General features: G+C 61.9%; 53 protein-coding genes and 1 other RNA gene (1 of these 54 only partly in view). 34 read left to right on the top strand and 20 right to left on the bottom strand.

The genetic code is table 11. From position 1 onward, the window contains the following. The 5 genes in view from xerC to ACF8R3_RS16445 are tightly spaced (at most 13 nt apart) and all read right to left on the bottom strand, a layout consistent with a single transcriptional unit that may run on beyond the window. Nucleotides 1-441 carry the beginning of a tyrosine recombinase XerC gene (gene xerC / locus ACF8R3_RS16465; protein ID WP_058602808.1) on the bottom strand. The gene continues 456 nt to the left of window position 1, outside the view, so only the first 441 of its 897 coding nucleotides appear in the window; it begins with the start codon at nt 439-441; its stop codon lies off the left edge, out of view. Continuing rightward, on the bottom strand, nt 441-1,151 hold the full coding sequence (locus tag ACF8R3_RS16460) for a DUF484 family protein (RefSeq protein WP_058638862.1): 711 nt from the start codon (nt 1,149-1,151) through the stop codon (nt 441-443). Before ACF8R3_RS16460 ends, xerC begins: the two co-directional genes overlap by 1 nt. Nucleotides 1,152-1,164: 13 nt before the next feature. Further along, nucleotides 1,165-1,995, bottom strand: coding sequence for a diaminopimelate epimerase (gene dapF, locus ACF8R3_RS16455; protein ID WP_058602810.1), 831 nt, complete (start codon nt 1,993-1,995; stop codon nt 1,165-1,167). A 4-nt stretch (nt 1,996-1,999) separates the two neighbouring features. Next, the gene (lysA, locus tag ACF8R3_RS16450) at nt 2,000-3,247 is read right to left on the bottom strand and encodes a diaminopimelate decarboxylase (protein WP_392515899.1); all 1,248 of its coding nucleotides are present in this window, start codon (nt 3,245-3,247) and stop codon (nt 2,000-2,002) included. A 9-nt stretch (nt 3,248-3,256) separates the two neighbouring features. Then, the gene (locus ACF8R3_RS16445; protein ID WP_058638864.1) at nt 3,257-3,472 is read right to left on the bottom strand and encodes a lipoprotein; all 216 of its coding nucleotides are present in this window, start codon (nt 3,470-3,472) and stop codon (nt 3,257-3,259) included. A 244-nt stretch (nt 3,473-3,716) separates the two neighbouring features. On the opposite strand from ACF8R3_RS16445, the gene cyaY reads away from it, so the two are divergent. The 3 genes from cyaY to rnk all read left to right on the top strand — a co-directional run bounded on the left by cyaY (nt 3,717) and on the right by rnk (nt 4,901). After that, nucleotides 3,717-4,049 (top strand): iron donor protein CyaY, encoded by a 333-nt coding sequence (gene cyaY / locus ACF8R3_RS16440; RefSeq protein WP_023532439.1) that lies wholly within the window; start codon nt 3,717-3,719, stop codon nt 4,047-4,049. Nucleotide 4,050: 1 nt separating this feature from the next. Further along, nucleotides 4,051-4,272: a DUF1289 domain-containing protein gene (locus ACF8R3_RS16435; protein WP_058602813.1), complete on the top strand. Its 222-nt coding sequence runs from the start codon at nt 4,051-4,053 to the stop codon at nt 4,270-4,272. A 218-nt stretch (nt 4,273-4,490) separates the two neighbouring features. Further along, a complete protein-coding gene (gene rnk / locus ACF8R3_RS16430) occupies nt 4,491-4,901 on the top strand; it encodes a nucleoside diphosphate kinase regulator (RefSeq protein ID WP_058638197.1) in 411 nt (136 codons plus the stop codon). A gap of 32 nt (nt 4,902-4,933) precedes the next feature. On the opposite strand, the gene ACF8R3_RS16425 is transcribed toward rnk, so the two are convergent. Next, nucleotides 4,934-7,789, bottom strand: coding sequence for a class I adenylate cyclase (locus tag ACF8R3_RS16425; RefSeq protein WP_392515898.1), 2,856 nt, complete (start codon nt 7,787-7,789; stop codon nt 4,934-4,936). Between the two features lie 152 nt (nt 7,790-7,941). Here ACF8R3_RS16425 and ACF8R3_RS16420 point away from each other — a divergent pair, with 152 nt between their 5' ends. Continuing rightward, nucleotides 7,942-8,394: a YaiI/YqxD family protein gene (locus ACF8R3_RS16420; RefSeq protein ID WP_392515897.1), complete on the top strand. Its 453-nt coding sequence runs from the start codon at nt 7,942-7,944 to the stop codon at nt 8,392-8,394. A 54-nt stretch (nt 8,395-8,448) separates the two neighbouring features. On the opposite strand, the gene elbB is transcribed toward ACF8R3_RS16420, so the two are convergent. Both elbB and ACF8R3_RS16410 read right to left on the bottom strand, forming a co-directional pair. Next, nucleotides 8,449-9,108, bottom strand: coding sequence for an isoprenoid biosynthesis glyoxalase ElbB (gene elbB, locus ACF8R3_RS16415; protein WP_392515896.1), 660 nt, complete (start codon nt 9,106-9,108; stop codon nt 8,449-8,451). Between the two features lie 101 nt (nt 9,109-9,209). Further along, nucleotides 9,210-9,794 (bottom strand): DedA family protein, encoded by a 585-nt coding sequence (locus ACF8R3_RS16410; RefSeq protein ID WP_023532679.1) that lies wholly within the window; start codon nt 9,792-9,794, stop codon nt 9,210-9,212. Nucleotides 9,795-10,007: 213 nt separating this feature from the next. Between ACF8R3_RS16410 and ppk1 the strand changes: the two genes are divergently transcribed. Next, entirely contained in the window at nt 10,008-12,251 is a 2,244-nt protein-coding gene (gene ppk1, locus ACF8R3_RS16405) for a polyphosphate kinase 1 (protein WP_196141255.1), read from the top strand. On the opposite strand, the gene ppx is transcribed toward ppk1, so the two are convergent. After that, the gene (gene ppx, locus ACF8R3_RS16400; protein WP_058638203.1) at nt 12,238-13,740 is read right to left on the bottom strand and encodes an exopolyphosphatase; all 1,503 of its coding nucleotides are present in this window, start codon (nt 13,738-13,740) and stop codon (nt 12,238-12,240) included. The genes ppk1 and ppx overlap by 14 nt on opposite strands. Nucleotides 13,741-13,996: 256 nt before the next feature. On the opposite strand from ppx, the gene trxA reads away from it, so the two are divergent. The 5 genes from trxA (at nt 13,997) to ACF8R3_RS16375 (ending at nt 19,331) form a co-directional block, all read left to right on the top strand. Beyond that, nucleotides 13,997-14,323 carry a thioredoxin TrxA gene (trxA, locus tag ACF8R3_RS16395; RefSeq protein WP_058602819.1) on the top strand — a complete coding sequence of 109 codons (327 nt, stop codon included), beginning with the start codon at nt 13,997-13,999 and terminating at the stop codon, nt 14,321-14,323. Between the two features lie 225 nt (nt 14,324-14,548). Continuing rightward, nucleotides 14,549-15,808, top strand: a complete 1,260-nt coding sequence (gene rho, locus ACF8R3_RS16390) for a transcription termination factor Rho (RefSeq protein ID WP_023532437.1) — start codon at nt 14,549-14,551, stop codon at nt 15,806-15,808. Nucleotides 15,809-15,980: 172 nt separating this feature from the next. After that, the gene (gene ubiD / locus ACF8R3_RS16385; protein WP_023532812.1) at nt 15,981-17,447 is read left to right on the top strand and encodes a 4-hydroxy-3-polyprenylbenzoate decarboxylase; all 1,467 of its coding nucleotides are present in this window, start codon (nt 15,981-15,983) and stop codon (nt 17,445-17,447) included. After that, a complete protein-coding gene (locus ACF8R3_RS16380) occupies nt 17,447-18,415 on the top strand; it encodes a CDP-6-deoxy-delta-3,4-glucoseen reductase (protein ID WP_058638194.1) in 969 nt (322 codons plus the stop codon). Before ubiD ends, ACF8R3_RS16380 begins: the two co-directional genes overlap by 1 nt. A 265-nt stretch (nt 18,416-18,680) precedes the next feature. Continuing rightward, nucleotides 18,681-19,331 carry a gamma-glutamylcyclotransferase gene (locus tag ACF8R3_RS16375; RefSeq protein ID WP_058602821.1) on the top strand — a complete coding sequence of 217 codons (651 nt, stop codon included), beginning with the start codon at nt 18,681-18,683 and terminating at the stop codon, nt 19,329-19,331. Here the strand turns inward: ACF8R3_RS16375 and ACF8R3_RS16370 are convergent, their stop codons facing one another. Continuing rightward, nucleotides 19,332-20,315, bottom strand: coding sequence for an NADPH:quinone oxidoreductase family protein (locus ACF8R3_RS16370; RefSeq protein ID WP_058638193.1), 984 nt, complete (start codon nt 20,313-20,315; stop codon nt 19,332-19,334). It abuts the gene before it with no gap. Between the two features lie 158 nt (nt 20,316-20,473). On the opposite strand from ACF8R3_RS16370, the gene ACF8R3_RS16365 reads away from it, so the two are divergent. Continuing rightward, complete coding sequence (locus ACF8R3_RS16365; protein WP_058638192.1) at nt 20,474-20,878, top strand: flagellar basal body-associated protein FliL; 405 nt, start codon at nt 20,474-20,476, stop codon at nt 20,876-20,878. A 71-nt stretch (nt 20,879-20,949) separates the two neighbouring features. On the opposite strand, the gene ACF8R3_RS16360 is transcribed toward ACF8R3_RS16365, so the two are convergent. After that, nucleotides 20,950-21,399 (bottom strand): EVE domain-containing protein, encoded by a 450-nt coding sequence (locus ACF8R3_RS16360; protein WP_058638191.1) that lies wholly within the window; start codon nt 21,397-21,399, stop codon nt 20,950-20,952. Nucleotides 21,400-21,577: 178 nt separating this feature from the next. On the opposite strand from ACF8R3_RS16360, the gene ACF8R3_RS16355 reads away from it, so the two are divergent. Next, a complete protein-coding gene (locus tag ACF8R3_RS16355; RefSeq protein WP_023532702.1) occupies nt 21,578-21,730 on the top strand; it encodes a hypothetical protein in 153 nt (50 codons plus the stop codon). 16 nt (nt 21,731-21,746) lie between these two features. On the opposite strand, the gene ACF8R3_RS16350 is transcribed toward ACF8R3_RS16355, so the two are convergent. From ACF8R3_RS16350 to ACF8R3_RS16335, 4 genes are all read right to left on the bottom strand, one after another. Continuing rightward, entirely contained in the window at nt 21,747-22,355 is a 609-nt protein-coding gene (locus tag ACF8R3_RS16350; RefSeq protein WP_196186598.1) for a 5-formyltetrahydrofolate cyclo-ligase, read from the bottom strand. A 79-nt stretch (nt 22,356-22,434) separates the two neighbouring features. Further along, a non-coding RNA gene (gene ssrS, locus ACF8R3_RS16345) (6S RNA) lies at nt 22,435-22,614 on the bottom strand. Between the two features lie 17 nt (nt 22,615-22,631). Then, nucleotides 22,632-22,952 (bottom strand): cell division protein ZapA, encoded by a 321-nt coding sequence (locus ACF8R3_RS16340; RefSeq protein WP_023532287.1) that lies wholly within the window; start codon nt 22,950-22,952, stop codon nt 22,632-22,634. Beyond that, nucleotides 22,949-23,131 carry a TIGR02449 family protein gene (locus ACF8R3_RS16335; RefSeq protein ID WP_033693939.1) on the bottom strand — a complete coding sequence of 61 codons (183 nt, stop codon included), beginning with the start codon at nt 23,129-23,131 and terminating at the stop codon, nt 22,949-22,951. Before ACF8R3_RS16335 ends, ACF8R3_RS16340 begins: the two co-directional genes overlap by 4 nt. A 181-nt stretch (nt 23,132-23,312) precedes the next feature. On the opposite strand from ACF8R3_RS16335, the gene ACF8R3_RS16330 reads away from it, so the two are divergent. The 9 genes from ACF8R3_RS16330 (at nt 23,313) to gcvH (ending at nt 32,617) form a co-directional block, all read left to right on the top strand. Then, nucleotides 23,313-23,867 carry a YecA family protein gene (locus ACF8R3_RS16330; protein ID WP_027913422.1) on the top strand — a complete coding sequence of 185 codons (555 nt, stop codon included), beginning with the start codon at nt 23,313-23,315 and terminating at the stop codon, nt 23,865-23,867. Nucleotides 23,868-23,886: 19 nt separating this feature from the next. Beyond that, entirely contained in the window at nt 23,887-25,221 is a 1,335-nt protein-coding gene (gene pepP / locus ACF8R3_RS16325) for a Xaa-Pro aminopeptidase (protein WP_058602826.1), read from the top strand. Then, a complete protein-coding gene (ubiH, locus tag ACF8R3_RS16320; RefSeq protein WP_058638189.1) occupies nt 25,218-26,417 on the top strand; it encodes a 2-octaprenyl-6-methoxyphenyl hydroxylase in 1,200 nt (399 codons plus the stop codon). The genes pepP and ubiH overlap by 4 nt, the downstream gene beginning before the upstream one ends. Continuing rightward, entirely contained in the window at nt 26,414-26,896 is a 483-nt protein-coding gene (locus ACF8R3_RS16315; protein ID WP_058638188.1) for a DUF4442 domain-containing protein, read from the top strand. Before ubiH ends, ACF8R3_RS16315 begins: the two co-directional genes overlap by 4 nt. A 3-nt stretch (nt 26,897-26,899) precedes the next feature. Beyond that, on the top strand, nt 26,900-28,123 hold the full coding sequence (locus ACF8R3_RS16310; protein WP_058638187.1) for a 2-octaprenyl-3-methyl-6-methoxy-1,4-benzoquinol hydroxylase: 1,224 nt from the start codon (nt 26,900-26,902) through the stop codon (nt 28,121-28,123). A 142-nt stretch (nt 28,124-28,265) separates the two neighbouring features. Further along, nucleotides 28,266-29,267: an extracellular solute-binding protein gene (locus ACF8R3_RS16305; protein WP_058602829.1), complete on the top strand. Its 1,002-nt coding sequence runs from the start codon at nt 28,266-28,268 to the stop codon at nt 29,265-29,267. Nucleotides 29,268-29,341: 74 nt separating this feature from the next. Further along, nucleotides 29,342-30,964: an iron ABC transporter permease gene (locus tag ACF8R3_RS16300; protein WP_196141251.1), complete on the top strand. Its 1,623-nt coding sequence runs from the start codon at nt 29,342-29,344 to the stop codon at nt 30,962-30,964. A 135-nt stretch (nt 30,965-31,099) separates the two neighbouring features. After that, on the top strand, nt 31,100-32,182 hold the full coding sequence (gene gcvT / locus ACF8R3_RS16295) for a glycine cleavage system aminomethyltransferase GcvT (RefSeq protein WP_392515895.1): 1,083 nt from the start codon (nt 31,100-31,102) through the stop codon (nt 32,180-32,182). 51 nt (nt 32,183-32,233) lie between these two features. Continuing rightward, nucleotides 32,234-32,617 (top strand): glycine cleavage system protein GcvH, encoded by a 384-nt coding sequence (gene gcvH / locus ACF8R3_RS16290; RefSeq protein WP_058602832.1) that lies wholly within the window; start codon nt 32,234-32,236, stop codon nt 32,615-32,617. Nucleotides 32,618-32,711: 94 nt separating this feature from the next. On the opposite strand, the gene ACF8R3_RS16285 is transcribed toward gcvH, so the two are convergent. The 3 genes from ACF8R3_RS16285 to ACF8R3_RS16275 all read right to left on the bottom strand — a co-directional run bounded on the left by ACF8R3_RS16285 (nt 32,712) and on the right by ACF8R3_RS16275 (nt 35,228). Further along, nucleotides 32,712-33,026, bottom strand: a complete 315-nt coding sequence (locus tag ACF8R3_RS16285; RefSeq protein ID WP_058638182.1) for a DUF2388 domain-containing protein — start codon at nt 33,024-33,026, stop codon at nt 32,712-32,714. Between the two features lie 84 nt (nt 33,027-33,110). Continuing rightward, on the bottom strand, nt 33,111-34,784 hold the full coding sequence (locus tag ACF8R3_RS16280; RefSeq protein ID WP_392515894.1) for a GspE/PulE family protein: 1,674 nt from the start codon (nt 34,782-34,784) through the stop codon (nt 33,111-33,113). A 132-nt stretch (nt 34,785-34,916) separates the two neighbouring features. Next, nucleotides 34,917-35,228, bottom strand: coding sequence for a hypothetical protein (locus ACF8R3_RS16275; RefSeq protein WP_058638180.1), 312 nt, complete (start codon nt 35,226-35,228; stop codon nt 34,917-34,919). 125 nt (nt 35,229-35,353) lie between these two features. Between ACF8R3_RS16275 and ACF8R3_RS16270 the strand changes: the two genes are divergently transcribed. Next, nucleotides 35,354-35,824, top strand: a complete 471-nt coding sequence (locus ACF8R3_RS16270) for an Lrp/AsnC family transcriptional regulator (RefSeq protein ID WP_027913434.1) — start codon at nt 35,354-35,356, stop codon at nt 35,822-35,824. A gap of 5 nt (nt 35,825-35,829) precedes the next feature. On the opposite strand, the gene ACF8R3_RS16265 is transcribed toward ACF8R3_RS16270, so the two are convergent. Beyond that, nucleotides 35,830-37,197, bottom strand: a complete 1,368-nt coding sequence (locus ACF8R3_RS16265) for an inorganic triphosphatase (protein ID WP_392515893.1) — start codon at nt 37,195-37,197, stop codon at nt 35,830-35,832. Nucleotides 37,198-37,311: 114 nt separating this feature from the next. Between ACF8R3_RS16265 and argE the strand changes: the two genes are divergently transcribed. Both argE and argA read left to right on the top strand, forming a co-directional pair. Continuing rightward, the gene (argE, locus tag ACF8R3_RS16260) at nt 37,312-38,454 is read left to right on the top strand and encodes an acetylornithine deacetylase (RefSeq protein WP_392515892.1); all 1,143 of its coding nucleotides are present in this window, start codon (nt 37,312-37,314) and stop codon (nt 38,452-38,454) included. 123 nt (nt 38,455-38,577) lie between these two features. Further along, nucleotides 38,578-39,879, top strand: a complete 1,302-nt coding sequence (gene argA, locus ACF8R3_RS16255; protein WP_058602839.1) for an amino-acid N-acetyltransferase — start codon at nt 38,578-38,580, stop codon at nt 39,877-39,879. A gap of 59 nt (nt 39,880-39,938) precedes the next feature. On the opposite strand, the gene ACF8R3_RS16250 is transcribed toward argA, so the two are convergent. Then, complete coding sequence (locus ACF8R3_RS16250; RefSeq protein WP_023532636.1) at nt 39,939-41,315, bottom strand: glutamine synthetase family protein; 1,377 nt, start codon at nt 41,313-41,315, stop codon at nt 39,939-39,941. A gap of 573 nt (nt 41,316-41,888) precedes the next feature. Here ACF8R3_RS16250 and ACF8R3_RS16245 point away from each other — a divergent pair. The 10 genes from ACF8R3_RS16245 (at nt 41,889) to ACF8R3_RS16200 (ending at nt 55,618) form a co-directional block, all read left to right on the top strand. Continuing rightward, nucleotides 41,889-43,247: a glutamine synthetase family protein gene (locus tag ACF8R3_RS16245; RefSeq protein ID WP_058602841.1), complete on the top strand. Its 1,359-nt coding sequence runs from the start codon at nt 41,889-41,891 to the stop codon at nt 43,245-43,247. Between the two features lie 48 nt (nt 43,248-43,295). Beyond that, a complete protein-coding gene (locus ACF8R3_RS16240) occupies nt 43,296-44,657 on the top strand; it encodes an aspartate aminotransferase family protein (protein ID WP_392515891.1) in 1,362 nt (453 codons plus the stop codon). A 160-nt stretch (nt 44,658-44,817) separates the two neighbouring features. Then, the gene (locus tag ACF8R3_RS16235; protein WP_058638177.1) at nt 44,818-45,915 is read left to right on the top strand and encodes a polyamine ABC transporter substrate-binding protein; all 1,098 of its coding nucleotides are present in this window, start codon (nt 44,818-44,820) and stop codon (nt 45,913-45,915) included. Between the two features lie 158 nt (nt 45,916-46,073). Next, nucleotides 46,074-47,168, top strand: a complete 1,095-nt coding sequence (locus tag ACF8R3_RS16230) for a polyamine ABC transporter substrate-binding protein (protein WP_078479327.1) — start codon at nt 46,074-46,076, stop codon at nt 47,166-47,168. Nucleotides 47,169-47,236: 68 nt separating this feature from the next. Then, a complete protein-coding gene (potA, locus tag ACF8R3_RS16225; protein ID WP_058602845.1) occupies nt 47,237-48,379 on the top strand; it encodes a polyamine ABC transporter ATP-binding protein in 1,143 nt (380 codons plus the stop codon). Beyond that, on the top strand, nt 48,376-49,296 hold the full coding sequence (locus ACF8R3_RS16220; RefSeq protein ID WP_058638175.1) for an ABC transporter permease subunit: 921 nt from the start codon (nt 48,376-48,378) through the stop codon (nt 49,294-49,296). Before potA ends, ACF8R3_RS16220 begins: the two co-directional genes overlap by 4 nt. After that, entirely contained in the window at nt 49,293-50,183 is an 891-nt protein-coding gene (locus ACF8R3_RS16215) for an ABC transporter permease subunit (protein WP_023532426.1), read from the top strand. The genes ACF8R3_RS16220 and ACF8R3_RS16215 overlap by 4 nt, the downstream gene beginning before the upstream one ends. A 232-nt stretch (nt 50,184-50,415) precedes the next feature. Then, nucleotides 50,416-51,504, top strand: a complete 1,089-nt coding sequence (locus tag ACF8R3_RS16210; protein WP_326383335.1) for an efflux RND transporter periplasmic adaptor subunit — start codon at nt 50,416-50,418, stop codon at nt 51,502-51,504. Next, nucleotides 51,501-52,568 carry an efflux RND transporter periplasmic adaptor subunit gene (locus tag ACF8R3_RS16205; protein WP_392515890.1) on the top strand — a complete coding sequence of 356 codons (1,068 nt, stop codon included), beginning with the start codon at nt 51,501-51,503 and terminating at the stop codon, nt 52,566-52,568. Before ACF8R3_RS16210 ends, ACF8R3_RS16205 begins: the two co-directional genes overlap by 4 nt. Next, nucleotides 52,565-55,618 carry an efflux RND transporter permease subunit gene (locus tag ACF8R3_RS16200; protein WP_058638172.1) on the top strand — a complete coding sequence of 1,018 codons (3,054 nt, stop codon included), beginning with the start codon at nt 52,565-52,567 and terminating at the stop codon, nt 55,616-55,618. The genes ACF8R3_RS16205 and ACF8R3_RS16200 overlap by 4 nt, the downstream gene beginning before the upstream one ends. Nucleotides 55,619-55,812 lie beyond the last annotated feature (194 nt).

Raw genomic sequence — 55,812 nt, 5'->3', positions numbered from 1 at the left:
AAGGCGCAGGCCTGAGGAGTAGAACAATTCGAGGATGGCTTGATCGCGCAGGGCAATGAAATCATCGTCCACGCCGCCATCGAGCAGTTGCAAGGCACGGTCGGTGTCGAGCACTTTAGGCAATCGACGCTCCCCCTTGGGAGCGCTCAGGCCATTGGCAGGATCGTGCTGGCAGATCTTTTCGCGGTTGAGGTAACGGTACAGTCCTCGCACCGCCGATAGCAGCCTGGACAGACTGCGCGAAGACTGGCCCTGGTGATGCTGGCGCGCAATCAACTGGCGCAGGTGCTGAATCTGCAAGGCTTGCCAGCCCCCGATAGCCTGCTCGCTGCAGTAGGCCATGACCTTCTCCAGGTCCCGACGGTAGCCCACAAGCGTGTGCTCGGAAACCTGGCGCTCATTGCGCAGGTGTGCGCAGTAAGCCTCCAGCTGGCGCTCCATCAGCGCACCGGGCGCAGGCTTTGGCTGACGCGGGGGACCACACGGCCCAGCACCTCGGCGATATAGCTCAGGAACAGCGTGCCGACACTGCTCTTGTAATGCTGCGGGTCGCGGCTACCAATGGCCAGCACACCATGCAGCCCCTGGTGCTCCAGGGTCGCCACTGCGCTGGAGCCTACGTCGCGGCGTTGCTCCTCACCGAACAGAAACGCCAGCTCGTGGTCACGCAGGCTGCCGCTGACGGTCTTGCCGCTACCGAGCAGCGGGCCGATCGCTTGCTGGGCTTCGGCGTTGCTGACCCAGCGCCCCACGGGCGCCACGTTGTCGCCAAACAGGATCAGGCTGACGAAAGGCACCTGGAACTCCTGACGCAGGCTGTCTTCGACGACCATCACCACGTCTTCCAACGTGGTGGCGTCGAGCAAGTCCAGGATCAGGCGTCTGGTCTTGTCGAACAACCGATCGTTGTCACGGGCCACGTCCATCAACTGCGAAAGGCGGTGGCGCATCTCGATGTTGCGGTCGCGCAGCAACTTGAGCTGGCGCTCGACCAGGGAAACACTGTCACCGCGCTGGTGTGGAATGTGCTGCTCGACCAGCAGCTCATCATGCTCGGTGAAGAAGGTCGGATGAGCACGCAGGTAAGCGACCACCGCTTCGGCATCGAGCTCAGCGGCTTGCTGGGGTATATCCTTGGGGTGATCGGTCATGACGGTTACTCGCTTAAAATCGAACCTGTCCTTCGTAGACGCGTACGGCTGGGCCGGTCATCACCACCGGCTTGCCTGGCCCGGCCCACTCGATATGCAAGCGCCCGCCCGGCAGGTCAAGGGAGACGGGCGAGTCCATCCAGCCCTGGCTGATGGCAGCCACGGCAGCTGCACAGGCCCCGGTACCACACGCCTGGGTTTCCCCAGCACCGCGCTCCCACACGCGCAAGTTGGCGCGGTGGCGGTCAATGACCTGCAGGAAGCCGGCATTGACGCGCTGGGGGAAGCGCGGGTGGTTTTCGATCTTCGGCCCCAGCTGATGCACAGGGGCACTGACCACATCGTCCACGCGCAGTACGGCGTGAGGGTTGCCCATGGACACCGCTGCAATCGAATGCACCTTACCGTCCACCTCCAGCGGGTAGCTCACCGACTGCGCGTCGGCGACGAACGGGATGTCGGCAGGGACGAAGCGTGGCGGGCCCATGTCGACACTGACCTGGCCGTCGTTCTGCACGTCCAGCACGATGATGCCGCCCTTGGTTTCCACACGTATGCGCTTCTTGGCGGTCAGGCGCTTGTCGAGCACGAACCGCGCAAAGCAGCGTGCACCATTGCCACACTGTTCAACTTCGGAGCCGTCGGCATTGAAGATACGGTAGCGGAAATCGACTTCCGGGTTGTTTGGCGCCTCGACGATCAGCAACTGGTCAAAGCCGATGCCCGTGTGGCGATCGCCCCACTGCTTGGCGTGCTTGGGCTGGATGTGGGCATGCTGGCTTACCAGGTCCAGGACCATGAAGTCGTTGCCCAGCCCATGCATCTTGGTAAAACGCAGCAGCATGGGCTTACTCCGGCAGCAGGCTTTCGCCAGCGTACAATTCGGCGATGGTTTCGCGGCGGCGTACTTCGAAAGCCTGGTCGCCGTCGACCAGTATTTCCGCGCAACGGCCACGCGTGTTGTAGTTGGAGCTCATCACGAAACCATAGGCGCCTGCTGACTGAACGGCCAGCAGGTCACCTTCGGCAAGGTTCAGGACTCGGTCCTTGCCCAGGAAATCGCCGGTTTCGCAGATCGGACCGACCAGGTCATACGGACGACCTTCGCCCTCACGCGGCTTGACTGCACAGATGCCCATCCAGGCCTGGTACAGGGCTGGGCGGATCAAGTCGTTCATGGCCGCATCGATGATGGCGAAGTCCTTGTGTTCGGTGTGCTTGAGGTACTCCACACGGGTCAGCAGCACGCCAGCGTTGGCCACGATATAGCGCCCCGGCTCGAACACCAGTGCCAGGTCCCGATCGCCCAGGCGCGTGCGAATAGCCTGGATGTAATCGGCTACCAGCGGTGGTTCTTCGTCGCGGTAGCGCACGCCGATCCCGCCACCCAGGTCCAGGTGGCGCAAGTGGATGCCGCACTCTGCGAGGCGGTCGACCAGTACCAGCAAGCGGTCCAGCGCATCGAGGAAGGGCTCCACGGTGGTCAGCTGCGAACCGATATGGCAATCGACCCCGACTACGTCCAGGTTGGGCAACTGAGCGGCCCGCACGTAGATGGCCTCTGCATCGGCGATGGCGATGCCGAACTTGTTTTCCTTGAGCCCGGTGGAAATGTACGGGTGGGTACCTGCATCCACGTCCGGGTTGACCCGCAGCGAGACGGGCGCGACCTTGCCCATTTCGGCGGCCACCTGCTGCAAGCGCTCCAGCTCGTCGGTGGACTCGACGTTGAAGCAATGCACGCCCACTTCAAGCGCACGACGCATGTCTTCGCGGGTTTTGCCCACGCCGGAAAACACCACGCGGTCGGCGCGCCCGCCAGCAGCCAACACGCGCTCGAGTTCGCCACCTGAAACGATGTCGAAGCCTGCACCCATGCGCGCCAGTACATTGAGCACGCCCAGGTTCGAGTTGGCTTTGACGGCGAAGCAGACCAGGTGTTCACACCCTTGCAAGGCATCGGTGTAGCTGCGGTACTGGGCCTCGATGTGGGCGCGCGAATACACGTAGGTGGGGGTACCGTGCCGCTCGGCGATCGCCGACAGGGACACCCCTTCCGCGAACAGTTCACCGTCGCGGTAATTGAAGACGTTCATCCGATTCCCTTATTGCTCAGGCGACTGCTCAGGCTCGGACTGCAGCGTGTCTTGCTGCTCCTCGGTCTGTGCTGACTTGGCTTTGGTCTGGTGCTGGTGCGCCGAGTGGGCGTCTTTGCGGTCCTTGCCGTCATCGGGCAGGTACAGCGGGCCTTTCTGGCCGCATGCAGAAACGAGGCAGGCAACAGCGACCAGCGCCGCGAGGGAGGAAATCAGGCGCTTCATGGATGAAATCCTTAGAAAAATGCAGTATTGAGCCCGAGTATACCGAGCGACCGGCGGCTTGCCTATGCAAGTACCGGCCCGCCGGGCAGGCTATTCTTGGTGCCGACCTGCACCTGTTTGCCGTCAGGGCTGCATTGCGAGCGAAGTGGCCTGCAAGGACCCTGGCTAAACCTTTGCATTCATCGGCCAGCGCCCGTATCGTGCCCGGCTTGCCTGTCACGCCGCCAATTTCGAGGTTCCTGCAATGAGTTTGAGTGAAGCGCGTTTCCATGATCTGGTCGACGCTACCCAGCAGGCGCTGGAAGACCTGTTCGACGAAAGCGGGCTGGACCTGGACATGGAGAACTCCGCTGGGGTGCTTACCGTCAAGTTCGAAGGTGGAGCCCAGCTGATCTTCAGCCGCCAGGAGCCTTTGCGCCAGCTGTGGCTGGCCGATCGGTCAGGCGGCTTCCACTTTGACTATGACGAAGAGAGCGGCAAGTGGGTGTGCGAGAAGAGCGAAGAGCTGCTAGGTGAAATGCTTGAGCGCATCGTGTGGGAGCGAGCCGGCGAAAAGCTGGATTTCGACGACATCTGACATGAGCAATGCACCCGTTCGGCCCCCCAAGCCGCTTTACAGCAACGTCAGCCCAGCGGTGCCATCGCCGTGCATCAGCATCTGCCGCCTTGACGAGCAGCGCGTGTGCACCGGCTGTCATCGGCATGTGGAACATATCCGCGAATGGCGCTCTGCCGATGACGAGCGCCGTCGGCAGATCTGCCGCGAGGCCACTGCGCTTCGCGACCGTAAGGCACACTGATAGCAAGGGCTTGAGTATTTGCCCCGCTGTGGTAGTGTCGGGGCTTGCGTCGATGACGCCAAAGCATTCGAAAACCCCGCCTTTGGGCGTAATGCTGGTCACTTAGGGCTGCACAGCAGCCCCAACAATCTCAAGTGAACAGCACTACGCGCTCAGGGCGGGGTTTCGCTTTATCTGTGCATCGAAAAACTGCCTGTTCAAAGGAGTCTGACTGGATCATGAGCACCAAGCCTTCCCTTATCCTCACCCGTTTGGATGTACAACGTCTGGAGCGTCTGCTCGATAGCCTCGACGAAAGTACCCCTGGCGTGCTCGCGCTCAGCGGCGAGCTCGACCGTGCCGAGCAGGTGGTAGGTCATGATGAGGTACCGGCAGGTGTGGTGACCATGAATTCGCGCGTGCATTGCCGCGAGCAAGCCAGTGGCAAGGACTACCACCTGACCTTGGTCTACCCCAAGGATGCCGGGCCAGACGGCAAGGTCTCGGTCCTGGCGCCCATCGGCTGTGCCTTGCTCGGGTTGTCGGTGGGTGAGCAGATCGACTGGCCGGCGCCAGGGGGCAAGACCCTCAAGCTGGAGTTGCTGGAAGTCGAGTACCAGCCGGAAGCGGCGGGCGATTTCGACCTTTAGTGCTTGCAACGCACCGCTGGCGCGCCCAGTGCCTAAGCCTGGCTCGCCAGCACCTGCCGTAGCCCCTCATTCAAGGCCTGCTCAAGCGTCCGCTTGTAGTTCAGGTAGACCTGCGTCGTGGCCTGGTGGCCATCGGGCAACCCGGAAACATCCAGGTCGGTGATGTAGCACCGATACTGGCCCGCATTTCGCCGTTGGGCGATGATTTCCCGGGCCACCACGCCATACAGGCTCGGCCCATGGTCGAGCTCGGAGAACTCCTGCTCTTCGCAGAACAAGGTCACGTGCGTGGCACCGTCGGCGTCGGCGTGAAGCATGGCCTGGACGTCGTAGTAGGGCTGCGCGTTCCCCGCATCCGGTGCCGCCCGCTGCTCCAGGCCCCGTGCCCTGCCTGATCCAGACCCGAGCAGCTGCGCGTACACGATGCCCAGGCGTGCTGCTTGCCTTGCACCATAAGGCAACTGCGCCTCGCGTCGTCGCAAGACCGATGCCAGAAAGCGTTGCAGCGGCAGCAGAAGATGAGGTTCGTCCTGCAACGGCACGCGCTCGTGCCACAAGGCGTTGCATTCATCCAGCACGTAGAGCTCGGCCCAGTTGTCGAATAGTCGATAGAAGACCTGAACGCAGTCGCGGCGGGCTTGCTCGAGCACAAGGCCCACATCGGTGTCCGCCAGGGCATTGGCATCCAGATACACAGGGCTGTAGGTGCTGCGCGCCTGGCCCAGGAACGCGAGTAGCGCATCATGATCGTCCAGGCTTGTGAGGACGACCTTGCCCCCAAGCCACTCCAGCACATGAACCTGGTGCGCCACTTGCACCAGGTAACGGCCAGGGGCCTCCTGTGCGTGCAACTGCCGCGCGGTCTGGAAGAGCTCGGCGACACGCTGACTGATGGCCTGCGCCCGGTGCTGGGCAAAGCAGTGCGCCCGCACGTTGGGCCAGCCGCTTGCCTGTTTCGGCAGGTTGATGAAGTCGCGCAGGCATCGCATCAGCGCGTGCTCGCCGTCGTAGCGGTGTACCAGCACTTCGTTCCAGGAGTTGACCGTGACCTGGTCCACCGTCAATACCAGGTTTTCCCGCAGGCCACCGTAGCTGAGCGAGTCGGTACGTTCGGTGGTCAGCAGGATATCCAGTTCACGGTGGTGGGGCAGTGGGTCGATGCCCACGTTGATCAGCAGCAGCACATCGTCGGCAGCGCTTGGCTGCAATAGCTTCACCTCGCTGACGGCCAGCAGCGGCAACACGATGAGCTGCTGCAGGCTCGCGAGCAGGCCCTGCAATTCAGGCTCTTTCAGATCGCTGATGCCCGGATGAAGCGCCAGTCGTGTGTGGCTGTCTATCACGCCATTGCAATGGGCCCAGACCAACAGTTCCACAAGGTGCCAGCAGCGCTTGATCGGGTTGGCGAGTTCCATCTCATGGCCATGCAGGTTACCGCTGTAGAGTGCCCAGGGGTGGCTGCCTGGCGCTCTGCGGCTGGGTGATTGGGCCAACGTCACGGTTTGTTCGGCCAGGTCGCAAGCACGGTCGCCCTGGAGGATTTCCACCTTGTCTGCACGGCGTTCGAATGCCGCTTGCAGACGCCGCCCCAACAGGCTGAGCTCGCGCAGGTCAGCGCGACTTGTCGCGTCGTGAGCGCGTGCGAACTGCACCAGAAACCGGTAGCTGCGGCTGAGCTCGGCCACCCGTTCGCGGCGCTCCAGGGTAACCTGGTGCACCCCCCAGCCAGGGCGACCATCGAGCATGGCCAGCTGCGCGCCTCCCCATCCCCATGCGTCGGTCAGGCTGCGCAGCAGGCGGCGTTGCCAGCCCTCGGCGCGCCCCTGTTCGCTGAGCTTGCCGTTCACTTTCAGGTACAGGCTGCGCCGCACCAGTTCCAACCGAGCCAGCTCACCGCGCTGTATCAGGTAGCGCTCGATCCGTCGGTAGACCATGACGTAAGGATCGAGACGGTCAAGGTCGAGCTGATTGGCGAACACCGCTTGCTTGTAGTCAAGGCTCAGGCACCGCACGGTGGGGTATTCGCTGGCATAAGCTTCGGCCAGCAGCAACTTGAGCAAGGACTTGTGAGGGGCATCGATACCTTTGAACAGCTGCCAAAGCCCGGCGCCAATGAATTCGTGGCCTGGGATCTGCGCCAGGTGGCCCAGATCGAGCGCTTCCCCAGGGCGTACGAAACGCTTTGCCAGCAGGGCCTGGGCGTAGGCCGGGTAAGCGAACTCCTGATCGGGCGGCACCAACCACCACAGCGGCGTCCGTCCTGCCAACCAGAGGGCCGTGCGGTAGAACTCGTCCAGCAGAAGATAATGCTGCGTGGTGCCGCAATCGTCGGTGCCGAGTTGGCCTGTGCGCTGGCCTTGAGCGAACGCCTGGGTGTCAATCAGGAAGAAATGCGTATCGGCGCCCTGGCTCGCGGCCCAGGTCTCCAGCAACTGGCATTTACGCTGCAGTGACTCCAACGCTTCGTGCTCCAGGTCGCTGGTATGGCATACCCACACATCGATGTCGCTGTCCTCAGCCTGGGCAAGCGTGCCCAGGCTGCCGATTAGAAACAGCCCGTCGATGGACCGTGCAGAGGTGTTGTCGCGGGCTTTGTAGCTGAAAGCACGTGCCAGGCGCTGGGCTTCGAATACCTGGTCGCCGCTTGGCTCGAAGTCGCAGATCCCTGCCGGCGTCATCGACGAAACATAGCCGGGCAATAACGGATGGTTCACATGGAACAGCACTGGCAGCGCGGTCAGCACCTGCTGCTGGCGGGGGGACAAACCGGCCATTGCCCGCTGCAGGCGGCCTGCGTTGATCTGTAGGTAGCGCCCGCGCAAGGTGGCCAGCAGCTTACGGTCGATCCCGTTGTCCAGGTCCAGTTGGATCTCGTCGGGACAATTCATTTTGCGCTCATCAGTCCGCTGAAGCTGGGGCGAGTGTAGCCTGAACGATACGGCCCACGCAGGCTCATTGAGTACTGAGGCCATTTGCGCGAGTTCCTGCAACCTGTGGGGTAGTGCATCATGGCTGGCTCAATGACAACGTGAGGTAAATCATGCGTGTTTGGATCGATGCCGACGCGTGTCCGAAGGCCGCCAGGGACCTGATCGTCAAGTTCGCCCTCAAGCGCAAGTTCGAAGTGGTCATGGTCGCGGGTCAGGCGGTGGCCAAGCCAGCATTCGGCATCGTGCAACTGATCGTGGTACCCAGTGGCATGGATGCGGCCGACGATTATCTCGTCGAGCATGCCATGCCGGGTGAGTTGGTCGTCTGCAGCGACGTGCCGCTGGCCGACCGGCTAGTGAAGAAAGGCGTAGCGGCGCTGGACCCGCGCGGGCGCGAGTTCGACGAGCGCAACATGGGCGAGCGCCTGGCTACGCGCAACCTGTTCACCGAACTGCGTGAACAGGGCCAGTCGGGCGGCGGGCAGGGGCCCTATGGGGATCGCGAAAAACAGGCGTTTGCCAATGCGCTGGACCGGATTATCACTCGGCTATCGGTGCGTTGATATCCAGTAGAGCGTCAACCACCCGGTCAGGCGCTCCAGCCGGGCAAGCGGAGCTTACTCGTGGGTCAGCTCCAGCACGCGATCAACCAGCTTGTAGATCCCGCTAGCGGCTTCGCTGATGGTCTTTGCCGACATGTAGGCGGGAGTGGTCACCAGTTTGCGCTGCGGGTCCTCGACGATGTCGTGCACGTCGCATTCTTCGTGGGTGCCGCCCATCTTGACGACGGCCTCAGCGGTATCGGCGTCGTTACCGATGGTGCAGACCACGCCAGGGCCATAGATCTTGGCAGCCAGTGCAGGCGAGATACAGATCAGGCCAACTGGCTTGCAGGCAGCGGCGAACGCCTCGGCCAACGCCAGGACAGCCGGATTGACGGTGCAGTCTGCGCCTTTTACGGCAAAGTCCGAGAGGTTCTTGGCTGCGCCAAAGCCGCCCGGAACGATCAACGCGTCGAAGTCCTCGACGCGCGCCTCACGGATGTCTTTCACATCGCCACGCGCAATACGGGCAGATTCCACCAGCACGTTGCGCGACTCGGGCATCTCGTTGCCGGTCAGGTGGTCGATGACATGCATCTGCGCGATGTTCGGTGCAAAGCACTGCACCTGCGCGCCGCGTTGGTCCAGGCGCAGCAGGGTGATCACACTTTCGTGAATTTCTGCACCGTCATAAACGCCACAGCCAGAAAGAATCACCGCCACTTTTTTTGTCATGCTCATTACTCCAGGTCGAAGCGCTTGATACCCGTCAGGCTGGCAGCGCGGCGCAGTGCGGGATGGTCCATGTCTGTTGGAGTGTGCCGCGGTGCAGGTGTTCAGTCCTGGGACTCGCGCGCAGCCCGGCGCTCTGCCCGCAGCGTGCGAAAGCGCCGGTGCAGCCACAGGCCTACGCCTAGCACCAGCAAGGCACCGAGTACCCACAGTTCGTAGCGCTTGATATTGCCCAGCAGGCCTTCGAGGATTGCGCCGAAATGATAGGCCGCAGCACCCAGGGCGATGGCCCAGATCGCGGCCCCGATGCCGTTGAGCAGCAGGTAGCGCCGCGGCGGATAGCCCGAAAGGCCGATTGCGACCGGCATTACCGTGCGAAGCCCGTAAACGAAGCGGAAGCTGAGCACCCAGATATCGGGATGGCGACGGATGTGGCCCAGGGCGCGGTCGCCCATTGCCTGCCAGCGGGGCTTGCGCGCCAGAATCTTGCGCCCATGGCGACGACCCATGAAATACCACAGCTGATCACCGGCATAGCTGCCCATGAATGCCACCAGGCATACCAGCTTGATGTCCATGTAATCGCGGAACGCAAGAAAGCCTGCAAGGACCAGAATGGTCTCGCCTTCGAAGAAGGTGCCTAGAAAAAGGGCAAAGTAGCCGAAATCCTGCAGGAATTGTTGGAGCATTTTCTGAGGTGCTGGCGAAATGAACGCGCAGCCTACCCCTTCGCGTGCGTTCGGGAAAGTGTCCAAATGTGTCTCGACGTGAACAGTGCCCGCCACCACAATGTCTGCAACCGTGTGCCATGGCTTGCCCTGGCGTGTAACACAGGCGTCATAATGGGCGCTTATCTTGCCGCTCAATTGATGATAGGGCGTTAACGTCCTCAGGACCGCCAGATGAATAACGAAGTGCTTCCCCCTGTCTTGATCAAGGATGCCAAGGAGCTTCCAGAGGAGCTGGTGCAGACCCCGCCTGATCTGCCACCCGTGTCCCAGGTCGCTGTAGAGCCTGCAGCGGAGCCAGCGACGCCCACGCCGGCCCCGGCACCGCCCATCGCCGTGCCCGGCCTGGACGATACCAGCCTGTACATTCATCGCGAACTGTCCCAACTGCAGTTCAACATCCGGGTACTGGAGCAGGCGCTGGATGAAAGCTACCCGCTGCTCGAACGCCTGAAGTTCTTGCTGATTTTCTCGAGCAACCTGGACGAGTTCTTCGAGATTCGTGTGGCTGGGCTTAAGAAACAGATCAATTTCGCCCGCGAGCAGGCCGGCGCCGACGGCTTGCAGCCGCACCAGGCCCTCACGCGCATCAGCGAACTGGTGCATATCGAGGTCGATCGCCAGTACGCGATTCTCAACGATGTATTGCTGCCAGAGCTGGAAAAACACCAGATTCGATTCATTCGTCGTCGTCACTGGACACCCAAGCTCAAGACATGGGTGCGTCGCTACTTCCGCGACGAGATCGCGCCCATCATCACCCCGATCGGCCTGGACCCTACCCACCCATTCCCGTTGCTGGTGAACAAGAGCCTGAACTTCATCGTCGAGCTCGAAGGCGTCGATGCCTTCGGCCGCGATTCAGGTCTGGCCATCATTCCGGCACCGCGGCTGCTGCCACGGGTCATTCGCGTGCCTGAGGAAGTGGGTGGCACCGGTGCGAACTATGTCTTCCTTTCGTCGATGATCCATGCCCACGCAGACGACCTGTTCCAGGGCATGAAGGTCAAGGGGTGCTACCAGTTCCGCCTGACCCGCAACGCCGACCTGGCGTTGGATTCCGAGGAAGTCGACGACCTGGCCCGGGCGCTTCGTGGCGAGCTGTTCTCGCGCCGCTATGGCGATGCCGTGCGCCTGGAAGTCGCCGATACGTGCCCCAAGCACCTGTCGGACTACCTGCTCAAGCAGTTCAGCCTGAGCGAAAGCGAGCTGTACCAGGTCAACGGGCCGGTCAACCTGACGCGGTTGTTCAGCATTACCGGGCTGGACAGCCATCCCGAGCTTCAATATGTGCCGTTCACCCCGGCCATCCCGAAGTTGCTGCAGAACGCCGACAATATTTTCAGCGTGATCAGCAAGCAGGACATCCTGCTCATGCACCCCTTCGAGTCGTTCACGCCGGTCATCGACTTGTTGCGCCAGGCGGCCAAGGACCCGCACGTCCTGGCCGTACGCCAGACGCTGTACCGCTCCGGCGCCAACTCGGAAATCGTCGATGCGCTGGTCGATGCAGCGCGCAACGGCAAGGAAGTCACCGCAGTGATCGAACTGCGCGCACGCTTTGACGAGGAGTCCAACCTGCAGATGGCAAGCCGCCTGCAAGCGGCAGGCGCGGTGGTGATCTATGGCGTGGTCGGTTTCAAGACGCACGCCAAGATGATGTTGATCCTGCGCCGCGAGCAGGGCGAGATCGTACGCTATGCGCACCTGGGGACCGGCAACTACCACGCTGGCAACGCCCGTTTGTACACCGACTACAGCCTGCTCACCTCCGACGATGCGCTCACCGAAGACGTCGGCAAGCTGTTCAGCCAGTTGATCGGCATGGGCAAGACCCTGCGCATGAAGAAACTGATGCATGCGCCGTTCACCTTGAAAAAGGGCATGCTGGACATGATCGCCCGCGAAACCCAGTTCGCCTTGGACGGCAAGCCGGCGCATATCATCGCCAAATTCAACTCGCTGACCGATGCGAAGGTCATCAAGGCCTTGTACAAGGCCAGTCAATCGGGGGTGAAGATCGACTTGATCGTGCGTGGCATGTGCTGCCTGCGTCCAGGGATTCCAGGGGTTTCACATAACATCCAGGTGCGCTCGATCATCGGCCGCTTCCTGGAACACACCCGTGTGTTCTATTTCCTCAATGGCGGTGAAGAGCAGATCTACCTCTCCAGTGCCGACTGGATGGAGCGCAACCTCGACAAGCGGGTCGAGACCTGCTTCCCGGTCGAGGGCAAGAAGCTGCTGTTGCGGGTGAAGAAGGAACTGGAGGCGTACCTGACCGACAACACCCACGCCTGGACCCTTCAGCCAGACGGGCGCTATGTGCGCAGCAGTCCAACGGGTAACCAGAACCCGCGCAGTGCCCAGGCGACCCTACTGGAGCGCCTGAGCAACCCGGTCCTCAACGTACGCTGAGGACAAAGCCGACCCGGGCCAGCCACTCCGCCTCGTTGGCAAAGTCGGCCTGGGTCAGCTGGTTCTGTTCGAGCCAACCTTCCGGGAATACCACTTCCAGGCGGTTGTCGGCCGCCTTGAGCTCGACTTTGGGCATCTGCTGCGTGCCCCGGATATGGTGGAACAGGATGGCGAAGCGCAGCAGCACGCACAGGCGCAGCAGCTTGACCCCTTCATCCCCCAGTTCGGCATAACGGTCCTTGGGAATGTTGCGGCGGTGGCCGCGCACCAGCAAGGCCATCATCTGCTGATCCTCGCGCGAGAAGCCTGCCAGGTCGGAGTGCTCGATCAGGTACGCGCCGTGCTTGTGGTAATGATAGTGGGCAATGTCCAGGCCGATCTCGTGGACCTTGGCTGCCCAACCCAGCAGGTCGCGCCAGTTGCCGTCCTGCAGGTCCCATGCCTCGGCCACCTGGTCGAAGGCATGCAGTGCCTTGCGCTCGACCCTGGCGGCCTGGCCTTGGTCGACGTGGTAGCGCTCCATCAGCGAGTTGAGGGTACGCTCGCGTACGTCCTCATGATGATGCCGTCCAAGCAGATCGAACAGCACACCTTCACGCAGCGCACCGTCGCAGTGGTCCATGCGCTGCAGCTCCAGGGCATCGAAGATCGCTTCGAGGATGGCCAGGCCCGCCGGGAAGATGGTGCGCCGATCCGGCTTGACCCCATCGAAGTCGATCCTGTCGACTTCGCCCAGCTTGAACAGCTTGCGCTTGACCCAGGCCAGCCCGTCGGCATTCACCTCACCATTGCCCAGGCCTGCGGACCTAATGGCGGCGCCGATGGCACGAATAGTGCCGGACGAGCCGATGGCTTCATCCCAGGTCAGGCGGTGCAGGGCATGCTCGATGCTCATCAGCTCAAGCCGGGCGGCCGTATACGCCTGTGCATAGCGCGCCGGGGTGATCTTGCCGTCACGGAAATAGCGCTGGGTGAAGCTGACGCAGCCCATCTGCAAGCTCTCGCGCAACAGGGGCTCGAAGCGCTGGCCAATGATGAATTCGGTGCTGCCGCCGCCGATGTCCGCCACCAGGCGCTTGCCTGGGGTATCGGCCAGCGTGTGGGAAACGCCCAGGTAGATCAGGCGGGCCTCTTCGCGGCCTGAAATGACTTCCACCGGGTGGCCAAGGATGGCTTCGGCACGCTGGATGAAGATGTTGCGGTTGCGCGCTTCACGCAAGGCGTTTGTGCCGACGATGCGCACCGAGCCTGCGGGCATGCCGTTGATCAGCTGAGCGAAGCGCTTGAGACATTCAAGACCGCGCTCCATGGCTTCTTCACTGAGCTTGCGCTCCTCATCGATGCCGGCGGCCAGCTGTACCTTCTCGCCCTGCCGCTCGAGAATGCGGATTTCGGTGTGGTGGGCCTTGGCCACGACCATGTGGAAGCTGTTGGAGCCAAGGTCGATGGCGGCTATCAGAGACAGGTTCTTCGCGGTGGTATGCGGCATGATCTGGAAGTTCTCGGTCATTAACCTGGCAATCGTGCCACGATAGCAGGCTGGTCGCCAACGCGTGGCACCTGGCCTGCGCGGTGAGCTTGATATACGGCAATATGCCATTCGATTGGATGACGGCGATGTGACAGTTTCGATTCGAGTGCTCTTGCACAACTATAGTTACACTCAATCGTCTGCGGCTTCCTGTCGACCGCGGGGGCGGCTATGATGGGCAACGTTTTCCGTGCTTACGACCTTGGAGATTTCCATGAGCGACAAAATCAAACACGTCACCGACGCCACCTTCGATGCCGAAGTGCTTCAGGCTCAAGGCCCGGTGTTGGTCGACTACTGGGCTGAATGGTGCGGCCCGTGCAAGATGATCGCTCCGGTTCTGGACGACATCGCCACTACGTACGAAGGCAAGCTGGTCGTTGCCAAGCTGAACATCGACGAAAACCAGGAAACCCCAGCCAAGCACGGCGTGCGTGGTATCCCGACGCTGATGCTGTTCAAGAACGGCAACGTCGAAGCCACCAAGGTCGGCGCCTTGTCCAAATCGCAGCTGGCAGCGTTTCTCGACGCCCACCTGTGATGAAAAAGCCCCGCAAATGCGGGGCTTTTCTTTTCCAGAGCACTAGACGCACAAAAAAGCAAGTGTTACATTCGGCCTCGCACTGCTTCTTCAGTGCCCTCTACATGCCGTCGCCGAAGCATCCCCAATTCGAATCAGTACGCGATCCTTTCGCCATCTAGCGGCGCGGCTTCATTAAGCCAGAAGCTTAATTCTCCCTTCTTACATGATTACGTCATTCCCCTTATGAACCTGACTGAACTCAAGCAAAAGCCGATTACCGATCTTTTGGAAATGGCCGAACAAATGGGCATCGAGAACATGGCCCGTTCGCGCAAACAGGACGTGATTTTCTCCCTGCTGAAAAAGCATGCGAAAAGCGGCGAAGAGATCTCGGGTGACGGCGTGCTGGAGATTCTCCAGGATGGCTTCGGTTTCCTGCGTTCTGCTGATGCGTCCTACCTGGCCGGCCCTGACGATATCTACGTTTCGCCTAGCCAGATCCGCCGCTTCAACCTGCGTACCGGCGATACCATCGTTGGCAAGATCCGCCCGCCGAAGGAAGGGGAGCGTTACTTCGCCCTGTTGAAGGTCGATACCATCAACTTCGACCGGCCGGAAAACGCCAAGAACAAGATCCTGTTCGAAAACCTGACGCCGCTGTTCCCCAACAAGCGCCTGAAGATGGAGGCTGGCAACGGCTCCACCGAAGACCTGACCGGCCGTGTCATCGACCTGTGCGCCCCGATCGGCAAGGGCCAGCGTGGCCTGATCGTCGCCCCGCCCAAGGCGGGCAAGACCATCATGCTGCAGAACATCGCAGCCAACATCACCCGTAACAACCCTGAGTGCCACCTGATCGTTCTGCTGATCGACGAGCGCCCGGAAGAAGTGACCGAGATGCAGCGTACCGTACGCGGCGAAGTGGTTGCCTCTACCTTCGACGAGCCGCCAACCCGTCACGTGCAAGTGGCCGAAATGGTCATCGAGAAGGCCAAGCGCCTGGTCGAGCACAAGAAGGACGTGGTCATCCTGCTCGACTCCATCACCCGCTTGGCACGCGCCTACAACACGGTCATTCCAAGCTCGGGCAAAGTGCTGACCGGTGGTGTCGACGCCCACGCCCTGGAAAAGCCCAAGCGCTTCTTCGGGGCCGCCCGTAACATCGAGGAAGGCGGCTCGCTGACCATCATCGCCACCGCGCTGGTCGAAACCGGTTCGAAGATGGACGAGGTGATCTACGAGGAATTCAAGGGCACCGGTAACATGGAGCTGCCCCTGGACCGTCGTATCGCTGAAAAGCGTGTGTTCCCCGCCATCAACATCAACCGTTCGGGTACTCGCCGCGAAGAGCTGCTGACCGCTGACGACGAACTGCAACGCATGTGGATCCTGCGCAAGCTGTTGCACCCGATGGACGAGATCGCTGCCATCGAGTTCCTGGTCGACAAGCTCAAGCAGACCAAGACCAACGACGAGTTCTTCCTGTCGATGAAGCGCAAGTAAGCGTTTCAGGTCTGAATCGAACGGGGCCGCTTCGCAGCCCATCGCAGTCGGTCCGGTGCCCCGGACCGGCTGCGATGGGACGCGAAGCGGCCCTGATCAGTTTTGACCATTGCACGCTGAACGGCGCTACACTCTGAACCCCCGATCGATACGGCCAACACGAGGCTCATGCATGCAGTATCGCGACTTGCGCGACTTCATTCGTGGCCTGGAACAGCGCGGCGAGCTCAAGCGCATCCAGGTCCCGATCTCCCCAGTGCTGGAAATGACCGAGGTCTGCGATCGCACCCTGCGTGCCAAAGGCCCTGCGCTGTTGTTCGAAAAGCCGACCGGCTTCGACATTCCCGTACTGGGCAACCTGTTCGGTACGCCTGAACGGGTGGCCATGGGCATGGGTGCCGAGTCGGTCGATGAGCTGCGCGAGATCGGCAAGCTGCTGGCTTTTCTCAAAGAGCCTGAGCCTCCCAAAGGGCTCAAGGACGCCTGGTCCAAGCTGCCGATCTTCAAGAAAGTGGTGTCGATGGCGCCCAAGGTGGTCAAGGACGCCGTTTGCCAGGAAGTGGTGCTCGAAGGAGAGGACGTGGACCTTGGCGCATTGCCGATCCAGCATTGCTGGCCGGGCGATGTGGCACCGCTGATCACCTGGGGCCTGACCGTAACGCGCGGTCCGAACAAGGACCGCCAGAACCTGGGTATCTACCGGCAGCAGGTGATTGGTCGCAACAAAGTGATCATGCGATGGCTCAGCCACCGTGGTGGCGCCCTGGACTACCGTGAGTGGTGTGAAAAAAACCCTGGCCAGCCGTTCCCAGTGGCCGTGGCGTTGGGGGCAGACCCTGCCACTATCCTGGGTGCAGTGACCCCGGTTCCCGATACGCTTTCCGAATACGCCTTCGCGGGCCTGTTGCGGGGTAATCGCACCGAGCTGGTCAAGTGCCGCGGCAGCAATCTGCAGGTGCCGGCCACGGCCGAGATCATCCTCGAAGGGGTCATTCACCCGGGCGAGATGGCGCCTGAAGGCCCGTATGGGGACCATACCGGGTACTACAACGAAGTGGACAGTTTCCCGGTGTTCACCGTCGAGCGCATCACCCATCGGCAAAAGCCGATCTATCACAGCACCTACACCGGCCGGCCGCCGGATGAGCCGGCCATTCTCGGGGTGGCGCTGAACGAAGTGTTCGTGCCGATCCTGCAGAAGCAGTTCCCGGAAATCGTCGATTTCTACCTGCCGCCGGAGGGGTGCTCCTACCGCATGGCGGTGGTGACCATGAAGAAGCAGTACCCAGGGCATGCCAAGCGCGTGATGCTGGGTGTGTGGTCGTTCCTGCGACAGTTCATGTACACCAAGTTCGTTATCGTGACCGACGACGACATCAACGCCCGCGACTGGAACGACGTGATCTGGGCCATCACCACACGCATGGACCCCAAGCGTGATACGGTGATGATCGACAACACGCCGATCGACTACCTGGATTTTGCCTCTCCGGTGTCGGGCCTGGGATCGAAAATGGGCCTGGATGCCACGCACAAGTGGCCGGGCGAAACTACACGCGAGTGGGGGCGAGTCATCGTCAAGGACGAAGCCGTCACCCGGCGTATCGATGAGCTGTGGGATCAGTTGGGAATAGATTGATGCAGGTAACGTTGCAGCCGTCCGGAGCAGTGCTGACGCTAGAGCCCGGGGAACGGATCCTGGAAGGTGCGCGTCGGCTGGGTTATGACTGCCCCAATAGCTGCCGTAATGGCAACTGCCATGTCTGCGCTGCATTGCTGGTCGAAGGCAGCGTGCGCCAGAACGGAGAAGTCCGGGACCATGGCGAATTGTTCACCTGCATCGCCGAGCCGCTCGAGGATTGCATCCTGCTGTGGGACGGCGTGCTCGCCCTGGGCGAGCTGCCGGTGCGCAAGCTGACCTGCACGGTCAGTGAATGCCGTGAAGTGGGTGGCGACGTCTGGCGCGTGCGGCTGTTGGCCCCTGCGGGCAAGCCGCCGCGCTACCATGCTGGGCAGTATTTGATGATCGAACGCGAAGCGGGTAAGCCGGCCGCTTTTTCGCTGGCTTGCGCTCCCCATTCCGGACGCGAGCTTGAATTGCATGTACTGGCGCGCGAGCCCAGTGCCGTGCAGTTGATCGAGCAATTGCAGCGCGATCGCCTGGCTCGCATCGAAATGCCCTTTGGCGATACCCACCTGGCCGAACTGCCGGACGGGCCATTGGTGCTGATCGCCGCCGGTACCGGCATGGGCCAGATGCACAGCCTTGTGGAGCACTGCCGCGCTCAGGGCTTCAAGCACCCTGTTCACTTGTACTGGGGCGTACGACGCCCGGAAGACTTCTACCAGATCGAGCATTGGGATCAGTGGCTGAGTTTGCCCAACCTGTACCTGCACCAGGTGGTTAGCGACCTGTGCGGCTGGGAAGGCCGTTGCGGGATGCTGCACGAAGCGGTTTGCGAGGACATCCCCGACCTCAACAGCGTTCATGTGTACGCCAGTGGCTCGCCGAACATGATCTACGCAACGCTCGATGCACTGGTGGACGCTGGCATGGATGCGCACCGCATGCGTGCGGACGTGTTCGCCTACGCGCCTCGCGGCTGAGGAATTCCATCGCGGTGCGTGGCGCCCCTGTGGCTGCCCGCGCCACCCCGTAAGCAGGTAACGCGCTGCACGGCCGGTCGTCGGCGCCTGACGTGAAAATCACTGCATGCACTTGTTCAGCCCCTTGCCCTGACTTAGCTTATACACCGCCTGGCGCGACTGCCGTGAATGACTTGCCTGAGGGTTCTGGTCAACGACGCAGTGACAACGCATCAGGCTCGGTCACGTTACATGCTTTGTTAACAGGGAATCATAGCGGCAGCTTATGTCGGCGCTCGAACGGTCATCCTGGCAAGTCACATACCCCCCTTCGCTCGATTTTGGTCAGCAACTGACCCACGAGCAATTGCATCACTCCATGCAAGCCGCCATGTCCCGTCACCAGGGCGGGCCGGTGTGGCTGTTTGCCTATGGCTCTTTGATCTGGCGGCCCGAGTGCAGCGCGGTGGAGCGTCGACGTGCGCGGGTGCACGGTTACCACCGGGGCTTGTACCTGTGGTCGCACGAGCACCGTGGCACGCCCGAAACCCCAGGTTTGGTGTTTGGCCTGGATCGAGGCGGCTCGTGCAGCGGCTTTGCCTACAGGCTGGATGACGCGACACTCGATGCATCGCTGCGAGCCCTGTGGCAACGCGAAATGCCTTACCCCGCCTACCGCCCCCACTGGCTCAACTGTCGACTCGACGATGGCAGCAGGGTGCAGGCCCTGGGTTTCGTGTTGGAGCGGCACCTGCCTTGCTACGCGGGCAATCTGCCGGATAACGTGCTCAGCCACATACTGGCCAGCGCCAAAGGGCGTTATGGCACCACGCGCGATTACGTCGAGCAGACCCTTCATGCCCTGCGCAGCCACCATATGCCTGATCGCAACCTGGAAGCGCGCTTCAGGCGCTGTCACGATCTGCGCGAACGGTGATCACGCACGCGGCGGCACCACCACCAGCTTGCCGACCGCCTGGCGCTGGCCCAGCGTTTCGATGGCCGCACCCGCGTCGGCCAGGGCGTATGTCTGTGAAACGAGAGGCTTCAATTTGCCCTGCGCGTGCCAGGCAAACAGCTGCTTGAAGTTGGCCGCGTTATCCTCGGGTTGGCGCTGGGCAAACGCGCCCCAGAAGACGCCCAGTACCGCCGCCCCCTTGAGCAGCACAAGGTTGGCTGCCAATTGGGGAATGGTGCCGCTGGCAAAACCCACTACCAACAACCTACCGTTCCACGCCAGGCCCCTCACGGCGTGCTCGAACAGTTCGCCGCCCACCGGATCGTAAATCACATCCACACCTTTGCCATCGGTCAGGCGCTTGATGGCCTCGCGCAGATTGTCCTGGCTGTAGTCGATCAGGTCATCGGCCCCAGCGGCACGGGCCACCGCGAGCTTTTGCGCACTGCTGGCAGCCGCGATGACCCGCGCCCCCATGGCTTTGCCGATCTCGACCGCCGCCAGGCCCACCCCGCCGGACGCGCCCAATACCAGCAAGGTCTCGCCGGTTTGCAATCGACCGCGCTGGTGCAAGGCGTGCATCGAGGTGCCGTAGGTCATGCCGAATGCGGCGGCGGTGATGAAGTCCATGCTGGCTGGCACGGGCATTACGTTGGAGGCGGGCACTGCCACTTGCTCGGCAAAAGCACCCCAGCCGGTCAGTGCCATGACCCGGTCACCCACCTTGAAGGCGCCCACCTTGGCGCCGACGGCTGCGACCGTGCCCGCGGCCTCTCCACCCGGTGAGAAGGGCAAGGGCGGCTGAAACTGGTATTTACCTTCTATGATTAAGGTATCGGGAAAGTTGACCCCAGCCGCCTGCACGTTCAACAGCACTTCGTTGGGCTTGGGCGTTGGGCTGGGCACGTCTTCCAGGACCAGTTCGCGGGCCGGGCCCAGGTGCTTGCATAGCAGCGCTTTCATCGTGGCCTATTCCTTTGCGGGTAATGGCCGATAAGTGTAGGAGGGCCGCCAGTTGGGTCAACGAGCATGGCTTGTCCTGATGGGCCGGCATAAGCCCAGGCTTGGGTTTGAACGATGTGCTGGTTAAGCTGGCGCCACCTGAATAGAGGAGCGATTTCGTGAAAGCGTGGATATTGATGGTGTTGGCACTGGTATTACCCGCCGCAGCCGTGGCCGAGGAGGGCAAGGAGGGTGCGCCCAAGGTGGCCTATATCACGCTGACGCCGCCGTTCGTGGGCAACTATGCGCTCGATGGTGGTCCGCGCTTGCGGGTGTTCAAGGCGGACGTCGCATTGCGAGTGACCGGGGATGAGGCCGCCAAGGCGGTACAGCACCATGAACCACTGATCCGCAACCAGCTCGTCGCACTGTTTACTCAACAGACCGTGGACAGCATGAGCAATGTGGAGGCCAAGGAGCATTTACGTCAGGAGGCCCTAAAGCAGGTTCAGCAGGTGATGGAGACCGAAGAGGGCAAGCCGATCGTCGAGGACCTGCTGTTCAACAACCTGATCGTCCAGTGAGCGGCTGACCCGGTTTTCGGTCAGCCACTGAAGGCTGGGGTTCAAGGGAATGCCGGAGCGGGGCAGGTGCCTCAAACCATCGCCAGGATGGCCGTCCACTGCTCGGCCGTGACCGGCATGACCGACAGGCGACTGCCTTTTTGTACCAGCGCCAGCTCGGCCAGGGCTGGCTGTTGTTTCAACCAGCCCAGCTCAAGCACGCGCGGCAGGGTCCGCACGTGGGCCACGTCTACCGCACTCCACGGGTTCTTGTCGGGCGTGGCCTTGGCATCGTGGTAAGGGCTCTGCGGGTCCAGCGCAGTGGGGTCCGGATAGGCTGCGCGGATGACCTTGGCAATGCCGGCGATGCCGGGTTGAGGGCAGCTGGAATGGTAGAAGAAGAACGTGTCTCCCTCGCTCATCGCACGCATAAAGTTGCGCGCCTGGTAATTGCGTACACCGTCCCAACGAGCTTCGCCAAGGTGAGCCAGGCCTTCAATCGACAGTTCGTCGGGCTCGGACTTCATCAGCCAATAGGCCATGTTGTTTGCTCCAGAAATGCTTTGAAATAACTCGTTCCATCAAACCGACGGCCGGTTGACGTCAACGTTTGCGTGGTGGCTCAGGTTGTCGGAGAATGCGCCCCGTTTGAGGTGCGATGCTCAGGTACTACCCAGAAGTCGCCGAGCACTGAACAGTTTGCCTGGGGGGCAATCGTCGATGAATCAACGTAAAAAGCCGGACCTGCTGTGGGTCCTGGTGTTCATCTTTGGCTTGGGTGTGGTTACCACCGGTTATGCGCAGGGGATCTGGGAGCGCAAGCTGGATAACGCCTACCAGATGCCATACGAAGCTGGTCAGGCGCAACGCTGACCCTTCCCGGCACCGCTTAGCGCGGTGCCACGTACCAGTGACGATCCGAGACCGTTCCCTGCAAAGGCACGTCCCAACTGGCTTGTGCTAGCCGCTCGACCTTCTGGCACTCATGCGCCAAGCCTAGCAGCCGTGGTTTTTTCCAGGTCTGCCGACGGGCCAGGTAAGCCAGGCTGCGATCATAGAAGCCACCGCCCATGCCCAGTCGCCCTCCCGCGTCGTCGAAGCCCACCAGGGGCAGCAGAATCAGGTCCAGTGCCCACACCGGGCGTTGACGCCTGCGGTCGGTGGCCGGCTCAGGGATTCGGAAACGGTTGGGCGTGAGCTTCTCGCCCTTCTCGAATCGCTGAAACACCATGCGGGTGCGTGGCCATGCATGCAGCACCGGCAAGTACGTGCGCTTGCCGCGACGCTGCGCCTCGCGCAGCAACAATGCAGGGTCGATTTCGCCGTCGTTGGGCAGGTACAAGGCGATATGCCTGGCCTTGCGAAAGAGTGGATGCTGTGCCAGCAGACGGTACAGGCCTGCAGCGGCCTGACGCTGCTGGGCGGGCGTGAGCGCCCGGCGCGCGTTGCGCAAGTGCCTGCGAAGTTGAGGGCGGCTGAGCGTCGCGGTGTCGGTCATGGCACGGGCGATCCGAGAAGTGCTGGCCATTGCTGTCGGCCAAAACGACTTGCCCGCCGAGTGGCGGGCAAAGGAATTCGGGCTCCCCGATAAGACCGCTATCGGTGTAGCCCTTGAACCCGAAAGTTCAAGGTGGAGATTGCAGGGGACATTAAGGCTTTCCGTCGAGCGGACATGCACACCTGCCCCAGCGTGCAACCCCCGTGGTTGTGCGTATCGGCTCAGGGACATAACCGACTGGCGCATCCACCAGGGAGTGGCGCCAGTATAACAACCTCAGTTTTTTTTGGTACCCGTCTCGTCGGACAGCGCCTGGTCGACCCGGTCCAGCAAATCGCGCACCTGCTCGCGCGTGGCCCCGCCGGCCGGAGCCGCGCTGCGGTCTTCCTGGCGATGGAGCATCTCGTGGGTAATGTTCAACGCCGCCATGACCGCGATGCGGTCGGCACCGATCACCTTGCCGCTGCTGCGAATCTCGCGCATCTTGCTGTCCAGGTAGTGAGCTGCACTGACCAGGTTGTTGCGCTCTTCGGGCGGGCAGATGATCGAGTATTCCTTGTCGAGGATCTGCACGGTGACGCTATTGCTTGAACTCATGAGTCTTGCTCCAGGGCCTTGAGACGCAAGATCATCGACTCGACCTTGCGCCTGGCGATCTCGTTCTTTTCGATGAGGTGGGCGCGCTCTTCGCGCCAGGACTTTTCCTGAGCTACTAGGAGTGCATTTTGCCGTTTAAGTTGCTCGACACGCTCGATCAGCAGCTCGAATCGGCTCATCAGGGCCTGCAGGTCGTTCTCTTGCGTGGGTTGCACTCGATTCGCTCCGTCATTGACTCATCTTGCGATGATGCCTCTCCCTGGGCCGTGACTGCCAGTGCCGATGGTCTTGGCGCGCCTGCCGGTGCTAGGATACAAGGCCTTCATTCTAGTCATTGCGCCCTCCGGCGCCTAGCAGCCCATGCCCAATACTCAATCGCCCTACGTTGCTTTCGCCATGCTGCTTTCCAGCAATGGCCACCCCGTCACACCCGCCGAACTGCACGGCCTGCTCATCGGCCGCAGCTGTGCGGGTGCCGGCTTCGATGCCGACGGCTGGCTGGCCGATGCGGCCCAGTTGCTGGAAACCGAACCGCAAGACGCTGTGCGCAATGCCCTGATCGGCCTGCAGGAAATGGTCAAGGGCGAGCTTACCAGCGACGACATGGCGATCGTGCTGCTGCTGCCGTCCGACGATGCTGCGCTGACCGATCGCGCCACCGCCCTGGGGCAGTGGTGCCAAGGCTTCATCACAGGCTTCGGCCTGAACGCCGGTGGCAAAGACCTGTCCATCGAGGCCAAGGAAGTGCTCCAGGACCTGGTGGCCATCTCCCAGGTGCAGGAAGCGCTGGAAGAATCCGAGGACGGCGAAAGCGATTACATGGAAGTGATGGAATACCTGCGCGTCGCGCCGTTGCTGCTGTTTTCCGAACTGGCCAAGCCCGCAGCGCCTGCGCCCAAGCCTTCTCTGCACTGAACGACGGGGTAGTCTGCCCATGAGCCGCATTCCCAAGGCCGAATATGCCCGCCGGCGCAAGGCGCTGATGGCGCAGATGGTTCCCAACAGCATTGCCATCCTGCCTGCCGCCGCCGTTGCCATCCGCAACCGTGATGTGGAGCACGTGTATCGCCAGGACAGCGACTTTCAATACCTCAGTGGTTTTCCCGAGCCCGAGGCGGTCATTGCGTTGATACCTGGCCGTGAGCATGGCGAATACGTGATGTTCTGCCGCGAGCGCAATCCTGAGCGCGAGCTGTGGGACGGCTTGCGGGCCGGTCAGGAAGGTGCGGTGCGCGACTTCGGTGCTGACGATGCGTTTCCCATCGCCGACATTGACGAGATCCTGCCGGGCCTGATTGAAGGCCGCGAACGCGTCTACAGCGCCATGGGCAGCAATCCCGAGTTCGATCGCCGGCTGATGGACTGGATCAACGTGATCCGCTCCAAAGCCCGCCTCGGTGCGCAGCCCCCGAACGAATTCGTTGCCCTGGATCACCTGCTGCACGACATGCGCCTGTATAAATCGGCGGCGGAAGTGAAAGTGATGCGCACGGCCGCCGAGATATCTGCCAAAGCCCATGTACGGGCGATGCAGGCTTGCCGCCCGGGCCTTCATGAGTACAGCCTGGAAGCCGAACTCGATTACGCCTTCCGCCAGGGCGGGGCAAAAATGCCGGCGTACGGGTCGATCGTCGCCGCAGGGCGCAATGGTTGCATCCTGCACTACCAGCAGAACGACGCGCCGCTCAAGGAGGGCGACCTGGTCCTGATCGACGCGGGCTGCGAAATCGATTGCTATGCCAGTGACATCACCCGCACCTTCCCCGTCAGCGGGCGGTTTTCACCGGAGCAGAAGGCGATCTATGAGCTGGTTCTCAGCGCCCAGGCAGCGGCGTTTGCCGAAATCGCCCCGGGCAAGCATTGGAACCATGCCCATGAAGCCACCGTGCGGGTGATCACCGAAGGGCTGGTTGAGCTGGGTCTGCTCAAGGGCGACGTGCAGGCGTTGATCGAGAGCGAGGCGTACCGGGCGTTCTACATGCACCGTGCCGGCCATTGGCTGGGCATGGATGTGCATGACGTGGGCGATTACAAGGTGGGCGGTGAGTGGCGGGTGCTCGAGCCAGGCATGGCCTTGACCGTCGAGCCCGGCATCTACATAGCAGCCGACAATGAAAGCGTGGCCAAGAAATGGCGCGGCATCGGCATTCGGATCGAGGATGATGTGGTGGTCACCAGGCAAGGCTGTGAAATCCTGACATCGGGCGTTCCCCGCACCGTCGCCGAGATCGAGGCGTTGATGCACGACGCGCGTCAGGCCAGCCTATGACCCAGGTGAATCTCGCGATCATCGGCGGCGGGCTGGTTGGGGCCAGCTTGGCGCTGACCCTGCAGGCAGGGGCCAAGGCGCGTGGTTGGAAAATCCTTCTCATTGAGCCCTTCGCCCCCGGCGACAGCTTCCAGCCTAGCTACGATGCGCGTTCTTCGGCGCTGTCGTTCGGGACCCGCCAGATCTACGATCGACTGGGCTTGTGGCCTGCCATCGAGCGGCGTGCCGAACCGATCGCCCAAATTCATGTCTCGGACCGGGGGCGCTTTGGTGCCACCCGCCTGGATGCGAGGGAAGAAGGCGTTCCGGCCTTGGGCTACGTGGTCGAGAATGCCTGGCTCGGGCAATGCCTGTGGCAGGGCCTGGACAGCGATGTGGTCAGTTGGCGCTGCCCGGCGGAAGTGACGTCGATGCAGGCTATCGAGGGCGGTTACCGTCTGCGCCTCAATGACGACACGCACATTGACTGCGACCTGGCGGTGCTGGCCGATGGTGGCCGCTCGGGCCTGCGTGAGCAACTGGGTATTCACGTCTGCCATACCCCTTACGAACAAAGCGCATTGATCGCCAACATCACCCCCGGCGAGCCTCACCGCGGGCAGGCCTTCGAGCGCTTCACCGAAGCCGGTCCCATGGCCTTGCTGCCGTTACCGGAAAACCGCTGCGCGCTGGTCTGGACACGGCAGGGCATGGATGCGCAGCGCCTGGCTGACATGGATGAGCGCAGTTTCCTGCGTGAATTGCAGGGCGTCTTCGGTTACCGCCTGGGCACCCTTCGGCAGGTAGGCGTACGGCATCTGTACCCGCTGTCGCTAATCGAGGCGCAGGAGCAGATCCGTCCCCACCTGGTCGTGCTAGGTAACGCTGCGCACAGCCTGCACCCCATCGCGGGGCAGGGATTCAACCTGTCACTGCGGGATGTGCAGTCCCTTGCCGAGGCGCTGCTTGCAGGGCCGCAACGGCCAGGTGACCTTGCGACCTTGCAGGCTTATGGCAAGCGCCAGCGCCTGGATCAAACGCTGACCATCGGGTTTTCCGATCAGGTGACGCGGCTGTTCGGCAGCGGCCAGCCTTTGCTCGCCGCAGGCCGTAACCTGGGTTTGCTGGGCCTTGACCTGCTGCCACCGGCCAAAAGCTGGTTCGCCCGTCAGGCCATGGGCCTGGGTACGCGTTCCGATGTACGGGGCAAGGCATGAACAACCCACGCAAACTGGCCCGGCGTGCGCGCGTCCTGCGCTGGATGCTGAACCTGTATCCGCCTTACCTGGGCGCAGGTATCCGTGTGCAGCACATTAGCCCTGACATGCGCAGCATCCGGGTGGCGATGAAGCTTACCCGCTGGAACCGCAACTACGTGGGCACCCAGTTCGGTGGCAGCCTCTACGCCATGGTCGACCCGTTCTACATGCTCTTGCTCATCGAACGGCTGGGGCGCGACTACATCGTCTGGGACAAGGCCGCCAGCATCGATTTCATCACCCCTGGCAAGGGCCCTGTGTATGCCGAGTTCCATGTCGATGACGCGCTGCTGGACGATATCCGCCAGCAGACCGCCACCGGCAAGAAATGCCTGCCCCGTTTGCAGGTCGATATCCGCGACGGCGCTGGTGAACTGGTGGCGCGGGTCGATAAAACCCTATACGTGCGGCTCAAGCCGCAAGCGAGGCTGGCGTAAGGCATGGAAACACGCGCAGATATTCTGATCGTAGGTGCTGGTATGGTCGGCAGCGCGCTGGCGCTCGCCTTGCGCCATAGCGGTCTGCAGGTGCTGCTGCTCGATGGCGGCCCCCTGGCAGTCAGGCCGTTCGACGCCAAGGCGCCGTTCGAGCCCAGGGTCAGTGCGTTGTCCGCGGCTAGCCAGCGTATTCTCGACCGCTTGGGCGCTTGGGAGGGCATTGCACGGCGGCGCGCGACGCCGTATTCCGATATGCAGGTTTGGGATGGCAGTGGCACTGGGCAGATTCACTTTTCCGCCACCAGCGTGCATGCGCAGGTGCTGGGCCATATCGTCGAGAACAAAGTGGTGCAGGATGCCTTGCTCGAACGCCTGCATGACAGCGACATCGGCCTGCTGCCCAATGCGCGCATGGAACAGCTGCGCCATTCCGGCGATGACTGGCTGATGACGCTGCACGACGGCCGGCAGCTGCGCGCACCGCTGGTCGTGGCTGCCGACGGTGCTCATTCTGCGGTTCGCCGCCTGGCTGGGTGTGAAACGCGCGAGTGGGATTACTTGCACCACGCCATCGTCACCAGCGTGCGTTGTGCCCAAAATCACCAAGCCACCGCCTGGCAACGCTTCACCGACGATGGCCCGCTCGCCTTCCTCCCTTTGACCCGAGACGGCAAGCAGGACTGGTGCTCGATCGTGTGGTCAACCACGCCGGTCGAGGCCGAGCGGCTGATGGCGCTGGATGAGCCAGCCTTCCTCAGGGCGCTGGAGCGTGCATTCGAGGGCCGCCTCGGAACGGTGCTGCAAGCTGACCCGCGGCTGTGCGTACCCCTGCGCCAGCGGCATGCCAAGCGATACGTGGAAGCCGGCCTTGCGTTGATCGGTGATGCGGCCCACACCATTCATCCGCTGGCAGGGCAAGGGGTGAACCTGGGGTTCCTTGACGCGGCGGTACTGGCCGAAGTCCTGATGGACGCCTGCAAGCGGGGGGAAAGGCTGGCCGATGTCAAGGTGCTGAGCCGCTATGAGCGTCGACGCATGCCGCACAACCTGGCGCTGATGGCAGCCATGGAAGGGTTCGAGCGGCTGTTCCAGGCCGACAAGTTGCCGCTGCGCTGGCTGCGCAACAGTGGCTTGAAGCTGGTCGAGCAGTTGCCGGAGGCAAAAGCCGTGTTCGTGCGCCAGGCGCTCGGCTTGAGTGGCGACTTGCCGGATCTTGCCAAGGCGTGAAGGCTGCTCAGGGCCTACTGTCGAGTATGGATACGTGGCGGACCCTGGCACATAGCAACATCCAGTAACGGCAATGGGGGTGAGGGTTCAAATGGGATTCACTACCATCTGCGCCTCTCTAATCGATCGAGGAGCGCCTTCCATGTTGCCACGCAAGTCCCTACTGGCCGCCCTGGCCCTGAGCGTTGTCGGTGGTACCGTGCAGGCAGCTGACGAGGTCGTGGTCTATTCCTCGCGTATCGACGAGCTGATCAAGCCAGTGTTCGACGCCTACACGGCCGAGACCGGGGTCAAGGTCAAGTTCATCACCGACAAGGAAGCCCCCCTGATGCAGCGCATCAAGGCCGAGGGCGAGCACGGTGTGGCGGATCTTCTGCTCACCGTCGACGCAGGCAACCTGTGGCAGGCTGAGCAGATGGGCATCCTGCAGCCGATCCGATCCGAGATCATCGAGCGCAACATCCCGCCTCAATACCGTGCCTCGTCCCACGACTGGACCGGCCTGAGCCTGAGGGCGCGCACCATCATCTACTCCACCGAACGGGTCAAGCCGGCCGAGCTCAGCACCTATGAAGCCCTGGCCGACAAGCAGTGGGAAGGTCGGCTGTGCCTGCGCACGGCGAAGAAGGTGTACAACCAGTCCCTGACCGCCACCCTGATCGAAAGCCATGGTGAGGCGAAGGCCGAGCAGATCGTCAAGGGCTGGGTCAATAACCTCTCCACCGACGTGTTCTCGGATGACAACGCCGTGATCCAGGCCGTCGAGGCGGGTCAGTGCGACGTGGGCGTGGTGAACACCTACTATTACGGCCGGCTGCACAAGCAGAACCCCAACCTGCCGGTGAAGATCTTCTGGCCCAACCAGCAAGACCGTGGCGTGCACGTAAACCTCTCCGGCATCGGCCTGACCAAGCACGCGCCTCATCCTGAGGCCGCAACAAAGCTGGTCGAATGGATGACCGGTGAACAGGCGCAGAAGTTGTTCGCCGACCTCAATCAGGAATTTCCGGCCAACCCCCAGGTCAAGCCCTCTGACGAAGTCGCCGCGTGGGGCGACTTCAAGGCCGACAGCATTGCGGTGGAAGTGGCCGGCAAGCGGCAGGCCGAAGCCATCCGCCTGATGGACCGTGCTGGCTGGAACTGAGCGGCGCTCCCTGCCCGAGAGGCCTGCCGAGGCCTCTTCGTGGGTCCTGCAGCGACCCGTCATCGAGACATAACGTGCCCTACACCCACCGTCGTCGCTGGTACCTCCCCGTCACTTTGATCGCCGGCCTCGTGCTGCTGCCCCTGAGCGTGCTGCTGTTGTCGTGGCAGTCGATCGACCTGCAGATCTGGTCACACCTGCTCGACACGCAGATGGGGCGCTTGCTGGGCAACACCGTTACCTTGGTGGTGGGTGTCGGTCTGGGTGTCACCTTGCTCGGTGTCAGCCTGGCCTGGCTCACCAGCCTGTGCGAGTTTCCGGGCCGTCGCTGGCTGGATTGGGCGCTGATGTTGCCGTTTGCCATTCCGGCGTACGTCCTGGCCTTCGTCTTCGTAGGTTTGCTGGACTTCGCCGGCCCGGTGCAGAGTGCCCTGCGCGAGGCTTTCGGGCCCATGCGCCTGCCACGGGTGCGCTCTACCGGCGGCGTGATCATCGTGCTGGTGCTGGTGTTCTATCCGTATGTCTACCTGCTGGCACGCACAGCGTTTCTTGCCCAGGGCAAAGGGTTGATGGAGGCCGCCCGGGTGTTGGGGCTCTCGCCCTGGCAGGCATTCTGGCGGGTGGCCCTGCCCATGGCCCGACCTGCCATCGGGGCGGGCATCGCCTTGGCCCTGATGGAAACCCTCGCCGACTTCGGCGCCGTGGCGGTCTTCAACTTCGACACGTTCACGACCGCCATCTACAAGACCTGGTATGGCTTCTTCAGCCTGTCCAGCGCTGCGCAATTGGCCAGTTTGCTGTTGCTGGCCGTCATGCTGGTGCTGTACGGCGAGCGCCGTGCGCGGGGCGCCAACCACAGCGCCAGTGAACGCCCCAGAGGCCAGGCGCTGTACCGCCTGCAGGGTGGCAAGGCCGTGCTGGCCAGCGGCTGGTGCCTGTTGGTCTTCGCCTGCGCATTCGTCATCCCTTTGCTGCAACTGCTGGTGTGGTTCTGGCAGCGCGGGCGCCACGATCTGGATGAGCGCTACATCGGCCTGGTGCTTCATACCCTATACCTGGGCGGCGTTGCAGCGCTGGTGACGGTCTGCGTGGCGCTGCTACTGGCCTTTGCCCGGCGCCAGGCGCCCATGCCGGGCATTCGCGTCGGTGTAGGGCTCGCCAACATGGGCTACGCCTTGCCCGGCTCGGTACTGGCGGTGTCGATCATGCTGGCCTTCAGCTACCTGGACAGCCAGGTCGTCGCGCCGCTGTCCAGCTGGCTGGGAGGCGCGGGCAGGCCATTGCTGCTGGGCAGCCTTGCAGCATTGCTGCTGGCCTATGTGATTCGTTTCATCGCCGTGGCCTACGGCCCGCTGGAGAGCAGCCTGGAACGGATTCGTCCCTCGTTGGCGCAGGCATCGCGCAGCCTGGGTGTGGGCGGGGTGCGGCTGTTCATCAAGGTGTACTTGCCGCTGCTGCTGCCAGGCGCACTGAGCGCGGCGTTGCTGGTGTTCGTCGATGTGCTCAAGGAGATGCCGGCTACCCTGCTGATGCGTCCTTTTGGCTGGGATACGCTGGCGGTACGGGTGTTCGAGATGACCAGCGAGGGTGAATGGGCGCGGGCGTCGCTGCCGGCATTGACGCTGGTGGTGGTCGGGCTGCTGCCGGTCATTGGCCTGATACGCCGCTCGGCGCGCAGGCCAGGCTATTCCTGCTAAGGGTGTCAGCTTGCGCCCTTGCCGCTACAATGCGCGGCACTCGCGCAGCAGGCAATCAAAACAACGCTGTTCACACAGCTGAAGGCCATGAGCCTTCCACTGCTGCCGCTTCGCCACGCCCGGAAGGAGAAACCCATGGGACAGCGCACGCTTTTGTACGACCTGCATCTGGCGCTTGGCGCCAAGACGGTCGATTTCGGTGGCTGGGACATGCCGCTGCACTATGGCTCGCAGGTCGATGAGCACCACCAGGTGCGCAGTGACTGTGGGGTCTTCGACGTGTCCCACATGACCGTCATTGATATCCGGGGCGATGCGGCCACGGCTTGGTTGCAGCGGCTGCTGGCCAATGATGTCGCCCGGCTCGATCAGGTTGGCAAGGCACTCTACAGCCCGATGCTGCATGAGCAGGGCGGGGTGATCGATGACTTGATCGTCTATCGCACGGCGACCGGTTACCGGCTGGTCACCAACGCTGCCACCCGAGCCCGGGTGCTGGAGTGGCTGGACCAGCAGCGTGATGGGCTTGCCGTCGACGTTCAGGTTCGTCCGGACCTCGCCATTCTTGCCGTTCAGGGCCCGAACGCGCGCGAGAAGGTAGCTGCTTTGGTCAGTGCCTCGCGGGCCGCTCTGATACGCACGCTACGCCCCTTCGAAGGGGTGATGGACGGGGACTGGTTCATCGCGCGCACCGGCTATACCGGCGAAGATGGCCTGGAGTTGATCTTTCCGGGTGACCAGGCCGTGGCCTTTTTCAACGACCTGGTTGGCGCCGGTATCGCGCCCAGCGGCCTGGGGGCTCGCGACACGTTGCGGCTCGAAGCCGGCATGCACCTTTACGGGCAGGACATCGACGAGCAGCACACCCCGTTATCGTGCAATCTGGGCTGGAGCATCGCCTGGGAGCCGGCAAGCCGAAACTTCATCGGTCGCGCGGCGCTGTTGGCGGAAATCGAGCGGGGCGTACAGGAAAAGCTCGTGGGTTTGGTACTGGAGGAGCGTGGTGTGCTGCGCGCCCACCAGGTGGTCCGTGTGGCGGGGATTGGCGAAGGGGAGATCACCAGTGGTAGTTTCTCACCTACGCTGAGCAAGTCCATTGCCCTGGCACGCGTGCCCATGGCCACGGGCGACCGGGCCGAAGTGGAAATTCGTGGCAAGTGGTACCCGGTGCGCGTGGTCAGGCCGACTTTCGTGCGCCACGGCAAGATCCTGATCTGATCCATCATCAAACGGCGGGCGTACCGCTGAGCCAATCGAGGAATTCAAGACATGAGCAATATCCCCGCCGAACTTCGTTTTGCCCAAAGCCATGAGTGGGCCCGCCTGGAAGCCGACGGTACCGTCACGGTAGGCATCAGTGACCATGCGCAGGAAGCGCTAGGTGACGTGGTATTCGTCGAGCTGGCCGAAGTGGGCAAGGTGTTTGCCGCAGGCGACGCGGCCGGTGTCGTGGAGTCGGTCAAGGCCGCGTCCGACATCTACGCCCCGGTCGGTGGCGAAGTGATCGCGGTCAACGAGGCGTTGGCCGACAGCCCTGAACAACTGAACGAGCAGCCCTACGACGCATGGATCTTCAAGCTCAAGCCGAGCAGCCAGGCTGATCTGGATAAACTGCTGGATGCGGCGGGCTACAAGGCCGCCATTGGCGAGTAAGCCGTCCTTGCGTCATCGGCAGAAAGCACTCGCAGCCAGGGGTTGAAGACCTCCTGGCGCGAGTTAGCCGGCGTTGAGGCCGGCGCTGTACCGATCAGTCGGCTATTGCATGCTTGGCCAGAATGGCATTGGCCAGCTCCATGTCAGACGCGTGAAGCCCTGGATGTTCCGCACGCACCTGCTTGATTGCCGACTCCAGGAATGGCCCACGGATGGCGCCTTCACTGGCTACGAAGCTGCCAGCATCATCCTGCGCTGCCATCACCAACTTGTGGTCACGCGAGGTCAGGTAGGTCGAGCCGGTGGTTGCACCGGAAGAGATCACATTACGCCAGAAGGAATCGGCCATGGCCGAGCCCACAGGCAGCGCGAGCAGGGCTGCGGCAGCGATGGCAGTGTTGAGACGCATGATGAGACACCTCGAAGGTGAGGGTTGAAGATGTGCGGTTGGATGCTCGCGAACCTGCCAAGTTCCTGGGCCTGCCGCTTCTGATCAGCTGCATGCACGCAGTACTTCGTCAGCCAGGGTTTGCCCACACGCAACCTTGGCCTCGCCGCAGCGGCGCAGGTCCACAAGGCCATCTGCCTGGGCCTGGCGTCGCAATTGCGCAAGGTCCGTATGAGGGCCGATCAGGGCACGCAGGTTGTCGCTGGGTTCGAGTAATTCGAACAAGCCGGTACGCCCATGAAAACCCGTGCCGCGGCACGTTCTGCAGCTGGCTGCGTCGCGCCCCTGGCACTGGCTGCACAGCGTGCGCACAAGCCGCTGGGCCATCACCGCAATCAATGTCGCTTTGATCAAGTAATCAGCCACACCCAGTTCTTGCAGGCGGATGATTGCAGCACAGGCGTCGTTGGTGTGCAGGGTAGACAGCACCAGGTGCCCGGTAAGGGCGGCCTGCACGGCCACCCGTGCGGTGTCGGGGTCCCGTATTTCGCCGATCATGATGATGTCCGGATCCTGGCGCAGCATGGCGCGCACGCCGTTGGCAAAGCCCAGGTCCAGGGCCGGCTGCACCTGAAACTGGTTGAACTCGGGTTCGAGCCGTTCGATGGGGTCCTCGATGGTGCACAGGTTGACCTGCGGGGTGGCCAATAGCTTGAGGCTGGCGTACAGCGTGCTGGTCTTGCCTGAGCCCGTAGGCCCTGTGACCAGGATGATGCCCTGGCGCCGTTGCAGCAGGCCTTGCCATTGACCCAATTGCTGCCCCTGAAGACCGAGCCGATCAAAGCTCTCGTGCAGCTGCTGCGGGTCGAACAGGCGCAATACCAGTTTTTCACCAAAGGCAGTGGGCAGGGTCGACAAACGCAGCTCCACCTCGCTCCCGTTTGGCAGGCGGCTTTGCAGTCGGCCATCCTGAGGCCTGCGTTTTTCCGCGACGTCCATGCGCCCAAGGTGCTTCAGGCGGCTGATCAAGGCCACTGCGACTGCGGCGGGGAAAACATAGACGGTGTGCAACAGGCCATCGATGCGATAGCGCAAGTGGCCCTGGTCGCGGCGCGGCTCCAGATGGATGTCGCTGGCGCGCTGGTCGATCGCGTAGTGCAGCAGCCAGTCGACGATATGCACGATGTGCGCGTCATCCGCGTTGGCCTGCGAGTGACGCTTGCCCAGCTCCAGCCACTGCTCGAGTTCGCCGAAGCGGTTCGATTGCTGGTGGTGCGCGCCCTTGACCGACTGCGCCAGGCGCTGGAAGGGTTCACCGGCCTGACGCATCTGCACAGGGCTTGCGAGCACTCGCCGCACGGTTCGTCCAAGGCTCAGGGCCAGATCGGCCTGCCAACGGCACTGATAGGGCTGTGCGCTGGCCACGGTGACGCTCGCCGCGTCAGCTGCCACGATGAGAATGCCGTGGCTCTGCGCAAAGGCTGGGGACACCAGCTCAGCCACCTGCTGCAGGTCGATTTGCAGCGGATCGATACGCAGATAGGGCAGGCCCGTCTTGGCAGCCAGCCATTGGCAAAGCCGATCCAGGTCCAGTACTTGCCCCGGATGGAGGCGGTCGGCAAGGTTGCAGGCGGCCACTTGCTCCAGCGGATGATCGGCAGGGTGATCGACGGCATGTTCAAGTACACGCACGCTATCGCTGGCGTGCAGGCGCTGGTCGATGAGCAAGGCTTCGAGCACCCGGTGCAGGTCGAGTGCCAGGGTATCGGGGTTATGCATAAAGGCGTCCGTGCCTGATCAAGAAGACCCGATCTAGGCTAGTTCACCCTCCGCCAAAGCCGAATCGAAAGGATGTCAGGGTTTTGCCTGAGGGCTATTCATGCTCATGTCAAAGCGCTGGCCGGTGCGCCGCTAGGCGTGCACTACCGACAGCTCTACACGGTGTTGCGGGGCCAAGTGCACGTCAGCCACACACACCATGTTGCGTAATTTCTGAGCGATCACTTCGGCGCGGTGCCAGCTCAAGCCGCCAATGCCGATATCGATGGCCAACCAGTCATCCTGTTGAGTGACCTGGACGCTATGCGGTGTGAGCATTTGCAAGGCGAACTGATTGAGCACCCGGCACAAGCTGTCGGGCTCGGCTTCGGCCTGCAAGCGATACAGCACAGTGGTGTGAGCATTGCTGTTGGCCCATACATCGACACGCGGCAGTGAGTTCATGCGTCATCCTCTTTGAGTGAAGGAAGTTTTGCACGCCTGAACCGGTATTTTTTCGCTAAGATTCGACCCAATCAGCCTGTTCTTGCATAACTATGATCGAAGCAGTTCGATCTGGAGAATTTTTCATGCACAGCGCATTGGATGCCTACGACCGTCGTATCCTCGAGTTGCTACAAGAAGACGCTTCGCTGTCCAGCGCTCAGATCGCCGAACGCATTGGCTTGTCACAGTCGCCATGCTGGCGACGGATTCAACGGCTCAAAGAGGAAGGGGTGATTCGCGGGCAAGTCACCTTGCTGGACCGCAAGAAAATCGGGCTGAACACCCAGATATTCGCCGAAGTGAAATTGAATGCCCATGGCCGCTCGAATTTCACCGAGTTCACAGAGGCGATCCGCGGGTTTTCAGAGGTGCTCGAGTGCTACGTGCTGATGGGGTCGGTGGACTTCCTGCTGCGTATCGTCACCCCGGATATCGAGGCGTATGAACGGTTCTTCTTCGAAAAGCTCTCGAACGTGCCCGGTATTCAGGAGGTGAACTCGATCGTGGCCCTTTCGGAGATCAAGTCCACCACCAGCCTGCCGCTGTCGGGCTGAGGGCATCACGCTTTGAGCAGATGCTTCCAGCCACGGCTCTGATCGACGGCACGCGCCTGCTCGATGCGGGCTTCGAGCACCTCATCGCTGATCGGGTGCTCAGCCAGCTCGTGCAGTTTCTTCATGTCGCCGTACAGGCGGTCCATTTGAGGTGCATCCAGCACATGGCGGGCATGGTGCAACCAGGCCATCACTTGCTCGATGCGCGGCAGTTGCTCTGCCAGGTCTTCGGGGCGCTGGGTGTATAGCGACAACTTCAGAGCGCGGCCTTCCTCGGCAATCAGGTGTGCCAGCCAGCTTGCCAGAAGCGCCTTGCCCTGGCGCTCGCCACGACCCTTGCGTTCGACGGTCCAGGTGCGCGACAGCAGCCAACGCGAGGTTTCCAGGGAGAACTGGCCCCAGCGAGGATCATCCAGCTCTTCTGCGAACTGCTCGGGCGCAGCGCGGCGGATGTCTTCATCATCGTTGCCGGCTTGCACCAGTGGACGCCAGTCTTCGAGCAGGGCATCCAGGCGCGCGCGCAGGTCACGGGTGGCAGCGCGGGGGGCGGCCTGGCCCAAGCTGGCAGTGATGGCGCGCAGCTCGATGAGGTTCTGCACCCAGTCCTGCAGCGACCGCCAGTGGCCGCTGTGGCGGTATTGCTCGGCCAGGCGCTGGCTGTTGCCCAGCAGTTGCCACGCCAACGCAGCGTAGGCATCGTCCAAGGCCATGTCCGCTTCGAGGTCGGCGACGCTCAGATCCAGCTCGAAACGCTCGGGCTCCAGCAGGCGGTAGCCGCGCTCAGCCTTGCTGATATCGCAGGGCATCAGCGCAACGCTTGCGGCCAGCTCGGCAGCCAGCTCCAGCAGCGCCGCAGGCTCACCTTCACGCAGCTCCAGTTCCAACTCGCAAATCGCTTCCTTGCGCTTGCCGGCAATCACGAAGCCTTGGTCCAGCGCGGCCTCGATCACCACCTTGGCCTTGCCACGGCCCCAGGCGATTTCGGCGTATTCGCGGGTGAAGTCGGTGGTGAACAACGGCTTGATGGTCTTCTTGTCCAGGTCGGCCAGTTGCACGGGCCAGCAGCTGTCATCCAGCTTCTTGAGGTCCAGCTTCACCTTGTCCAGTTGCCATTCGTGCTCGTTGCGCTCGGACAGGCCAGCCACGCTGGTGCCGCGACACTTGAGGGTCTGGATGACGGTATCGCCGTCACGGCGCAGGCGCAGGGCAACACGTGCCTCGGCCAGCGCGCGCTCAGGCGTGTCGAAATACTGGTTCAGCAGTTCGCGAGTCTGCCAGCCAGACTTGTTGCGCTTTTTCAGCAGCGGGTGCTCGCGCAGGGCGGCGAGGGTCTCGGGGCTGGCGCGCAGCTTGAGTTCGGTTTCTTTGGGCATTACAGGCTCGAAAGGGGGCGTGGTCGATGCAGAGTCTACAGCAGTAGGCCGTCAACGGTTTATTCCAGACGGCGGATGGTCCTATGATGGGCAATGCTTCCGAGGAGTACACGCATGCCGTTGCCGACGCTGAAAGACCAATTTGCCGCCTTGATCGCCGCGCCTTCGGTCAGTTGCACCCAGGCCTCGCTCGACCAGTCCAATCGTCAGGTCATCGACCTGCTGGCTACCTGGCTGGGTGATCTGGGTTTTTCCTGCGACATTCAGCAGGTGACTCCCGGCAAGTTTAACCTGCTGGCCAGCCGCGGCAGCGGCCCTGGCGGCCTGGTGCTGGCCGGCCACAGCGACACCGTGCCCTACGACGAGCAGCTCTGGAGCAGCGACCCCTTGAAGCTGACCGAAGTCGAGGGTCGCTGGGTGGGGCTCGGCAGTTGCGACATGAAGGGTTTTTTCGCACTGGTGATCGAGGCCGTCATTCCCTTGCTGCAGCACGACTTCAAGCAGCCGCTGCTGATTCTGGCCACCTGCGACGAGGAAAGCTCCATGTCTGGCGCCCGTGCATTGGCCGATGCTGGCCAGCCGCTGGGTCGCGCGGCGATCATCGGCGAGCCGACCGGACTGCGGCCGATCCGCATGCACAAAGGCATCCTCATGGATCGGATCGACATCCTCGGGCGCAGTGGTCATTCATCGGACCCAAGCCTTGGCCGCAGCGCCATGGATGCCATGCATGCGGTAATGGGCGAACTGATGGGCCTGCGCCAGCAATGGCAGAAGGTCTACAACAATCCACAATTCACGGTGCCTGCGCCGACCATGAACTTCGGTTGCATTCACGGTGGCGACAACCCCAACCGGATCTGCGGCCAGTGCGCGCTTGAGTTCGACCTGCGCCCATTGCCGGGCATGGACGTGGACCAGCTGCGCGCCGCCATCCGTGAAAAACTGGTTCCGGTGGCCGAGCGCCATGACGTGCGTATCGACTATGCGCCGCTGTTCCCCGAAGTGCCGCCGTTCGAACAGGCGGCCGACAGTGAACTCGTCCAGGTGGCAGAGCGGCTCACCGGCCACCGCGCCGAAGCGGTGGCATTCGGCACCGAAGCACCTTATCTTCAGCAGCTTGGCTGCCAGACCATCGTGCTCGGCCCTGGTGACATCGCCTGCGCACACCAGCCTGGCGAATACCTGGACATGTCACGTATCAAGCCGACCGTGCGTCTATTGCGTGACCTGATCGGGCACTATTGCCTGCATTAAACGTCCACCCCTTTCATTCGTTTCTGCCTAGAGGAGACCGCGCGTGACCGCAAGCCTGTTCCGACGATGATCCTGAACGCCCCTGTAACGCCGTTCTCCGTCCACTTATCCACAGGCCCTGTCATGCACGATTACGTCAACTGGCTACGCCACGCTTCTCCTTACATCAACGCCCACCGCGACTGCACCTTTGTGGTGATGCTTCCCGGCGATGGGGTTGAACACCCCAACTTCGGCAATATCGTCCACGACCTGGTGCTGCTGCACAGCCTTGGGGTGCGTCTGGTCCTGGTACACGGCTCTCGCCCTCAGATCGAGACCCGCCTGGCTGAACGTGGCCTGGCAGCGCACTACCACCACGGCTTGCGTATCACCGATGCCGCTACCCTGGATTGCGTGATCGACGCGGTAGGTGCGCTGCGCCTGGCTATCGAGGCGCGGTTGTCAATGGACATTGCCGCCTCGCCCATGCAGGGCTCGCGCCTGCGGGTGGCCTCCGGCAACCTAGTCACCGCGCGGCCGATCGGCGTGCTCGAAGGCGTGGATTTTCATCACACCGGCGAAGTGCGTCGGGTAGACCGCAAGGGCATCAGCCGCCTGCTCGACGAGCGCTCCATCGTGTTGCTCTCGCCGCTGGGCTATTCGCCAACCGGCGAGATCTTCAACCTTGCCTGCGAAGACGTGGCCACCCGTGCGGCCATCGAACTGGGCGCTGAGAAGTTGGTGCTGTTCGGCGCAGAACCTGGTCTGCTGGATGAGCATGGCCGCCTGGTGCGCGAATTGCGCCCTCAACAGGTTGCGCCGCACTTGCAGCGCCTGGGCAGCGACTACCAGGCCGAGCTGCTCGATGCCGCTGCCCAGGCGTGCAAGGGCGGCGTGGCACGCAGCCACATCGTCAGCTATGCCGAGGACGGCGCGCTGCTGACCGAACTGTTCACCCGGGGCGGTGGCGGTACGCTGGTGTCCCAGGAGCAGTTCGAGATCGTACGGGAGGCCACCATCGAAGACGTCGGCGGCCTGCTCGACCTGATCAGCCCGCTGGAAGAACAAGGCATCCTGGTTCGCCGTTCACGTGAAGTGCTGGAGCGGGAAATCGAGCAGTTCAGCGTGGTGGAGCGCGAAGGCATGATCATCGCGTGCGCAGCGTTGTATCCGATTGCAGAGTCCGATGCGGGTGAGCTGGCATGCCTGGCGGTGAATCCGGAGTACCGCCATGGCGGGCGCGGGGATGAGCTGCTGGCGCGTATCGAAAGCCGGGCACGGGAGATGGGGTTGAGCACCTTGTTCGTGCTCACAACACGCACGGCGCATTGGTTCCGCGAACGCGGCTTCTCGCCCAGTGGCGTCGAGCGGCTGCCGGCGGCACGGGCTTCGCTGTACAACTTCCAGCGCAATTCGAAGATCTTCGAAAAGCCGCTGGGCTGAGGCGCTCTGCGCCTGCGTGCCTTAAATGAAAACGCCGCCTTGATGGGCGGCGTTCTGGTTTACACGGTGTGCAGATACCAGTTGTACTCGAGGTCGGAGATCGAATGTTCGAACTCCTCCAGCTCGCTTTCCTTGCACGCGACGAAGATGTCGATGTACTTCGGATCGATGTACTTGTTCAGGATTTCGCTGTCATCCAACTCGCGCAGCGCATCACGCAGGTTGTTCGGCAGGCTCTGTTCCAGCTGCTCGTACGAGTTGCCTTCGATAGGCTCCCCAGGCTCGACCTTGTTGGTCAGGCCATGGTGAACGCCTGCCAGCACGGCCGCCATCATCAGGTACGGGTTGGCATCGGCGCCAGCCACGCGGTGCTCAAGGCGCACAGCATCGGGCGAGCCGGTCGGTACGCGCAGCGCCACGGTGCGGTTGTCCAGGCCCCAGCTTGGCGCATTGGGCACGTAGAACTGCGCGCCAAAGCGGCGATAGGAGTTGACGTTCGGGCACAGGAACGCCATGGACGCAGGCAGGGTCTCGAGCACACCGCCGACAGCGTGACGTAGCGCGGCGTTCTGCTCGGGATCCTCGCTGGTGAAGATGTTGTTGCCATCTTTGTCCAGCACGGAAATGTGTACATGCAGACCATTGCCTGCCTGCCCTGGGTAGGGCTTGGCCATGAAGGTGGTGTCCATTTCATGGTCGTAGGCGATGTTCTTGATCAGGCGCTTGAGCAGCACGGCGTAGTCGCACGCCTTGAGCGGGTCCGGCACATGGTGCAGGTTGACTTCGAACTGAGCCGGGGCGCTTTCCTTGACGATGGCATCGGCAGGAATACCCTGTTCCTTGGCCCCTTCGAGGATGTCCTGCAGGCAGTCGGCATACTCGTCCAGGTCATCGATCAGGTAGACCTGGGTCGATTGCGGACGCTTGCCGGAAATGGGCGAGCGCGGCGGCTGCGGACGGCCGTTCACGTTCTCCTGGTCGATCAGGTAGAACTCCAGCTCGAACGCGGCGCAGATGGTCAGGCCCATGTCGTCGAACTTGCTCACCACCTGGCGCAGCACTTCACGCGGGTCAGCGAAGAAAGGTTCGCCTTCGAGCTCGTGCATGGTCATCAGCAGCTGGGCAGTAGGGCGTTTTTGCCACGGCTCGTTGGAGAGAGTGTCAGGGATCGGATAGCAGATGCGGTCTGCATCGCCGATGTCCAGGCCCAGCCCGGTGCTTTCGACGGTGGAGCCATTGATATCCAGTGCAAACAGGGAGGCCGGCAGGTTGATGCCTTTCTCGTAAACCTTGTGGAGGCTGGTGCGCTCTATGCGCTTGCCGCGCACCACACCATTCATATCTGCAATCAGAAGGTCAACGTAGAGAACCTCAGGATGTTCCTTAAGGAACGCGTTCGCTTCGTTAAGCTGAACGGCACGCGGGGGTACCGACATGATGCAACACCTTTGTTGTTAAAAATATCAATCAAGGGGGGCTTGCAGGACCAGTCAATCGAAAAGCCATACTGATGTCAAGCCAACCCCATGATGCCCTGAAATGGCACATCTACGGCAGATTTGCTGCATATCGGGGCACGGCATTATCCGCTATTTTTCTGGAAAAGCGCTATCGCGAGCACTGCGTCGTTTATTTTTTACGCAGGTGTTGTGTAAAAAAATGAACGGCGCTAAGCTCCGATTCAACCCAAAACAGAATAATGCGAGGGTCTCATGGTCCGCCTGCCGCGACCTGGAAGCGCTGCCAATGCAGTGCAGTCAGGCTGTTCAGTCATGTTTGCCAGGCCTGCCAACCGCGTGGGGGCAGTGCTCGCAATAATTGACGTCTGGCATGCCCGGCCCCGCCTTCATGGCACCTCATCTCTACGCTTCGCTTCTTTCTGCCGTTACACATCGCCTCGGGCACACGTGGTTTCAGTGTATCCACCGTCCGCCTGCGCGGGGGTTTTGCTTTAGCCATCCACTGCATCCAGAATCAAGGCGCGGACCACCTTACCTCCTGAGGTATTTATGAGTAACAACCTCGACCAGCTCACCGATTGGTTGAAAGAGCACAAGATCACCGAAGTCGAATGCCTGATCAGCGACTTGACCGGCATCACGCGCGGCAAGATTTCGCCTACCAACAAGTTCATCGCCGAGAAGGGCATGCGCCTGCCCGAGAGCGTGTTGCTGCAGACAGTGACCGGCGACTATGTCGACGACGACATCTATTACGAGCTGCTGGACCCTGCAGACATCGACATGATCTGCCGGCCTGACGAGAATGCCGTGTTCCTGGTGCCATGGGCCATCGAGCCGACCGCACAGGTCATCCACGATACCTACGACAAGAAGGGCAACCCCGTAGAGCTGTCGCCGCGCAACGTGCTCAAGAAGGTGCTCAAGCTGTACGCTGACAAGGGTTGGCAGCCCATCGTCGCGCCCGAGATGGAGTTCTACCTGACCAAGCGCAGCGAAGACCCTGACTTCCCGCTGCAACCGCCGGTGGGCCGTTCGGGGCGGCCCGAAACCGGGCGCCAGTCCTTCTCCATCGAAGCTGCGAACGAATTCGACCCGCTGTTCGAGGATGTCTATGACTGGTGCGAATTGCAGCAGTTGGACCTCGACACGCTGATCCACGAAGACGGCACGGCGCAGATGGAAATCAACTTCCGTCACGGCGATGCCCTGCACCTGGCCGACCAGATACTGGTGTTCAAGCGCACCATGCGCGAAGCGGCGCTCAAGCACAACGTGGCAGCCACCTTCATGGCCAAGCCCATGACCGGCGAGCCTGGCAGCGCGATGCACCTGCACCAGAGCGTGGTCGACGTAACCACCGGCAAGAATATCTTCAGCAATGAAGACGGCAGCATGAGCACGCTGTTTCTGAACCACATCGGCGGCCTGCAGAAATTCATTCCCGAAGCGCTGCCGCTGTTCGCGCCGAACGTGAACTCGTTCCGCCGCTTCCTTCCGGATACCTCGGCACCGGTGAACGTGGAGTGGGGCGAGGAAAATCGTACGGTAGGCCTGCGCGTGCCTGACGCCGGCCCGCAAAGCCGGCGCGTCGAAAACCGCCTGCCGGGTGCGGATGCCAACCCGTACCTGGCCATCGCCGCGAGCCTGCTGTGTGGCTACATCGGCATGGTCGAAGGTATCGAGGCCAGCGCCCCGGTCCAAGGGCGGGGTTACGAGCGCCGCAACCTGCGCCTGCCGCTGACCATCGAGGACGCCCTGGAGCGCATGGAAAACAGCCGCGCCCTGGAGCAGTACCTGGGCAAGAAATTCATCGCCGGCTACGTGGCCACCAAGCGTGCCGAGCACGAGAACTTCAAGCGCGTCATCAGTTCCTGGGAGCGTGAATTCCTGCTGTTCGCAGTTTGATCAACCTCGGCCCCGCAGGCGCGCGGCCGTCCGTCAACGGAGAAGCACATGAGCCTGAACAACCCGCAAACCCGTGAATGGCAAGCCCTCAGTGGCGAGCATCACCTCGCGCCTTTCAGCGACTACAAGCAGCTCAAGTGCAAGGGGCCGCGCATTATCACCAAGGCGCAGGGCGTGCATTTGTGGGACAGCGAGGGGCACAAGATTCTCGACGGCATGGCTGGCCTGTGGTGCGTGGCCGTGGGGTATGGGCGTGAGGAGCTGGTTCAGGCGGCAGAGCGGCAGATGCGTGAGCTGCCCTACTACAACCTGTTCTTCCAGACCGCCCATCCTCCGGCGCTGGAGTTGGCCAAGGCGATCACCCAAGTGGCGCCCGAGGGCATGAGCCATGTGTTCTTCACCAGTTCAGGCTCCGAAGGCAACGACACGGTGCTGCGCATGGTTCGCCATTACTGGGCACTCAAGGGCAAACCGAGCAAGCAGACCCTGATCGGCCGGGTCAACGGTTATCACGGCTCCACCGTGGCCGGCGCCAGCCTGGGCGGCATGAGTGGCATGCACGAGCAAGGCGGCCTGCCCATCCCGGGCGTGGTGCACATCCCCCAGCCGTACTGGTATGGCGAGGGCGGTGACATGACACCGGAGGCGTTCGGGGTCTGGGCTGCGGAGCAACTGGAAAAGAAAATTCTCGAAGTCGGCGAGGACAACGTCGCAGCGTTCATCGCCGAGCCCATCCAGGGCGCAGGTGGCGTGATCATCCCGCCAGACACCTACTGGCCGAAGATCAAGGAAATTCTGGCCCGTTACGACATCCTCTTTGTGGCCGACGAAGTCATTTGCGGCTTCGGGCGAACAGGGCAGTGGTTCGGCTCGGATTTCTACGACCTCAAGCCCGATCTGATGACCATCGCCAAAGGCCTTACCTCCGGTTACATCCCCATGGGCGGTGTGATCGTGCGTGACAAGGTGGCCAAGGTGCTCAGCGAAGGTGGGGATTTCAATCACGGCTTCACCTATTCGGGGCATCCTGTGGCTGCCGCAGTGGGCCTGGAAAACCTGCGCATCCTGCGCGACGAACAAATCGTCGAGAAAGCGCGCACCGAAGCGGCACCGTATTTGCAAAAGCGTCTGCGTGAGTTGCAGGACCACCCGCTGGTGGGCGAGGTGCGCGGTGTTGGCCTGCTCGGCGCGATCGAGCTGGTCAAGGACAAGGCGACCCGCAGCCGTTTCGAAGGCAAGGGCGCGGGCATGATCTGCCGTAATTTCTGCTTCGACAATGGTCTGATCATGCGGGCTGTTGGCGACACGATGATCATCGCGCCACCTCTGGTCATCAGCCCGGCCGAGATCGACGAACTGGTGGAAAAGGCACGTAAATGCCTGGACCTGACGCTCGAAGCGATTCGCTGACAGCTAGCGATGTGACATTAAGTCGTTACAAGGGCCAGGTTTCCTTGAAACCGGGCCTTGTAACTTGCCAGACTAGCGGCTGCTTCAGTCGCCCACACGCGTGTACTGCGGGACCCGGCTTCTGAACGGATAGCTAATCGAACACTCTGGAGCATGACGCATGAAGAATATGGGCAAGACGTTGTTGGCCGCCGCGCTGATGGGCGCAGTGGTCGGGGCTGTACAGGCTGAAGACAAGGTACTGAACGTCTACAACTGGTCGGACTACATCGCTCCGGACACCATCGCCAAGTTCGAGAAAGAGTCGGGCATCAAGGTCAAGTACGACGTGTTCGACAGCAACGAAACCCTGGAGGCCAAGTTGCTGGCCGGCAAGTCCGGCTATGACATCGTGGTGCCTTCCAACAACTTCCTGGCCAAGCAGATCAAAGCTGGCGTCTACCAGGAACTCGATCGCACCAAGCTGCCCAACTGGAAGAACCTCGACGAGGACCTGCTCAAGGCCGTGGGCGATGCCAGTGACCCGGGCAACAAATACGCCTTCCCCTACATGTGGGGCTCGATCGGCATCGGCTACAACCCCGAGAAGGTCAAGGCCGCGCTGGGCGTGGACAAGATCGACTCCTGGGACGTGGTCTTCAAGCCAGAGAACATCGCCAAGCTCAAGAGCTGTGGCGTGAGCTTCCTTGATGCCCCAACCGAAATGCTGCCAGCTGCCCTGCATTACCTGGGCCTGCCGACCAACAGCACCAAGAAGGAAGACCTCAAGGCTGCCGAGGACCTGTTCCTCAAGATCCGTCCTTCGATCACCTACTTCCATTCCTCCAAGTACATTGGCGACCTGGCCAACGGCAACATCTGCCTGGCAGTCGGCTACTCGGGTGACCTGGAACAGTCCAAGACCCGCGCCCACGAGGCGGGGGACAAGGTCAAGCTGGACTACGTGATTCCGAAAGAAGGCGCCGGCACCTTCTATGACATGGTTGCCATGCCCAAGGATGCCGAGCACAAGGAAGCGGCCTACAAGTTCATGGACTTCCTGATGCAGCCGCAAGTCATGGCCGAAATCACCAATGCCGTGCGCTTCCCCAACGGCAACAAGGCCGCGACCGCCTTCGTGGACAAGGAAATCACCAGCGACCCAAGCATCTATCCGTCCGCTGAAGTGAAAAAGCAGCTGTACGCCATTGCCGCCCCTGAGGCAGCAGTGCAACGGGTGATTACCCGCAGCTGGACCAAGATCAAATCGGGCAAATAAGCCTGATGTAGCATTTTCGGGCCGGGTATTCCCGGTCCGAAACCAGTGAAAGGCAATTGAACATTGCGGCATCGAAGCTGCGAAGGTAAGTTGCGCGCCGGTTTTGCGTGTGCGGCAGCATTGTCGCTACCCAGACACTGATTGTGAGGACCACCCACTTGTCCAATTCTGTATTACGCAAGGCCATGATGGCTGCAGCGAGCCTGACGCTGGCATGCAGCGTCCAAGCGGCGCCTACGGTGCATTTCTACAACTGGTCCGACTATATCGGCCCTGATACCCTCGCGGGCTTCGAGAAAGCCACGGGCATCAAGCCGGTGCAGGATGTCTTCGATTCCAACGAGACCCTGGAAGGTAAGCTGCTGGCCGGCAGGACCGGCTATGACGTGGTCGTGCCTTCCAACCATTTCCTGGGCAAGCAGATCAAGGCGGGCGCTTTCCAGAAGCTCGACAAGACACTGCTACCCAATTACGCGAACCTTGATCCTGCGCTGATGAAGCGTCTGGAGAAGAACGATCCGGGCAACCTGTATGCCGTGCCTTACCTGTGGGGCACCAATGGCATCGGGTACAACGTCGACAAGGTCAAGGAGGCACTTGGCGTCGATACCATCGATTCCTGGGCGGTGCTGTTCGAACCCGAGAACATGAAGAAGCTGTCCAAGTGCGGTGTGGCCTTCCTCGACTCGGCGGACGAAATGCTACCGGCCGTCCTCAACTACATGGGCCTGGATCCCAACAGCACCAACCCCAAGGATTACGCCAAGGCCGAGCAGAAGCTGCTGGCGGTGCGCCCCTACGTGACCTACTTCCATTCGTCCAAGTACATCACCGACCTTGCCAACGGCAACATCTGTGTCGCGGCGGGTTTCTCGGGTGATGTGTTCCAGGCCAAGGCCCGCGCCGAAGAGGCGAAGAAGGGCGTGAACCTGGCTTATGCCATTCCCAAAGAAGGCGGCAACCTCTGGTTCGACGTGCTGGCGATCCCCAAGGACGCCAGGAACGTGGAGCAGGCGCATGCCTTGATCAACTATTTGCTGAAACCTGAGGTTATCGCCCAGGTCAGTGATTACGTCGGTTATGCCAACCCTAACTCGAAGGCTGGCGACCTGATGGACCAGGCCGTGAGGACTGACGCTGCGGTCTATCCACCGCAGGATGTGCTGGACAAGATGTTCGTGAACTCAGAGCTGCCGCCCAAGGTGCAGCGCCTGATGACCCGCAGCTGGACCAAGGTCAAGTCGGGCAAGTAATCCACCTCACCTGCGCGACCTGCCTGGCAGGCCGCGCGGGCACAAAAATCTTGTTGGGAGTTTCACTCATGGCAGTTGCCTCCGGCGCCTATAAGAAAGCCCTCGAGGGTGGCCAGCAACCCAAGCAGGTGCTGGTCAAGATCGACCGGGTCACGAAAAAATTCGACGAAACGGTAGCGGTGGACGATGTGTCCCTGGAAATCCGCAAGGGCGAAATCTTCGCCTTGCTCGGCGGTTCCGGCTCCGGTAAGTCGACCTTGCTGCGCATGCTGGCAGGCTTCGAACGCCCCACCGAAGGGCGCATCTTCCTGGACGGTGTGGACATCACCGACATGCCGCCCTACGAGCGGCCGATCAACATGATGTTCCAGTCCTACGCCCTGTTCCCGCACATGACCGTGGCGCAGAACATCGCCTTCGGCCTGCAGCAGGACCGCTTGCCCAAGGCCGAGGTCGACGCCCGCGTGGCCGAGATGCTCAAGCTGGTGCACATGACCCAGTACGCCAAGCGCAAACCGCATCAGCTCTCCGGTGGCCAGCGCCAGCGCGTGGCCTTGGCTCGCTCCCTGGCCAAGCGCCCCAAGCTGTTGCTGCTGGACGAGCCGATGGGCGCCCTGGACAAGAAGCTGCGTTCGCAGATGCAACTGGAGCTGGTGGAAATCATCGAGCGCGTCGGTGTGACCTGCGTGATGGTGACCCACGACCAGGAAGAGGCCATGACCATGGCCCAGCGCATCGCCATCATGCACCTGGGATGGATCGCTCAGATCGGCTCGCCGGTGGATATCTACGAAACCCCGACCAGCCGCCTGGTCTGCGAATTCATCGGCAACGTCAACCTGTTCGATGCCGAGGTGATCGACGATGCCGAAGGTCATGCCCTGATCGCCTCGCCTGAACTTGAGCGCAAGATCTACGTCGGGCATGGTGTTTCCACCTCCGTGGAAGACAAGCACATCACCTATGCGCTGCGCCCGGAAAAGATGCTGGTCACCACTGTCCAGCCTGACTTCGAGTACAACTGGTCGCGCGGCAAGATCCATGACATCGCCTACCTGGGCGGTCATTCGGTGTTCTACGTGAAGCTACCCAGTGGCAAGGTGGTGCAGTCGTTCGTCGCCAACGCCGAGCGCCAAGGCGCGCGCCCTACGTGGGACGATGAAGTCTACGTATGGTGGGAAGACGACAGCGGCGTGGTACTGCGGTCATGAAGCTGCGCAAGCTCAAGCGAGCGTTCCGGCGCATCACCCCTGAGGGGCGGCACCTGGTGATCGGTGTTCCTTTCGTGTGGCTGTTTCTGTTCTTCATGCTGCCGTTCTTCATCGTCCTGAAGATCAGCTTCGCCGAAGCTGACGTGGCGATCCCGCCTTATACCGAGATCTACAGCTACGTCGAGGACAAGATCCAGTTGGTGCTCAACCTGGCCAACTACGGTTTGCTGACCGAGGACGACCTGTATATCTCGGCCTACCTGGGTTCGCTTAAGATGGCGTTCATCAGCACGCTGCTTTGCCTGCTGATCGGCTACCCGATGGCCTACGCCATCGCCAATGCCAAGAAGGAAACCCAGACCGTCCTGCTGCTGCTGATCATGATGCCGACCTGGACCGCGATCCTGATCCGCGTGTATGCCTGGATGGGCATTCTCAGCAACAACGGTTTGCTCAACGGCTTTCTGATGTGGACCGGGCTGATCGACCAGCCGCTGCAGATCCTGAACACCAACCTGGCGGTGTATATCGGCGTGGTCTATTCCTACCTGCCGTTCATGATCCTGCCCTTGTTCGCCAACCTGGTGAAGCATGACCCAAGCCTGCTCGAAGCGGCATCCGACCTGGGCTCGAGCACCTTCAACAGTTTCTGGAAAATCACCGTGCCGCTGTCGAAAAACGGCATCATCGCCGGTTGTATGCTGGTGTTCATCCCCGTGGTGGGCGAGTTCGTGATCCCCGAGCTGCTCGGCGGTCCGGAAACCCTGATGATCGGCAAGGTGTTGTGGCAGGAGTTCTTCAACAACCGTGATTGGCCGGTCGCCTCCGCGCTGGCGGTGGTGATGCTGGCGATCCTGATCGTGCCGATTCTGCTGTTCAATCGCAGCCAGGCCAAGGAAATGGAGGGCAGGGCATGAAGCGCTTCGGTTTTTCCAAGCTGATGCTGGTGTTCGGCTTGCTGTTCATTTACCTGCCGATGGTGATTCTGGTCATCTACTCGTTCAACGCCTCCAAGTTGGTGACGGTGTGGGGCGGGTGGTCGGTGAAGTGGTACGTCGGCCTGCTGGACAACACCCAGCTGATCGGCTCGGTGATGCGCTCGCTGGAAATTGCCTGCTACACGGCGGTGGCAGCGGTTGCGTTGGGCACCATGGCCGCTTTCGTGCTGACCCGGGTCACCCGCTTCCGCGGGCGCACCTTGTTCGGCGGCCTGGTCACTGCGCCGCTGGTGATGCCTGAAGTCATCACCGGTCTGTCGCTGTTGCTGCTGTTCGTGGCCATGGCGCAATTGATCGGTTGGCCGCAGGAGCGTGGCGTGGTCACCATCTGGATCGCCCACACCACCTTCTGTGCCGCCTATGTGGCGGTTGTCGTGTCGGCGCGGTTGCGTGAACTGGACCTGTCGATCGAGGAAGCGGCCATGGACCTGGGAGCCAAGCCGTGGAAGGTGTTCTTCCTGATCACCATCCCCATGATTGCGCCATCGCTGGCGGCCGGCGGCATGATGTCGTTCGCGCTGTCGCTCGATGACCTGGTGCTTGCAAGCTTCGTGTCCGGGCCAGGCTCGACCACGTTGCCCATGGAAGTGTTCTCGGCGGTGCGCCTGGGCGTGAAGCCCGAGATCAACGCCGTGGCCAGCCTGATTCTGCTGTCCGTTTCGCTGGTCACGTTCTTCGTCTGGTACTTCAGCCGCCGTGCCGAAGAACGCCGGCGCAAGGCCATCCAACAGGCCATCGAAGAGGGTGCGGCGGCCAACGCCTCGCAGCCGCAGGTACGACGCCCGGCGCCGGTGGCGCCGATCTGATTGAGGCGTAGCTGCTCGCTTGCAGACGATCAGCTACGCCCGACCCAGCGCCCGTGATCTTGAGAGAATGCGGTACTGACACAATTGCTGGAGCTCGCTATACCTGACCTAACAAAGCCGCCCAGGGGCCTGAAGTAGGCAGGGCCTCTAGTACTCCAATAAGAATTATGGAACCCCGGCTTACCTGGCGAATCGCATGCATGAATCTTTTGCGCGCAAGAAAGGAGCCTCCATGACGTTGTCGCGTGTGCTGCTGGTCACCGGCTTGGGGGTGCTGGGCTTGCTCACGGGCTGCAGCAAGAGTGAGCCCGAAGGAACCCTGCCTCGCGTGGGGGTGCAGACTGTCCAATCTGCTGATTTCGCTGCCAGGGTGACCCTGACCGGTGATATCCAGGCGCGTGTGCAAACCGACCTTTCTTTCCGCGTAGGCGGCAAGATCATCGCGCGCGCGGTGGATGTGGGCGATCACGTCAAGGCCAAGCAGGTGCTGGCGCGGCTTGACCCCAAGGACCTGCAGAACAACGTCGCCTCGGCCAAGGCCGAGGTGTTCGCCGCCCAGGCGCGTGTAACCCAGACCCAAGCCGCCTTCGTCCGCCAGCAGAAACTGCTGCCCAAGGGCTATACCAGCCAAAGCGAATACGATGCTGCCCAGGCCTCGTTGCGCAGTAACCAGAGCGCGTTGAAGGCCGCACAGGCTCAGCTGGCGAACGCCAACGAGCAGTTGAGCTATACCGCGCTGATATCAGAGGCCGATGGTGTGATCACCGAGCGCCAGGCCGAGGTAGGCCAAGTGGTGCAAGCGACCATGCCGATCTTCAGCCTGGCCCGGGATGGCGAGCGTGATGCGGTGTTCAACGTCTATGAGTCCCTGTTGGCAGGCACCCCGAGCGATGCCAGCGTGGTGGTCAGCCTGCTGGACGATCCCAAGGTACAAGCCCGTGGGGCGGTGAGGGAAATCACGCCCACCGTCTCGGCTCAGAGCGGTACGGTACAGGTCAAGGTCGGTCTGCAGGACGTTCCGCCTGCCATGCAGTTGGGCGCGCCCGTCACCGTGACCACGCAGGGGCGGGGCAAGCCGAGTGTCGAGCTGCCTTGGTCGGCACTGACCAAAGGCCTGAAGAAACCCGCCGTATGGATCGTGGGTGAGGGCGACAAGGTGCAGTTGCGGGAAGTCGAAGTGAGCCGCTACCTGACCGGCACCGTAGTCATCGGCAAAGGCCTCGACGGTGGCGAAGTCGTCGTGGTGACCGGCGGGCAGCTGCTGCACCCCGGTATGAAAGTTGAAAAAGTCCCCGCCAAAGCGCCGGAGAGCCCGCTATGAAGCCTTGGCTGACACTGATGTGTGCCGGTGTGTTGCTTGTCGGGTGCGGCAAGCAAGAGCAGCCGCCAGAGCCGGTTCGCCCCGTGCTGTCGGTAGTGGTGCAACCTCAGTTGCAGGCCCGCCTGGGCCGCTTTGCAGGCGTCATCGAAGCGCGCTACGAAAGTACCTTGGGCTTTCGCGTAGGCGGTCGCATCGCACGCCGTTGGCTGGACGTCGGTGCCCAGGTCAAAGCGGGCGATACGCTGGCCACGCTGGATCCGACCGACCAGCAAAACCAACTGCGTGCAGCTGAAGGCGACTTGGCCAGGGTGCAGGCGCAGTGGATCAACGCGCAGTCCGACGCCCGCCGGCAACAACAGTTGTACGACCGCGGCGTGGGTGCTCAGGCGCAGCTGGACATCGCCCAGACCAACCTGAAAACAGCCGGCGCCACGTTGGAGCAGGCCAGGTCCTCGGTCAGTCAGGCCCGTGATCAGCTTGGCTACACCACGCTGCGCAGCGATCATGCGGCGGTGATCACCGCTTGGCAGGCCGAGGCTGGGCAAACCGTCACCGCTGGGCAGGCGGTGGTCAAGCTGGCCAGGCCAGACGTGAAGGAAGCCGTGATCGACCTGCCCATTGGCATTGCCGAGCAGTTGGCCCCGGACCTGACCTTCACCGTTGCCTCGCAGCTCAACCCTGCCGTCAACACCACCGCCACCTTGCGCGAGCTCGAGCCCAAGGCTGATGCCACCACCCGCACCCGGCGTGCGCGGCTGACCTTGGCCAGCACCCCTGAAACCTTCCATCTGGGGACTGCCGTCAGCGTCACCCTCAGCTCGCAGGTTTCTCCGCGCAGCGAACTGCCGGCCAGCGCTCTGCTCGAGCGCGATGGCAAGACCCAGGTGTGGGTCGTCGAACCTCAACAGAAAACTGTCGCTTTGCGCGACGTGACCCTGATCGACCGAAACGAAGACCGCATCGTCGTCTCATCAGGCGTACAGCCTGGGGAGCGGGTGGTGATCGCCGGCGTCACTAGCCTCAAGCCTGGCCAGCAGGTCACCTTCGACGAGGATGCGCAATGAAAGGAAGCTTCAACCTGTCCGAATGGGCGCTCAAGCATCAGTCGTTCGTGTGGTACCTGATGTTCGTCGGCCTGCTCATGGGCATCTTTTCGTACTTCAACCTCGGTCGCGAAGAAGACCCGTCCTTCACCATCAAGACCATGGTGATCCAGACTCGCTGGCCTGGCGCTACCCAGGAGGAGACGCTGCTGCAGGTCACCGACCGGATCGAGAAGAAGCTCGAGGAGCTCGATTCGCTCGACTACACCAAGAGCTATACCCGGCCAGGTGAATCAACGGTGTTCGTCTACCTGCGCGACACCACCAAGGCAGACGACATACCGCAGATCTGGTACCAGGTACGCAAGAAGATCCAGGACATTCGCGGCGATTTCCCCGAGGGCTTGCAGGGCCCTGGCTTCAACGATGAATTCGGCGACGTATTCGGTTCCATCTACGCTTTCACCGCCGACGGGCTGAGCCTGCGTCAGTTGCGTGATTATGTGGAGCGGGTGCGGGCCGAGGTCCGTGAAGTGCCCAATATCGGCAAAATCGAAATGGTCGGTATCCAGGACGAAGTGCTCTACCTGAACTTCTCCACCCGCAAGCTCGCTGCCTTGGGTATCGACCAGCGTCAGGTGATGCAGGCTTTGCAGACGCAGAACAGCGTGACGCCAGCGGGCGTGATCGAGGCCGGGCCGGAGCGTATCTCCGTACGGACCAGCGGGCAGTTCGCCTCGGAAAAGGACCTTGAGAACGTCAACCTGCGCATCAACAACCGCTTCTACCGCCTGGCAGATGTTGCTCAGGTCGAGCGCGGCTATGCCGATCCGCCTGCGCCAATGTTCCGCTACAACGGCAAGACGGCCCTGGGCCTTGCCATCGGCATGCAGAAGGGCGGCAACATCCAGGAGTTTGGCAAGGCCCTGAAGCAGACCATGCAGCGCATTACCAACGAGCTTCCGGTAGGCGTCGATGTGCACACGGTGTCCAACCAGGCCACAGTGGTGGAGAAGGCCGTCGGTGGCTTCACTAGCGCGCTGTTCGAGGCGGTGATCATCGTATTGGCCGTCAGCTTCGTCAGCCTTGGCGTACGTGCAGGCCTGGTGGTGGCGTGCTCGATCCCGCTGGTGCTGGCCATGGTGTTCGTGTTCATGGAATACAGCGGCATCACCATGCAGCGTATCTCGCTGGGTGCGTTGATCATTGCGCTGGGGCTGCTGGTCGATGACGCCATGATCACGGTGGAGGTCATGGTCACACGCCTTGAGATGGGCGAGAGCAAGCAGGATGCCGCGACGTTCGCCTATACCTCCACGGCCTTTCCCATGCTCACCGGTACGCTGGTGACCGTGGCCGGTTTCGTGCCGATCGGCCTGAACGCCAGTTCGGCCGGCGAATACACCTTTACGCTGTTCGCAGTCATTGCCGTGGCGCTGTTGGTGTCGTGGGTGGTCGCCGTGTTCTTCGCCCCCGTGCTGGGTGTGCACATTCTCAACGCCCGGAAGGTGAAGTCCCATGATGACAAGCCGGGCAAGGTGGCCCGGGCGTTCGAACAGGGTTTGTTGTGGAGCATGCGCCACCGCTGGTTGACCATCATCGGCACCGTGGTGCTGTTCGCCCTGGCAGTGTTCTGCATGCGCTTCGTACAGAACCAGTTCTTCCCTGCATCGGACCGTCCGGAAATCCTGGTCGATCTGAACCTGCCACAGAATGCGTCGATCCAGGAAACCCGCAAGGTGGTCGACCAGCTGGAGGCAACGCTCAAGGACGATGAGAGCATCGACCACTGGAGCACCTACATCGGCCAGGGTGCGGTGCGCTTCTACCTGCCATTGGACCAGCAGTTGCAGAACCCCTACTACGCGCAGTTGGTCATCGTGAGCAAAGGCCTGGAGGAGCGCGGTGAACTCATCGCCCGCCTGCAGAAGCGCCTGCGCGAGGATTTTGTGGGTATCGGCTCGAACGTCCAGTCGCTGGAAATGGGGCCTCCGGTGGGGCGGCCGATCCAGTACCGGGTCAGCGGCAAGGACATCGACCAGGTGCGCAAGCATGCCATCGAGCTGGCGACGCTGCTGGACAAGAACCCCAACATCGGCGAAATGATCTACGACTGGAACGAGCCGGGCAAAGTGCTGCGCATCGATATCGCCCAGGACAAGGCCCGTCAGCTGGGGTTGTCGTCGGAAGACGTGGCCAATGTGATGAACAGCATCGTCACCGGCGTACCCGTCACCCAAGTCAACGACGATATCTATCTGATCGATGTGGTGGCCCGCGCCGTGGACAGCGAGCGGGGCTCCCCCGATACGCTGCAAAACCTGCAGATCCTAACGCCCAATGGCACCTCGATCCCGCTGCTGGCGTTTGCCACCGTGCGCTACGAACAGGAGCAGCCCCTGGTCTGGCGCCGCGATCGCAAGCCGACGATCACACTCAAGGCCTCGGTCAACGGCGATATCCAACCCACGGACCTGGTGGCCCAGCTCAAGCCGGATATCGACAAATTCGCTAGCCAGTTGCCCACCGGCTATGAGATTGCAACCGGCGGTACGGTGGAAGAGAGCGGCAAGGCCCAGGGGCCCATCGCTAAGGTGATCCCGCTGATGCTGTTCCTCATGGCCACGTTCCTGATGATCCAATTGCACAGTGTGAAGAAGCTGTTCCTGGTGATCAGCGTGGCGCCATTGGGGCTCATCGGCGTGGTGTTGGCGCTGGTGCCGACCGGCACGCCAATGGGCTTCGTGGCGATTCTGGGTATTTTGGCGCTGGCCGGCATCATCATTCGCAACTCGGTGATTCTGGTGACCCAAATCGATGAGTTCGAAGCCCAGGGATACTCGCCTTGGGACGCCGTGGTCGAGGCGACCAACCATCGTCGCCGGCCGATTCTGCTGACTGCTGCCGCCGCCAGCCTGGGCATGATCCCGATTGCCCGCGAGGTGTTCTGGGGCCCGATGGCCTACGCCATGATCGGCGGCATCATCGTGGCGACCTTGCTCACGCTGCTGTTCTTGCCGGCGCTGTATGTAGCGTCCTACAAGATTCGGGAGCCTCGTCAGGAAGGTTGAGGCGCGATACGCGTCGCTTGCCAGCTGGGCCGCAAAGCGGCCCCGATATTGCGCGCTACGAAGCTGAAACCCTGGGGCTGCTGCGCAGCCCATCGCGGCGCAAGGCCGCTCCCACACGGGGGGGCGCTGGACCCTAGATGCGGTGAAAGGCAGTTGCTTCCGCAATCGCACTACTTCAGCCATCCCACGATCAC

The organism is Pseudomonas sp. FYR_7, from assembly GCF_043106155.1.
Classification (GTDB): Bacteria; Pseudomonadota; Gammaproteobacteria; order Pseudomonadales; family Pseudomonadaceae; genus Aquipseudomonas; species Aquipseudomonas parafulva_B.
Note: the sequence above shows the minus strand (reverse complement) of the source record. Positions and strands in the feature narration are given on the sequence as shown.

Bases quoted from the DNA above. Each gene is read 5' to 3' on its own strand.
- cyaY (WP_023532439.1), top strand. From the start codon at position 3,717: ATGAGTTTGAGTGAAGCGCGTTTCCATGATCTGGTCGACGCTACCCAG.
- ACF8R3_RS16460 (WP_058638862.1), bottom strand. From the start codon at position 1,151: ATGACCGATCACCCCAAGGATATACCCCAGCAAGCCGCTGAGCTCGAT.
- ACF8R3_RS16435 (WP_058602813.1), top strand. From the start codon at position 4,051: ATGAGCAATGCACCCGTTCGGCCCCCCAAGCCGCTTTACAGCAACGTC.
- ACF8R3_RS16275 (WP_058638180.1), bottom strand. From the start codon at position 35,228: ATGAACTCACTGCCGCGTGTCGATGTATGGGCCAACAGCAATGCTCAC.
- ACF8R3_RS16215 (WP_023532426.1), top strand. From the start codon at position 49,293: ATGAAGCGCTTCGGTTTTTCCAAGCTGATGCTGGTGTTCGGCTTGCTG.
- ACF8R3_RS16315 (WP_058638188.1), top strand. From the start codon at position 26,414: ATGAACAACCCACGCAAACTGGCCCGGCGTGCGCGCGTCCTGCGCTGG.
- ACF8R3_RS16335 (WP_033693939.1), bottom strand. From the start codon at position 23,131: ATGAGCCGATTCGAGCTGCTGATCGAGCGTGTCGAGCAACTTAAACGG.
- gcvH (WP_058602832.1), top strand. From the start codon at position 32,234: ATGAGCAATATCCCCGCCGAACTTCGTTTTGCCCAAAGCCATGAGTGG.
- ACF8R3_RS16410 (WP_023532679.1), bottom strand. From the start codon at position 9,794: ATGCTCCAACAATTCCTGCAGGATTTCGGCTACTTTGCCCTTTTTCTA.
- ACF8R3_RS16340 (WP_023532287.1), bottom strand. From the start codon at position 22,952: ATGAGTTCAAGCAATAGCGTCACCGTGCAGATCCTCGACAAGGAATAC.
- ACF8R3_RS16375 (WP_058602821.1), top strand. From the start codon at position 18,681: ATGTCGGCGCTCGAACGGTCATCCTGGCAAGTCACATACCCCCCTTCG.
- ACF8R3_RS16420 (WP_392515897.1), top strand. From the start codon at position 7,942: ATGCGTGTTTGGATCGATGCCGACGCGTGTCCGAAGGCCGCCAGGGAC.
- ubiH (WP_058638189.1), top strand. From the start codon at position 25,218: ATGACCCAGGTGAATCTCGCGATCATCGGCGGCGGGCTGGTTGGGGCC.
- argE (WP_392515892.1), top strand. From the start codon at position 37,312: ATGCCGTTGCCGACGCTGAAAGACCAATTTGCCGCCTTGATCGCCGCG.
- ACF8R3_RS16235 (WP_058638177.1), top strand. From the start codon at position 44,818: ATGAAGAATATGGGCAAGACGTTGTTGGCCGCCGCGCTGATGGGCGCA.
- potA (WP_058602845.1), top strand. From the start codon at position 47,237: ATGGCAGTTGCCTCCGGCGCCTATAAGAAAGCCCTCGAGGGTGGCCAG.
- argA (WP_058602839.1), top strand. From the start codon at position 38,578: ATGCACGATTACGTCAACTGGCTACGCCACGCTTCTCCTTACATCAAC.
- lysA (WP_392515899.1), bottom strand. From the start codon at position 3,247: ATGAACGTCTTCAATTACCGCGACGGTGAACTGTTCGCGGAAGGGGTG.
- dapF (WP_058602810.1), bottom strand. From the start codon at position 1,995: ATGCTGCTGCGTTTTACCAAGATGCATGGGCTGGGCAACGACTTCATG.
- ACF8R3_RS16330 (WP_027913422.1), top strand. From the start codon at position 23,313: ATGCCCAATACTCAATCGCCCTACGTTGCTTTCGCCATGCTGCTTTCC.
- ACF8R3_RS16240 (WP_392515891.1), top strand. From the start codon at position 43,296: ATGAGCCTGAACAACCCGCAAACCCGTGAATGGCAAGCCCTCAGTGGC.
- rho (WP_023532437.1), top strand. From the start codon at position 14,549: ATGAACCTGACTGAACTCAAGCAAAAGCCGATTACCGATCTTTTGGAA.
- ACF8R3_RS16210 (WP_326383335.1), top strand. From the start codon at position 50,416: ATGACGTTGTCGCGTGTGCTGCTGGTCACCGGCTTGGGGGTGCTGGGC.
- ACF8R3_RS16205 (WP_392515890.1), top strand. From the start codon at position 51,501: ATGAAGCCTTGGCTGACACTGATGTGTGCCGGTGTGTTGCTTGTCGGG.
- ACF8R3_RS16245 (WP_058602841.1), top strand. From the start codon at position 41,889: ATGAGTAACAACCTCGACCAGCTCACCGATTGGTTGAAAGAGCACAAG.
- ACF8R3_RS16445 (WP_058638864.1), bottom strand. From the start codon at position 3,472: ATGAAGCGCCTGATTTCCTCCCTCGCGGCGCTGGTCGCTGTTGCCTGC.
- ACF8R3_RS16380 (WP_058638194.1), top strand. From the start codon at position 17,447: ATGCAGGTAACGTTGCAGCCGTCCGGAGCAGTGCTGACGCTAGAGCCC.
- elbB (WP_392515896.1), bottom strand. From the start codon at position 9,108: ATGACAAAAAAAGTGGCGGTGATTCTTTCTGGCTGTGGCGTTTATGAC.
- ppk1 (WP_196141255.1), top strand. From the start codon at position 10,008: ATGAATAACGAAGTGCTTCCCCCTGTCTTGATCAAGGATGCCAAGGAG.
- rnk (WP_058638197.1), top strand. From the start codon at position 4,491: ATGAGCACCAAGCCTTCCCTTATCCTCACCCGTTTGGATGTACAACGT.
- ACF8R3_RS16425 (WP_392515898.1), bottom strand. From the start codon at position 7,789: ATGAATTGTCCCGACGAGATCCAACTGGACCTGGACAACGGGATCGAC.
- ACF8R3_RS16355 (WP_023532702.1), top strand. From the start codon at position 21,578: ATGAATCAACGTAAAAAGCCGGACCTGCTGTGGGTCCTGGTGTTCATC.
- ACF8R3_RS16270 (WP_027913434.1), top strand. From the start codon at position 35,354: ATGCACAGCGCATTGGATGCCTACGACCGTCGTATCCTCGAGTTGCTA.
- ACF8R3_RS16360 (WP_058638191.1), bottom strand. From the start codon at position 21,399: ATGGCCTATTGGCTGATGAAGTCCGAGCCCGACGAACTGTCGATTGAA.
- ACF8R3_RS16350 (WP_196186598.1), bottom strand. From the start codon at position 22,355: ATGACCGACACCGCGACGCTCAGCCGCCCTCAACTTCGCAGGCACTTG.
- ACF8R3_RS16305 (WP_058602829.1), top strand. From the start codon at position 28,266: ATGTTGCCACGCAAGTCCCTACTGGCCGCCCTGGCCCTGAGCGTTGTC.
- ACF8R3_RS16220 (WP_058638175.1), top strand. From the start codon at position 48,376: ATGAAGCTGCGCAAGCTCAAGCGAGCGTTCCGGCGCATCACCCCTGAG.
- ACF8R3_RS16370 (WP_058638193.1), bottom strand. From the start codon at position 20,315: ATGAAAGCGCTGCTATGCAAGCACCTGGGCCCGGCCCGCGAACTGGTC.
- ACF8R3_RS16285 (WP_058638182.1), bottom strand. From the start codon at position 33,026: ATGCGTCTCAACACTGCCATCGCTGCCGCAGCCCTGCTCGCGCTGCCT.
- trxA (WP_058602819.1), top strand. From the start codon at position 13,997: ATGAGCGACAAAATCAAACACGTCACCGACGCCACCTTCGATGCCGAA.
- ACF8R3_RS16310 (WP_058638187.1), top strand. From the start codon at position 26,900: ATGGAAACACGCGCAGATATTCTGATCGTAGGTGCTGGTATGGTCGGC.
- pepP (WP_058602826.1), top strand. From the start codon at position 23,887: ATGAGCCGCATTCCCAAGGCCGAATATGCCCGCCGGCGCAAGGCGCTG.
- ubiD (WP_023532812.1), top strand. From the start codon at position 15,981: ATGCAGTATCGCGACTTGCGCGACTTCATTCGTGGCCTGGAACAGCGC.
- ACF8R3_RS16280 (WP_392515894.1), bottom strand. From the start codon at position 34,784: ATGCATAACCCCGATACCCTGGCACTCGACCTGCACCGGGTGCTCGAA.
- ACF8R3_RS16265 (WP_392515893.1), bottom strand. From the start codon at position 37,197: ATGCCCAAAGAAACCGAACTCAAGCTGCGCGCCAGCCCCGAGACCCTC.
- gcvT (WP_392515895.1), top strand. From the start codon at position 31,100: ATGGGACAGCGCACGCTTTTGTACGACCTGCATCTGGCGCTTGGCGCC.
- ACF8R3_RS16250 (WP_023532636.1), bottom strand. From the start codon at position 41,315: ATGTCGGTACCCCCGCGTGCCGTTCAGCTTAACGAAGCGAACGCGTTC.
- ACF8R3_RS16200 (WP_058638172.1), top strand. From the start codon at position 52,565: ATGAAAGGAAGCTTCAACCTGTCCGAATGGGCGCTCAAGCATCAGTCG.
- ppx (WP_058638203.1), bottom strand. From the start codon at position 13,740: ATGCCGCATACCACCGCGAAGAACCTGTCTCTGATAGCCGCCATCGAC.